Below are 55089 nucleotides of genomic sequence, written 5' to 3'. Positions count from 1 at the left end.
CCGTCGTTATCCGCCTCGCTCGCGCAGGCACCAAGAAGCGCCCCGTCTATCACGTCGTCGTCGCCGATTCGCGCTTTCCCCGCGATGGCCGCTTCATCGAGCGTCTCGGTTATTTCAACCCGCTGCTGCCGAAGGACAACGAGGCCCGCCTCAAGCTCGACATGGACAAGGTGAAGGCCTGGGTCGCCAAGGGTGCGCAGCCGTCGGACCGCGTGGCGCGTTTCCTCGACGCCGCCGGCGTCAAGAAGCGCGAAGCGCGCAACAACCCTGAGAAGGCCGTGCCGCGCAAGGAGCGCAAGGCGCAGGCCGAAGCCGCCGCGAAGGGTTAAGGTCAGATCATGTCGGCGCTGGTCTGCGTCGCGCGGATCGGCGCCGCGCATGGTGTGCGCGGTGCGGTCAAGCTGTGGACCTTCACCGAAGATCCCTTTGCGGTCAGGCGCTACGGGCCGCTTCTGTCCAAGGATGGCAAGCGCCAGTTCGAGGTCGCGCAGGCGCGCGAAGCCAAGGATCATCTGGTCGCGACGTTCAAGGGCGTCACGACCCGCGATGAGGCCGAGCGCCTCAACGGCATCGAGCTCTACGTCGCGCGCGAAAAGCTGCCCGCGACCGACGAGGACGAATATTACCACACCGACCTGATCGGGCTCGCCGCCGTCACCACCGACGGCGACGCGCTCGGCCGCGTGCTCGCGATCCACAATTTCGGCGCCGGCGACATCATCGAGATCGCTCCGCCCAAAGGATCTGCAAAGGGCACGACGATGCTGCTGCCGTTCACAAACGCGGTGGTGCCGGAAGTCGATCTCACAGGCGGCCGCGTCGTGATCGCGCTGCCGCAGGAGATCGAGGGTGATGATGACAGCGAGGCTCCGTCATCATGACGGTGCGGTAACGGCTCGCTAACAAATCTCGCGAAATCTTCACTTGCATCGGGCATCCGGCTCGTTCACGCTTTGGTTGCATCGCCCTCCCGCGCCTCTCCCCAACACCGGAGCTCCAAATGCTGCGCCGCTGTCTTATGGCAACGATCGGCCTGCTCGCATCCGCGGGCCTTGTCAGTGCGCAGACGCCACCGAGCCCCCCGCCGGCTGCAGCCGAGCAAGCCACCTCGCTCGCCCCGATGGAGGAGCCGCAGGTCGGTGACCACTGGACCTACGAGATGCGCGACGAGATCACGGGCGACCTCAAATCGACCATGACGCACACCATCACCGACGTGTCGGCCACCGAGATCAGCGTCCGGTTCGAGATCCTCGGCAAGCCCGGTTTCGGCTACCAGACCTATGACCGGTCGTGGGACATCATCAACAATGGTGCATGGCGGTTCACGCCGAATGACGGCACGGGCATCCGCATGCCGCTCGCGATCGGCAAGACCTGGACGTTCAAGTCCAGCGACTCGAACAGCACGGCGGGTGTCAACCTGAAGCGCACGGGTACCTCGAAGGTCACTGCCAGGGAGACCATCACCACCCGCGCCGGCACATTCGAGGCCTACAAGATCGAAACCTCGATCGAGATGCGAAACGCCAACGATCCCACCAAGAAATCCCAGGCCGAGCAGCAGGCCTGGTACGTGCCCGAGATCAACCATTGGGTGAAGCGCACTTATGTCAGCAGAGCGGACGGCAGGGTTCGCGAGCGGGGCGCGCTCGAAATGATCGAATACGGCCGCCGCTAGCGGCCGGCGCGAAAGCGACCGTCGATGACCGAAGCCTTCCGGGGAGCATGAAGATGTCTCGTTACGCGGCCACGATGATGGCTTGTCTGCTTGCCGGCACCACCCTGGCATCGGCGGCGAGCGATCCGCCCGCCGCCGCAAAGCCGGTCATCGCGATGGAGGCACCCCTGCAAGGCGACTTCTGGACCTACGAGGTGCGGGACGAAATCAGCGGCAAGGTCAGCGCGGTCCGCAGGAACATCGTCACCGAGGTCACGCCTGCCGAGATCAGCGTTCGGGTCACGACCGACGGCAAGGAGGCCGAGGGCCTGAACATCTACGATCGGTCGTGGAATCTGAAGAACGCGGGTGAGTGGAAATATCAGCCCGGCGACGGCAGCGGCATCCATGCGCCACTGAAAATCGGCGATAGCTGGAGCTTCTCCGCCGATGACGTCAACAGCAGCAAGGGCTTCATCTGGAAACGCTCGGGCCATTCGAAGGTCGTCGGCCAGGAGACCATCACCACCAAGGCCGGCACGTTCGAGACGTACAAGATCGAAACGACGCTCCTGAGGCGTCCAACCAACGATCCGAGCCGCAAGCACGAGATCTCGGCCATGACCTGGTACGCGCCGGCCATCGACCACTGGGCGAAACGGACCTACGTGGCGCGCGGCAACGGCCATCTGCTGACCAATAACGTCATCGAGCTCGTCGAGTACGGCCGCAAGCAATAACCAACTCGGCCGGCCGGGCCTCGACCTGTCGGCCGCAATGCCCTAACCAGCGGCCATGACGACCTCCTCACCCTGGCGCGCGACGGTGCTGACACTGTTTCCGGAGATGTTTCCGGGGCCGCTCGGCGTGAGCCTGGCCGGCCGGGCGCTGGCTGGCGGGCTCTGGGAGCTCGAGGCGCGGGACATCCGGGCCTCAGCCACCGACCGGCATCGGAGCGTCGACGACACCCCCGCGGGCGGCGGACCGGGCATGGTGCTGCGGGCCGATGTTCTGGCGGCGGCGATCGATGCCGCCGGGATCAGCGCGGACCGGCCGAAACTGCTGATGAGCCCGAGGGGTCGGCCATTGACCCAGGCCCGGGTGGTGGAGCTGGCCGAGGGTCCGGGTCCCCTGATCGTTTGCGGACGGTTCGAGGGCGTGGACCAGCGGGTGATCGACGGACGGGGCCTGGAGGAGGTCTCGATCGGCGACTACGTGCTGTCCGGGGGCGAAATCGCCGCGCTGGCCCTGATCGACGCCTGCGTCCGGCTGCTGCCCGGCGTGATGGGCAAGGAGGCCTCGGGAACCGAGGAAAGCTTTTCGGAGGGCCTGCTCGAATACCCCCAATACACCCGCCCGCAGCTGTTCGAGGGGGCTCCGATCCCGGAGACCCTGACCTCCGGCGACCACGCCAAGGTTGCAGCCTGGCGGCGGGCACAATCCGAGGCCCTGACGGCGGCCCGGCGGCCTGATTTGTGGGCCAAAATCCCGGCCAAAGCCCCGAATCGAGCCAGACGCCAAAAAACGCCAAAAAACAAGACAGACGGGTGACAAACGCTCCGGCTTGCCTTATAGGAGCGGCCACATCCGCAATAGCTGGATCAACGAATTTCGCGCAGCCCCCGTCCTGCGGCTGGGCGCGCCGATGGAGATTTACCCATGAACCTGATCCAACAGCTCGAAAAAGAGCAATTCGACAAGCTCTCCGCCAGCAAGGAGATTCCGGAATTCGGTCCCGGTGACACCGTGATCGTCAACGTGAAGGTCGTCGAAGGCGACCGCACCCGCGTGCAGGCCTATGAAGGCGTCTGCATCGGCCGTTCCGGCGGCGGCCTCAACGAGAGCTTCACCGTCCGCAAGATCTCCTATGGCGAGGGTGTCGAGCGCGTGTTCCCGCTACTCTCCCCGATGATCGACTCGATCAAGGTGGTGCGCCGCGGCAAGGTGCGTCGTGCCAAGCTCTATTACCTCCGCAACCTTCGCGGCAAGTCGGCCCGCATCGTCGAGAAGACTGAGCACGCCAAGGCCGTCAACGAGTAAGCTCCGTTTACAGACGAGTTCTAGAGAGCGCGGGGCAAAACCCCGCGCTTTTTTGTTGCGTCAGCCGTGCGCGTCAAAGCACTCGCGCTTCCAAATCGGCCTGCTATATATTCTTGGAATGTTTCCAGATCAGACCAGCCTCGCCCCCGTCACGCGCATCGTCATCGACGATCGCTCGCGGCTGCCTGGCCGGTTCTTCGGACGCTTCGCGACCTCGGCAACGTCAGAGCTTACGCGCGCAGCCTAAAAGCTGCGCTGACGATTTTGTTGCCCGCGCGTGACCGCGCATATCCGCACCACAACATTCCTGGAGCTGAAGCTCATGTCCAAGCCGACCACATTGTACGACAAGATCTGGAACGACCATCTGGTGCACGAAGCCGACGACGGCACCTGCCTGCTCTATATCGACCGCCATCTGGTGCACGAAGTGACCTCGCCGCAGGCGTTCGAGGGTCTGCGCGCCACCGGCCGCAAGGTGCACTCGCCGGAAAAGACGCTCGCCGTCGTCGACCACAACGTGCCGACCACCGATCGCACCAAGCCGAATCCCGATCCGGAGAGCATCGAGCAGATCAAGGCGCTGGCCGAGAACGCCAAGCAATTCGGCATCGAATATTACGACGAGTTCGACAAGCGCCAGGGCGTCGTCCACGTCATCGGCCCCGAGCAGGGCTTTACCCTGCCCGGCACCACCATCGTCTGCGGTGACAGCCACACCTCGACGCATGGCGCGTTCGGCGCGCTCGCACACGGCATCGGCACCTCCGAGGTCGAGCACGTGCTGGCGACGCAGACGCTGATCCAGAAGAAGGCGAAGAACATGCGCGTGACCGTCGACGGCAAATTGCCTGAAGGCGTGACGGGCAAGGACATCATCCTCGCCATCATCGGCGAGATCGGCACTGCCGGCGGCACCGGCTACGTGCTGGAATACGCCGGCGATGCGATCCGCGCGTTGTCGATGGAAGGCCGCATGACGGTCTGCAACATGTCGATCGAAGGCGGCGCCCGCGCCGGCCTGGTTGCGCCCGACCAGAAGGCGTTCGACTTCCTGCGCGGCCGCCCGAAGGCGCCGAAGGGCGCGGACTGGGACGCGGCGATGCGCTACTGGGAGAAGCTGCGCTCCGACGACGGCGCGCATTTCGACCACGAGCTGCGCCTCGACGCTGCCAAGCTGCCGCCGATCGTGACCTGGGGCACCTCGCCTGAGGACGTCATCTCGGTGACCGGCATCGTGCCCGATCCGGATCAGATCGCGGACGAGGCCAAGCGTCTCTCCAAGCACCGCGCGCTGAAATACATGGGCCTGACGGCGGGCACGAAGATCACCGACATCAAGCTCGACCGCATCTTCATCGGCTCCTGCACCAACGGCCGGATCGAAGATCTGCGCGCGGCGGCGAAGATTGCCGAAGGCAAGACCGTTTCAGCGCATGTCAACGCCATGGTCGTGCCGGGCTCGGGCCTCGTGAAGGAGCAGGCCGAGGCTGAGGGTCTGGACAAGATCTTCATCAAGGCCGGCTTCGAATGGCGCGAGCCCGGTTGCTCGATGTGCCTCGCGATGAACCCGGACAAGCTGGCCCCGGAAGAGCGCTGCGCCTCGACCTCGAACCGCAACTTCGAGGGACGCCAGGGCTTCAAGGGCCGCACGCATCTGGTGTCGCCGGCGATGGCTGCGGCGGCTGCGATCGCGGGTCACTTCGTCGACGTCAGGGAGTGGCGGTAAGCCGCTCCCTGCAATTTGAGCTAAAGCGGCAAACGGCCGTTAATCGGCATCGCCGACACTGCGTCCTCGCGACGGTTTCGCGAGGACACAGCTCATGGCCAACAAGCCTGAATATGTCGATCTGATCGGCGAGGCGACGCGCCAGCACCGGCGGCGCGCAACGCCCTTGCCCATCGTCGCCAAGCCCGAGGTCGAGGAGACCTCGAAGCTCAGCCGCTGGCCGCCGGCGATGATCAAGCAGTGGAAGCTCGAGAACCTGACACGGTGGAAGCCGGCGTCGTGGAAGCTGAAGGATTGGCTCTAGGCCACACGAACAAAGGGCGCCGTCGCGGCGCCCTTTTCATTTCGATCGCGATTACCAATAGCGGTACGGATAGTGCCAGCGATGCCACCGGCAGACGCGGCGCGGACCGTAATAGGTCCAGATCACCCGGCAGCGGCGCGGATAGTTGTAGTAGGGATAGTAGCCGCCGTAATAATAGCGCCGGTGGAAGTGGCGATAGCCGTAATGCGGGCGATAGACCCCGTAGCGATGAAAACCGCCATAGTGGCGAAATCCGCCGTAGCGATAGCCGCTACCGTGAAAGGCGGGTGCGGCGCGGAAGCCGCCGATATGGCCGCCACGAAAGCCACCGCCGCGGAAACCGCCGATATGTCCTCCGCCGCCGTGGAAACCACCGCCACGAAAACCGCCACCACCATGGAAGCCGCCACCATGTCCACCACCGCCGCCACCGTGGCGAACCTGCGTGATCATGTCGTCGCTTGCAGCCTTCGCCGCCGGCAATGGCGTCGGATTGATCGGAGTCATCGCTTCGGCACGTTGTGCAGTTCCGGCCGACAGCATCAGCGTGGCAACGGCCGCGAGCCCGAGCAAGCGTATCGGGCTTGTCCGAGCATCCAAGATCCGCAGCATGGAATTCTCCCTGAATCTGAACGGCAGCATTGCGGCGCAGCCGTCGCTCGCATCGCTGTTCAATTGCAGTCGCTCCCAAGATTAAATTAGGGACAGCGACGTGAACCCCTCGTGAATGAACAACCTGCCGAGGCGCCGTGCCACGACAAAAGGAATTCGAAAGATGACCGTCTACGCGATCGCGCAATTGAAGATGACGGACCGCGCGGCCTATGACCGCTATCAGGCGCGGTTCTTCGACGTGTTCAGAAAGTACAATGGACGGCTGCTCGCCGCCGACGAGCAGCCGCGCGTGCTCGAGGGCCCGTGGCCGTTCGACAAGCTCGTCATGATGTCGTTTCCCGACGAGGCCGCGTTCCTCGCCTTCTCGAATTCGCCGGACTACGAAGACATCTCGCGCGATCGCAAGGCGGGCGCGCAGGCAACCGTGCTGCTGGTCAGGGGATTTGCGCCGGCGGGCTAACGCGGCGCGTCACCACCACGGCCCGTAGCCGAACACGAAGGGTGCCGGCACGCCGTAGGGATAGGGACGATAGTAGATGGGCCGCGCGTAATAATGCGGATCATGGGGCGCTGAGCGCCGCGCAACGTCATGGTGTCTTGCGTGCCGTCTCGCATCGAAAATCGCTGTCCCGGCCGAGGCATCCGACTTCGTCACACTCTGCGCGGTTGAAGCGCGAGGCAAACCCGCTGCGAGCCCGGCGACAACGGCCAATGCAATCCATCTCGTCATGACGAACTCCGCCCTCAAGATGCGGGCATCACGCGGCCGTTGAGGCGCGTCAGCCCCGCCGCCAGTAGCAGCTCATATGCGGCACGATCACCGTGCCGCTCGGCCGATATTCCTGCACATAGGTGGCGTTGCACTCGCGCACCGCATCGGGACCCGGATAGTAGCGCGGATAGACGCCGTCCGGAGCGTAGTAGGGCGTGACGCGCAGCCGGGCGGGCGGGCGCCTGCGCGGCGGCGGAACGTCGTCTGGCGAGGCCGCCTGGGCCAGCCTGACACCGGCGCCGGCCGTCTGAGCTTCCGCACCGACGCAAAATTGCGAAAACAACCCCATGCAAAGTAGAACCAGTATTGCTGTTCCCGCCCGCATCGCACCACCACCCACCTGAGCTATCCCCTTGAGGCGCCGTACGCTCCCCGTTTTCGTGCGCGGCGTCAACTCTTCGTAGCCCTCTATAAAGCCGGATGCATCGCCACGGAACCCGCGCTAAGAAAAGCCCATGTGGACGGAATTGAAAGCACCCTCGCTGGCTGAGATGGAAGCGACGGCGCACGACATCTTCGAGCGCCTGCCGGCGGAATTTCGCGGCCTCTGTGAGGGCGTGATCCTCCGTGTCGACGACTTCCCGACCGAGGAAGTGATGGACGAGATGGAATGCGATAGCGAGTTCGACCTGCTCGGCCTGTTCCAGGGCGTCGGCCTGCCCCAGCAGAGCCTGGGCGATGTGGCGCGGCTGCCCAACATGGTCTGGCTCTACCGCCGGCCGATCCTGGATTACTGGGCCGAGCACGACGAGAGGCTCGGCCACATCGTCCGCCACGTCCTGATCCACGAGATCGGCCACCATTTCGGCCTCTCGGACGACGATATGGCGGCGATTGAGGCTCAGGCGGAGTAGGACGTCATCGGTTGCGTATGGTTGGCGCAGCGAGAAGCATCGTCAGTCGATAGTCGGACCAGCCCGCGAGAGACAGCGACACCTGCTGATAGTGCAGCAGTCCCATGGTCGGATGATCGAACGCACGCTCGCCGCCTTCGCGTGCCAGAACCCCCTGCGTCTCCCAGCAGCGTTCGAAATCGGGGCTTCCAACTCTCAGTTCCTCGACGAGCCGGCGAATGTCCGGATCGTCGGAATAGGCTGTAACAGCGGCGCGGAATTCTGCGACGACGCGTTGCGCGCGTGAGGTCCAGTCGAGGATCAGTGTTCGCGCCTCGGGCCTGAGGAAGATGTAGCGCAGAAGATTTTTTTCGCCGTCAGCATCGAGCCATCCGGCAAACAACCGGGACGCTTTCGCATTCCAACGACGCGCACCCCATGTGCGATCGAGAATGTAGGCCGGCCCTTCGATCGCATCGACGCAGGCCAGCACCTCCTCAGGCGGATCATCCCTGTGGCCGGGACGCTCGGGATCGCGCTTGCCCCCAACTTCGAACAGATAGCTGCGCTCCGCTCGTGACAGGCGCAATCCGCGTGCGAGGCGCGCAAGTGTCGAAGCCGAGACGGAGACATCGCGACCCTGCTCGATCCACGTGTACCAGGTGACGCTCAATCCGCAGAGCTGAGCGACCTCCTCGCGCCGGAGGCCGGGCGTGCGCCGCCGTGCTCCGGCGGCGAGGCCGAATTCTGCCGGAGACTGGCGCTCCCGGAGCGCGCGCAGGAACGCGCTGAGCGAGAGAGGAGCGATCGGGTCTGGTCCCTTCATGGTGGTTTTTATACCAGCATAAATAACATTCTTAAACGGGTATAATCGGCATGCTAACTCTTTGCCGCTGCGGCGTCGCTGCGGAAAGGACGAACGGGTATGGGCAGGCAATTCGCAAGGATCGAACCTGAGCACAGGGCTTTCATCGAACGGCAGAAGATCTTCTTCGTCGCGAGCGCCCCGCCGAAGGGACGCATCAACGTGTCTCCCAAGGGCCTGTCGGCATTCCGGGTGCTGGGAGAGAGCGACGTCGCCTACCTCGATTGCACCGGCAGCGGCAGCGAGACCCGTGCGCATCTGACCGCCTCCGACGACAAGCGGCTGACCATCATGTTTTGCGCCTTCGACGGCGCCCCGATGATCCTGCGGCTCTATGGCCAGGCTCGATCGCTCATGCGCGGCACGCCGGAATATTCCGATCTCGTTCCTGACTTCGAGGACATGGCAGGCGCCCGCCAAATCGTGCGCCTCTCGGTCGACCTCGTGCAGACGTCATGCGGTATGGGCGTGCCGCTGTTCGACTACAGACAAGAACGCGGCAGCCTCGTGCGCTACTGGACGGCGCAGGGTGTCAACAATTTGCGAAAATACTGGGGTCTGAAGAACATGAAGAGCATCGACGGCCTGCCGACCGGCTTTGCCCCTGACAGCATGGCTCCGCCAGGCTGAAGACGAACCTCGATTTACGCCCCTAGGCCTGCCGAATCCGGCCTAGGATTTGTGTGCCAACCGGGCTAAATAGCCCTCCCCTGACTTCAAACCGGGAAGCCTGAAATGGACAAGTTCACCACGCTGGAAGGCGTCGCGGCGCCGCTGAAGATCATCAATGTCGACACCGACATGATCATTCCGAAGCAGTACCTCAAGACCATCAAGCGCACCGGCCTTGGCAAGGGGCTCTTCTCCGAGCAGCGCTACAAGGACGATGGCAGCGAGAATCCGGATTTCGTGCTCAACCAGCCTGCCTATCGCAATTCGAAGGTGCTGGTCGCCGGCGACAATTTCGGCTGCGGCTCGAGCCGCGAGCACGCGCCCTGGGCGCTGCTCGACTTCGGCATCCGCTGCGTGATCTCGACCTCGTTCGGCGACATCTTCTACAACAACTGCTTCAAGAACGGCATTCTGCCGATCCGCGTCTCGCAGGAAGATCTCGACAAGCTGTTCGACGACGCCGAGCGCGGCGCCAATGCGACGCTGACGATCGACCTGCCGAACCAGGAGATCCGCGGCCCCGACGGCGGCAAGGTCAAGTTCGAGATCGACCCGTTCCGCAAGCACTGCCTGATCAACGGCCTCGACGACATCGGCCTGACGATGGAGAAGAAGGCCTCGATCGACACCTACGAGGAAAAGCTCAAGCGCGAACGCGCCTGGGCCTGAGATCGAGCTCCAGTTCGAGCCCCGGTGCGACGAGCGCCGGGGCTTTTTCTTTGCCCTGATTAACCCCTAGATTGACGCGCATGCTGCCCGACATCGTCACCTTCTGGCACGGCCCGATGGACGCACTGCGCCAGACCTGTCTGCGCTCGCAGCTCGCGGCCGGCCACAAGGTCACGGTCTATAGTTTCGACACCATTCCCGGCCTGCCCGCGGGCATCGGGAATGCGGATGCCGAGGCGATCCTGCCGCACGCGTTCTCCGAACGATTGCGACCGCCGCAGCCGGACGGAAGCTGGCGCGACTGGACCACGCTGCAGTTCAGCGACTTCTTCCGCATGAAGCTGATGGCGAAGAACCTCGGCCTCTGGCTCGATGCCGACGTGCTGCTGCTGAAACCCGTCGAGATCGATCCAGCAAAGCCCTACTTCGCCTGGGAGCGGCCGCGCCAGCTCGGCAATTCCGTGATCTATCTGCCGGCGAAGCACGGCATCGTTGCCGCCTTCGAGGAGCTGATGGAGCAGGAGGAGCTGACGCCGAACTGGCTGTCGGTGCGCCATCGCATCACCTTCATGATGCGTCGCCTGCGCGGGGGCTCGAACCGTCTCTCGGATATTCGCGTCGCGATCTTCGGACCGGCGGCGCTCACTGCGCTCGCGCGCCGCACCGGTGAATTACAAAACGCACTGCCGAAGCAATCGTTCTACGCCGTGCATGCCGAGCCAAAACTGTTCTTCGATCCCTCGAGCTATCTCGGCCTCGTCACTAACCCCGAAATCATCGGCCTGCACATCTCGCCCAAGGGCCGTGGCGGCGAAAAGCCGATCCCGGGCAGCCTGTATGCATGGGCGACGGAGCGGTTTAGCTGAGCTCTCTCCGCTGCGCGGCACGCTCGTGCCCCGACGCAGCGCAGCACGTCAGTGATGCGCTGCTGAGCCGGGGCCCAGCATGTGGCAAGATGGGTCCCGGCTCTGCGGAGCGGCACTTCGCGCCGCACCGCGTCCGGGACACGCGACCTGCCTTCTTGACCCATTCTCAATTTGATCCAGCGCAACGCGCTCCTGCACCATTGTGCCTAGTCTGGCTCCAATTCCACGACCCGAACGGAGCCTCGCATGAGCACCGCAAGTAGGCCTTATCCCATCGTACAGGATCTCATCGAATCCTTCGCGAACTGGCTGAAGCATCGCCGCGAGATGAACGAGATGCGGCAGCTCGATCGCGCCGATTTCGACCGGATCGCGCAAGATCTCAGGATCGCGCCTGACGATCTGGAGGAGCTGGTCCGTCACGGCAAGCACGCTGCCGACGAGCTGCTGAAGATGCTCGAGCAGCTCGGCATCAGCGCAGACAGGCTCGGTCGTGCGCAGCCGCTGCTGCTCCGCGACATGGAGCGCGTCTGCTCGCTCTGCAATCACAAGGGACAATGCGACCGCGATCTCGCCGATGGCACCGCCGCGGAGAACTACCACGGCTATTGTGCCAATGCGTCGACGCTGGAGTCGCTCGATCGGGCCGACGTCGCCCCGCGCTGACGCGTCGTCTGGATCGAAAGATCAGATCGTGCCGTTTCGCGCGCAAGCGTCGCGCTGGGCAAATCCCTTCACGAGCTTTCTGCATGCTCGATAGCGCTCTTCCATACTCGCTCCGCCGGCATGACCCGGAGGGCCAGGTTCGGCCGCGCTCTCTTTCTTGACTGCATGAGCTCGCGACGTCTTATCGCGTTTGGTCGGAGGTTCGGCATCCTCGGGCACCGGCACAAGCTGCCAGACTGGACGAAGCTCGATAGTCGCGGTCTCCGACGGATTCTCCTTATTGATGGAAGTCAGGGCAAGGACGTTCTTGTCCAGCTTGACCGTGACAGGCGTTCCATTGATGGAGAATTTATCGTTCGAAATGAACTCGGCGAACGATTTGTATCCCGCCACATCCTTCGCCCATGATTGTTTCGTGGGCGGCCCCCAGAGGTAGTATCCTTTGGCCAAGCCCGTCGCGGAGACCTCCGTGATGATCAGCATGGCGTAGCGTCCCTTGCCATTGGTCCACCCGCGCTTGTTGGACCACACGCCGACAAACCTGGAATTGGCGTTGAGTGGATCGTTCTGATCGGACGAGATGGCGAAGCTCGGCAATTCGAGGTGCTGAGCTGCCGCGATGACAGAGATTTTTTTGTTGTCGTCGGGCGTAAATGGATTTCGCACGACGCGCTTGGCATCAGGCTCCTGGCGCCCGCCCGCATCCGATTTCGGGGCAGCAGCCGGAGATGATAGCGCCGCAACTTCGCTGGCCTTGAGATCCTTGATTCGTTGGCGGGCTTCGACGGCGTGGTCGCTGCGGGGGTATCTGGCGAGAAATTCCTCAAAGAGAGCTGCCACCGTCGACGTCCGGACAGCCTGCCAGAACTTCTCGTCTTCCGCGGGAGCTGCGGGCGCCGGAGTTGATGCAGCTGGCGCCTGAGCGGCGACGGCGGGGGCCTTGAGGTAAATCTCTTCCTTCGACAACGAGCCATACACGAAAGGCTGCTGTTCGCGCCTGGTTGCCGCCATCACGTCGTCACGAACCCGGCGAAACAGAAACGATATCTCCAGGCCGGGCGTTTCGATGTGGCGAAGCAGCGACGTCGTGAAGGGGCTATTCCGGCCTTCGCCGTCGCTTGCCGTGGTGCCGTCCCGGGCGGCATACGCGATCAGGACATTGTCGGACGGCTCCGTCGGCGCGAGCCCGCGAGCCACGGCCCGGGTGCTCAACGAGCGCTTCATCTTCGCAGCAAAAGGGTTGTTGCGGCACGCGTCAAGTATCACGAGGCCCAACTTCCGTGCCTTCGAAACCTGAAGGCTCACCGAACGCAGGCTGATCGCCTCGCTTTCGGCGTCGGTATCGCTGCGCAGCTCGGCGCTGATCGGGATCAGCCAATTCTCGCCGCCGACTTCCATGCCGTGCCCGGCGTAGAACACGACGGCGATGTCGGACATTTCGGCGGATCGGCCGAACTCAACGACGGCCTTCCTCATCTCTTGCGCGGTGGCGTTCTTGACTTGAGTGACCTTGAAATCCAGCCGCTCCAGCGCGCGGCCGATGTCGGCCGCGTCGCGAGTCGGGTTCGGCAACTCGGGCACCTTCTCGTAGGCGCCATTGCCGATGACAAGCGCAACCCGCGCCTGCGCAAGGGCGGGCTGAGCGGACAAAAGCGACATGACGAGAAAGACAGCTGCCCCAAAAAAACGCATCAATAGATTGCCCGAACCCACCAATGGCTTCGAGGGTAGCACCCCTGTTCACCACCGCAACGGGAAAAGCCGAGATCGTGGACTTCGGCGAAACGGCCGTCGTCGGGACGAGCCGACGACAAGCAGCTGACGATGCCGGTGCAGCTCGGCATCGGCGCGGAAGCGCCCGGGCCAGGGCAAACTCACGCGCCGCCGCAACAATCACTGGTCGATCACCACGTGTGGCACCTCGCCCAGTAGCAAAGGGCGTCAATAGTATGATGTATGCAAGGCCCTGTTTGCGCGGCGAGGATGCCGGCAAGGTCTCCGCAATTGTCCGTGCTTGATCTCGACGAATGGCTCTGTTTGGATGGTTGCCCTTCGGCAATTCGAATTCCGGACAATCATGGCAAACGAAATAGATGGTTACCGTCGTTCGTTGGGTGCTCGTTCACCGGAAAGCGCCGTGACCGTCCACCGCACGGGCATCGGGAATCGACTATTGGCGGCGTTGCCGCCGGCGGATCTCGGTTTGCTCACGCCCTACTTCCAGAAGGTCTCGTTCGAACCCGATGCCATCCTGGTGCGGTCGGGCGATGAGCTCGACCCGGTTTATTTTCCCCATAGCGGCGCCATCGCCTTCATGATCGATATGCCGGACGGGCAAACGGTCGCAACCACCTTGATGGGACGGGAAGGCGCTTTGGCCTCGTTCTCCGTGCTCGGCCCGTCGCTGTCATCCGTGACCGCGATTGCTCGGATCGCCGGCACAGCATCGCTGATTTCCGCCGCCAAGTTTCGCGCGGCCTTTGCGCAAAGCGCCGCCATCAGGAACGTCGTGCAAGTCCACGCCCGCGCGGTGTTGTTGCAGCTCCAGCACGTCGCCGCCTGCAACGCGCTGCACCGGGTCGATGGCCGCATGGCGCGGTGGCTCCTGCAGCTGCACGACCGCGTTCCCGATGACCGGCTTCCGGTGACGCACGAGGCGCTTGCGCAATTGCTTGGGGTGCGACGGACGACAGTGACCCTGACGATGAGCAAGCTACGCGATGCCGGCGCCGTCCCGTCCGACCGGCGCGGGTTTGTCGAGATCCATCGGGCGCGGCTCGAGAAGGTCGCATGCGATTGCTATGCGCTCATGCAGCGCAAGATCGATCAGATGTATTGCCAGGAATTGGCGGCGCCGCAGCCTGTCGATGCGCCGTCCCGCGAAAGCGCCATCGTCGCGGGTGACGAATCCAGAGCCGCTTCGCGGGCGGGAAAATAGGCGATTGGGACTGACCGCCGCGATGACCGCATGGGTCACAAGCGGCAGTCCTCTTGACGTCGAGAAGATGTCCGTCTGGCGGGGAAAAGCGGATATCGCTTCTTCGAGTTGACGCCTCAGCCCTTGCTCATCGCTGCGATCGCGTCCGCGATCTCGATCGTGCGCCGCGCCATGTCGGCGTGCAGGCGCTCCACCATTGCGCCATCGAGCCGGATCGCGCCGCGCGAGACGTTCTCAGGCAGCTCGAACGCCGCGATGATCTTTCGCGCGCGCGCGACTTCCTCTTCGGGCGGCGTGAAGATCGCGTTGCAGGCCTCGATCTGCGACGGATGGATCAGCGTCTTGCCGTCGAAGCCGAGGTCGCGGCCCTGTGCGCATTCGGTGGCAAAACCGTCTGAATTCGCGATGTCGCTGTAGGGGCCGTCAAGGATCTCGAGGCCATGGGCGCGCGTCGCCAGAATGCAATGGGTGATCATCGGGATCATCGCCGCGCGGCCCGGCAGCATCTTGATGCGCGTCTCGCGCGATATGTCGTTCGGGCCGAACACGAAACCGGAGAGGCGCGTCTTGGGATCGCGGCCCGCGGCGGCCAGCTCCTCGGCATGAAGCACGGCGCGCGCGGTCTCGATCATCGCCCAGACTTTCACCGTCGGCGCGGCGCCGAGCTCGGCAAGGCGAGCGCCGATCGCCTGGAGATCCTCGATGCTTGAAACTTTTGGAACCAGAATGCCGTCAGGCGAGGCCTTGGCGGCCATCGCGACGTCATCGGCCCACCAGGGCGTGTCGAGGCCGTTGGTCCGGATCAAAATCTCGCGCTTGCCGAACCCCTTGTCCGCGATCGCAGCGGCGATGCCGTCACGCGCCACCCCCTTGAGGTCGGGGGCGACGGAATCTTCCAGATCGAGGATCAAGCCGTCAGCGGCGAGATTTCGCGCCTTTTCCAGCGCGCGGGGGTTGGAGCCGGGCATGAACAGATGGCTGCGGCGCGGGCGGGTCATGCGAGCATTCCTTCCAGTTTCCTCAGGTCTATTCTGAAGCATGATCCCGGAAAAGTGTGCGGCGGTTTTCCGAAAGGATCATGCTCAAACAACAAGCCAAGCCGATAGCATCTGGCCTGCCTATTCGAAAGGCTTGTTCGCCCCTCTGGTCTATGGTTAGGCATAGGCCATGATCACATTCCCGAAGCATTTGCTGGAAGGCTACAAGGCCTTCGCCACCCAGCGGCTGCCGACCGAGCAGAGCCGCTATCGCGAGCTGTCGGTGAAGGGGCAGTTCCCGGAAGTGATGGTGATCGGCTGCTGCGACAGCCGCGTCTCGCCCGAGGTGATCTTCGACGTCGGCCCGGGTGAACTGTTCGTCGTCCGCAACATCGCCAACCTGGTGCCGGTGTATCAGCCCGACGGCAATGCGCACGGCGTCTCCGCGGCGCTGGAATATGCCGTGACGGTGCTGAAGGTGAAGCACATCGTCGTGCTCGGGCACGCGCAATGCGGCGGCATCCGCGCCTTCGTCGACAAGATCGAGCCGCTCACGCCGGGCGACTTCATCGGCAAATGGATGCAGATGTTCATCAAGCCGGGCGAAGTGGTCGAGCAGCGCGACCACGAAACCATGGCACAGTTCGTCGAGCGCATCGAGAAGGCCGCGGTGTTCCGCAGCCTGGAAAACCTGATGACGTTTCCGTTCGTGCAGAAGGCGGTGGACTCAGGCCAGATGCAGACCCATGGCGCCTATTTCGGCGTGGCAGAGGGGTCGCTGTTCGTGCTGGACAAGGTCGCGAAGGAATTCAAGAGCGTGCGCAACGCGGCTTGAATTCGTAGGGTGGGCAAAGGCGCAACGCGCCGTGCCCACCACTTCTATCGCAATCGGGGAGAGATGGTGGGCACGGCGCTTCGCGCCTTTGCCCACCCTACGGTAGCGTGCGTTACGCCGCCTTCTTCTTCGCGCTGATCAGCTTGCGGTTGATCAGGACTTCCGCGATCTGGATGGCGTTGAGCGCCGCGCCCTTGCGAAGATTGTCGGACACGCACCACAGCACGAGGCCGTTCTCCACCGTCGCGTCCTCGCGGATGCGGCTGATATAGGTGGCGTCCTCGCCGGCGGCTTCATACGGCGTGGCGTAGCCACCGGGCTCCTGCTTGTCGATGACGAGGCAGCCCGGCGCCTTGCGGAGGATGTCGCGTGCCTCGTCCGCCGTGATCGGATTCTCGAACTCGATGTTGACGGCCTCGGAGTGGCCGACGAACACCGGCACGCGCACGCAGGTCGCGGAGAGCTTGATCTTGGGATCAAGGATCTTCTTGGTCTCCGCCATCATCTTCCACTCTTCCTTGGTGTAGCCGTCCTCCATGAAGACGTCGATCTGGGGGATGACGTTGAAGGCGATGCGCTTGGGGAATTTCTTCGCGATCAGCTCGCTGTTGGTGTAGACGGCCTTGGTCTGCGAGAACAATTCGTCCATCGCATCCTTGCCGGCGCCCGAGACCGATTGATAGGTCGAGACCACGACGCGCTTGATCGTCGCCTTGTCGTGCAGCGGCTTCAGCGCGACCACGAGCTGCGCGGTCGAGCAGTTCGGGTTGGCGATGATGTTCTTCTTCTTGAAGCCGGCCGTCGCGTCCGCGTTCACTTCCGGCACGATCAGCGGCACGTCCGGATCCATGCGCCAGGCGGACGAGTTGTCGATCACGACCGTGCCGGCGGCGCCGATCTTCGGCGACCATTCCTTCGACACCGAGCCGCCCGCCGACATCAGGCAGATATCGACATCGGAGAAGTCGTAGTGCTCGAGCGCTTTGACCTTCAGGGTGCGGTCGCCATAGGAGACCTCGACGCCGACGCTGCGGCGTGATGCCAGGGCCACGACCTCGTCCGCGGGGAATTTGCGCTCATCGAGGATGTTGAGCATTTCCCGTCCGACATTGCCGGTCGCGCCGACGACTGCGACTTTGTAACCCATCGTTCACTCTCCGATGAAAAAGCCCGTTCCTGAAGCTGACGCTTAAACAGGAAGAGCAGCGCTTCTATGCGAGAACCGGCCTCAAGACAACGTTGGACCATGCCTGAAGGCCGTGGATGCAGTCGCCAGAGGCCAGCACGGCCGCAACCCCTACCCAGATCCATCTGGCGCTCGCAGCCCTCGCCGACGAAATCGTCGGCACGCTGGCGCGCCTGTTCGCCTATGTGGGGGCGCTGGTCCTGTTTGCCATCCTCGCCCTCGCCGCGCTCGACCAGCTGCCCAGCCTGCGTGACGATGAGCCCGCCGAGAAGCTGGGGTGGAGCGTGGCCGACCGCTCGCAACCGGCCTTCGCCCTCAGTCGGCTCGATTCATCAGAAAAAACAGCCTCTTACGTCATTCTCAGGCATCCCGAAGGCGGTCGCCGGGACGTGATGCGCTGGACCGGCGAGGCGGACAAGCCCGTGGCGGAGCTCGAGATCTACCGCGAAGGCGGCGAATTCGACGTGACCCGCCCGGCGACAGCGGACCTGGCGGTCCAAATGGGCCTGGGTGACGCAACGCCGCTCGAGCAGGCCGGCCTGATCGACACGAAATTCGGTCCCGTCGCCCTGTTCCGGCCCACCGGCACGGCGGAGGCCGCGCGGGCGTGCCTCGGCTACCTCAAGCGCAGCGAAGAGCCGGCGCTCCAGATCTCCGGCTTCTCCTGCCAGGGCGACACCCTGCCCGCCCGGCGCGCGGCGATCGCCTGCACGCTGAACCGGCTGACGCTCCTGACCTCGGGCAACGAGCCGAAGCTGGCGGAATTGTTCGCCCATGCGGAGCTGAAGCGCCGCTCCTGCGCTCCCCAGGGTTCGTCGGACTGGCTGCTGGGCGCGGCGAACGCGCAATTGCGCGGCGCGCTCTAACCGGCATCAAGCTCAAGTGGCTGGTATTGATGCAACTTTTGCCAGCGCGCACGATTATTCCGAGCTGGTGTGACCCAATAGACCTAGTTGCGGCCACCCTTGCCGGGCTAGTATGGGGATGAAATCGATTGGCGGCTTGCCGCCTGAAGGGGACGTGATGAGCTCGAATTTCTCCGCCGCGAACAAACTGGCGATGTGGCTTGCGGCCGGCGCCGTGGTTGCCATGTCCTCAGCCCTCGCGACACCCGCCTCGGCAGACACCAAGAAACAACGTTACGACAACAGCCGGCCCTATTACGGTCCGAGCGGCCCCAACGCGGTCTATCAGCAGGGTCGCACCCGCCTCTATGTGAGCAAGCGCTCCTGGCTCGACGGCGGCACCGAGGTCAATCCGGGCGACCGCAAGTTCTCCGACTACGCTTTCCCGCCGGCGATCGGCTATCCGACCTTCGCCCGCGAGAACAACAACCGCCCGATCGATCGCCAGCCGCTGAGCACGCCGGCCGACGTCGGCGGCTATCCGCGGAATTTCCCGCTGTACTGAGCGGAATGATCGACCGAATCAAAATGGCCGGGCTCGCGCCCGACCATTTTTGTTTGTGAGAGATGCGTCCGCTTCAGGCGTTGGCTGCCGGGTCGTAGCGCCTGCAAAATTCTTCAATCGCCTCGGAGCGGAAATCGCCCAGGCGCTCGAAGATCAGTTCGTCCGGCCAATCCCACCAGGCTATGCGGCGCAGGCTTTCGGCGACCGAATCGTCAAATCGCTTGCGGATGGGGCGCGCGGGAACGCCACCGACGATCGTGTAGGGCTCGACATCGCGGCTGACGACCGCGCCCGCGGCAATCACCGCGCCGTCGCCGACCGTGACGCCCGGTAGCAGGATGGCGGCGTGCCCGATCCAGACATCATTGCCGACGATGACGCGGTCACTGCGGCGATCCGCGAAGAAGTCGCGGTCACGACTCGCAGTCGCGTCGTAATATTCAGGGCAATAGGTGAAGCGATGCTGGGACGGCCGGCCCATCGGATGATTGGGCGCGCCGATCCGCACCGAGTTAGCGATGGCGGTGAATTTTCCGATCACCGCGTCGGCGACCTCGCAGTTCTCGCCGAGATAGGAGTAGTCGCCGAGCGCGGCATATTCGATGCGGGTGTTGGCGAGGATTTCGCAGCGCCGCCCGATCTGGGCTTCGCGCTGGCGGACCGTTTCATGGATGATGGTTTCCGCGATCTTGGGGCGGGGCGAGGCATCCATGAGGTGGCTTCCCTGAGGTCGTCGGCAGAGCCGTAGGGTGGGCAAAGGCGCGAAGCGCCGTGCCCACCATCTCGCGGCAATCGCGATCGAAATGGTGGGCGCGCTATCGCTTAGCCCACCCTACGATTGCAGTGTTTGTGGCTACGCGTGCAGCTTCTGCAATTCCTTCAGGATCGCTTCGCCCATCTGCGTGGTCGAGGCGGCCGTGGTGCCTTCCGACTTGATGTCGGCGGTGCGCAGGCCACTCGCCAGCACCGCGGCGATCGCGGCATCGACCTTGTCGGCGAGATCGCCCATGTCGAAGGAATAGCGCAACGCCATGCCGAAGGACGAGATCATCGCGATGGGATTCGCGAGGCCTTGGCCTGCGATGTCAGGCGCCGAACCGTGCACGGGCTCGTACAGCGCCTTGCGCTTCTTGCTCTTCACATCAACCTCGCCGAGCGAGGCCGAGGGCAGCATGCCGAGCGAACCGGTCAGCATCGCCGCGATGTCGGACAGCATGTCGCCGAACAGGTTGTCGGTGACGATGACGTCGAACTGCTTCGGCGCCTTCACCAGCATCATGCCGCCGGAATCGGCGAGCTGGTGCTCGAGCGTGACGTCGGGATATTCGCGCTTGTGGACCGCCGTCATGACCTCATTCCAGAGCACGCCCGACTTCATGACGTTGCGCTTCTCCATCGACGTCACCTTGTTCTTGCGCTTCCTCGCAAGCTCGAAGGCGACGCGGCCGATGCGCTCGATCTCATAGGTGTCGTAGACCTGGGTATCGACGGCACGCTTCTGGCCGTTGCCGAGATCGGTGATGGTCTTGGGCTCGCCGAAATAGACGCCGCCGGTGAGCTCGCGCACGATGACGATGTCGAGACCCTCGACCGCCTCACGCTTCAGACTGGAGGCATCGGCCAGCGCCGGATAACAGACGGCGGGACGGAGGTTGGCGAACAGGGCGAGATCCTTGCGCAGGCGGAGCAGGCCGGCTTCGGGGCGCACCTCGTAAGGAACGGCATCCCACTTCGGGCCGCCGACCGCGCCGAAGATGATGGCGTCGGCGGCCAGCGCCTTGGCCATGTCGCCCTCGGAGATCGACACCTTGTGGGCGTCATAGGCGGAGCCGCCGACCAGGCCGGTATCGGTCTCGAATTTGGCGATCCCTGCCGAATTGAGCCAGTCGATCAGCCGCTTCACCTCGCCCATCACCTCGGGGCCGATACCGTCGCCGGGGAGCAGCAGCAATTTGTGGGTCGCCATGGTCGTTTCCTCTGAGATCGAATTCGGCCGGAGTGCTAGAGCGGCGTTGCGCGCTTGGCAAGACACCATTGCCGCCTCGCGGCTGTGCAAGACCCGCAGGGCCTGCCACACTGCGCACGCCGGAGTATCCCTTGCGCGCCCCTGATCGTCCCCCGCCCGACGCACACCCCGCGCGGCTGATCCTGACCCTGTCGCTGGCGGCGACGGTCGGGCTCGGCATCGGCCGCTTTGCCTATGCGCTGGTGCTGCCCGATATGCGGGAGGACCTCGGCTGGTCCTACTCGGCCGCCGGTTTCATGAACACCATCAATGCCGTCGGCTACCTCGCGGGCGCGCTTGTCGCGTCCCGGCTGATCCAGCGCGTCGGCTGGTCGGCGGCGATCCGCGGCGGAACCCTCGCCTGCGTCGCCGCGCTCGCCACCTGCGCACTGACCGGCAATTTCGTTGCGCTGAGCCTCGCACGTCTCGTGCTGGGCTTAGGGGCCGCGGCCGGCTTCGTCGCCGGCGGCGCGCTGGCCGCTGCTATCGCGCAGTCGCGCCCGGAACGGGCCAATTTCCTGCTGAGCCTGTTCTACGCCGGGCCCGGCATCGGGATTCTCGCCTCGGGGCTGATCGCCCCGTTCACGCTGCAATATTTCGGGCCGGGCTCGTGGTGGCTGGTGTGGTGGGCGCTGACGCTGCTGTCCGTCGTGATGACCGTGCCGCTGTTCCTGATCCGCATCGAGAGCGGGGTGCGTTTCTCGGAAGGCAGCCACGCCACCTTCGCGATTCTGCCCGTGCTGATCTATCTCGCCGGCTACTTCCTGTTTGGCGCCGGCTACATCGCCTACATGACCTTCATGATCGCCTATGTGCGCGACGGCGGCGGCGGGGCCGCGGCGCAGGCCGCGTTCTGGAGCCTGATCGGCCTCAGCGCCTTCGTCACACCCTGGGTCTGGCGCGGCGTGCTGGCGCTCGACCGCGGCGGACTTGCCACCGCCATCATCCTCGGCACCAACGCGCTCGGCGCGGCGTTGCCTATGCTGGGGCATTCGCCGGCGTGGCTCGCGGTCTCGGCGGTCGTGTTCGGCGTTGCCTTCTTCGCCGTGGTCGGCTCGACCACGGCCTTCGTGCGCTTCAACTATCCGCCCGAGATGTGGCCGACCGCGATCGCGGCCATGACGATCTCGTTCGGCGTCGGCCAGACGCTCGGCCCGATCGTGGTCGGTGCGATCACCGATGCACTGGGCAGCTTGAGTTACGCGCTGAATGTGTCGGCGGCGCTGCTGGCGTTGGGGGCGGTGGCCGCGTTGTGTCAACGCAAGGTGGGGCCGGCCAAGCAATCGGTGCCGTAGGGTGGGTTAGCCGAAGGCGTAACCCACCACTTCTGCCACTGCGGAAACGAAAGAGGTGGATTACGCCGTGCGACCGCGCTTCGCGCAGCCGCAGGGCTAATCCACCCTACAGCAGCGTGCCTAACTCCCGCTGAACGAATTGTACCCCTGGTCTTCCCAATAGCCGCCCTTGTAGTCGTTGGTGACTTCCATCGAGACCACGTATTTCGGGTTCTTGAATCCGAGTTTCGTCGGCACGCGGATCTTCATCGGGAAGCCGTAGGCGCGCGGTAATATCTCGTTGGCGTATTTGAACGTCATCTGGGTTTGCGGATGCAGCGCGCTGCGCATGTCCAGGGGCGAGTTGTAGCCGTCCTTGTCGGCGCACTGGAACCAGACATACTTTGCGCGCGTGTCGGCGCCGATCAGCTTGAGGAAATCGCGCAAGGGCGTGCCGGTCCAGCTTCCGATCGCGCTCCAGCCCTCGACGCAGATGTGTCGGGTGATCTGCGTGACCTGCGGCAGCTTGTAGAGCTCGTCCAGCGTCCAGGACTTCTTGTTGTCGACGAGACCGCGCACCTCGAGCTTCCAGTCGGCGCCGTCGACATCGGGCGCGTCGTCGAGATCGTAATAGGCGTTGAACGGAAACGGTTTCGTGATCGCGCTTTCCGGGAAGGTCGGCGCCAGCGCGTCGGGATTGAACATCCAGGCCTGCACGGCGTCGTTGAACTTCGAGACCTTCGCGAGCAGGGTATCGGCCGACGAGGAATCGACGACGTCGCAGCCGGTGAGCAGCGTCAGCGCGCCGAGGCTGGCGCCGCCGGCGATGAAGCGGCGGCGGGTGAAGTCCGGCATGGACTTGATGGAGTCCTTGATCAGCAGCCGCTTGTCGACGCCGGGGATGAGGAATGAGCGCTTGGCCATAACGGGTCTCCTAATCAGCGGCCAATGATCATCGCACGCAGGCTCTTGGGCACCAGCAGCGCGAGCAAGACGTGAATGACGAGGAAGGCGCAGATCGCGGCCATGCAGAAGAAATGGACGTAGCGCGCGGTCGGATAGTCGCCGAACAGCATCACGAGATAATAGAGCTGCACCGGCTTCCACATCGACAGGCCCGACAGCACGATCAGCACGCCGACCACGATGATGCCGGCATAGAGCAGGCGCTGCACGTAATTGTAGACGGTGAGATCGTCGTGGCCGAGCTTGAAGGTCAGGGCAGCCCTGACGTCGTGGAGCACACCGGACGGCGTGATCGGCAGCAATTTTTTGCGGAAGCGGCCGGTGGCGAAGCCGGTGACGAGATAGGCGAGGCCGTTGACCATCAGCAGCCACATCGCCGCAAAGTGCCAGAGCAGGCCACCGCCGAGCCAGCCGCCAAGCGTATACTCGCGCGGAAAACTGAAGCCGAACAGCGGCGAGGCGTTGTAGATCTGCCAGCCCGACAGGATCATCAGGATCATGGCGACCGCGTTGGTCCAGTGCATGACACGGACCCAGGCCGGCTGGATCACTTTGGCGGGGGTGGCGCTGACCTGCTCGTCGCTGACTGTGAGGCTCGACATGATGGTTCCGTCCTGAAGGTCGTCTGACACCGAATATACGCCGATACTTCCGCTTTCGTTACGCCCCCGCACGACGGCGAATCGAGTCTGCGGGCGACCTTGGTCACAATAAAGCGAGCCGGGTGCCCCCGGCTCGCCGTTTCGTCGCATCCTGCTTGCGGGATGAAACAGGGACGCGCGGTGTTACGTCGCCGGCATCAGCACGGTATCGACCACATGGATCACGCCGTTCAACTGGTTGACGTTGGAGATCGTCACCATCGAGGTGCCGCCCTTGGCATCGACGATCCAGACCTTGCCGTCCTGCTTCTTCACGGTCAGTTCCTCGCCTTCGGCGGTCTTCATCTTCTTGCCGTCGGTGAGGTCGGAGGCCTCGAGCTTGCCGGGCACGACATGGTAGGTGAGGATCTTGGTCAAGGTCGCCTTGTTCTCGGGCTTGACCAGATTGTCGACGGTTCCGGCCGGCAGCTTGCCGAAGGCGGCATTGGTGGGCGCGAACACCGTGAACGGGCCCTTGCTTTCCAGCGTCGGCACCAGGCCGGCCGCCTTCACCGCCGCGACCAGCGTGGTGTGATCCTTGGAGTTGACGGCGTTCTGGACGATGTTCTTGGACGGGAACATCGCGGCGCCACCGACCATGACGGTCTTCTCCTCGGCGCGGACAGGCGCGACGACGGTCGCGGTGATGGCCAGGGCGCTGAAAGCGGCGGCAGCGAGATAGGCAATACGCTTCGACATGGAGAGTCTCCCGATTGGATTGTGACCGGCAATGGCCGGCGTTTGCGTTGGGGCAACAACGGCGCCTGCGACCTTTTGGCGTGAAGCAGCAGTGCCGTCGTTGGACCGAACTACGGGAGGGTTCGCGATGGGGTTTCGGGAAATAATTTATCGTGATGCGTGAAACTATGTAGCGGCGCATCCGTGTATGAGCGCGGGCTCAGCACCCGGTGCCGTAGGGTGGGCAAAGCGAAGCGTGCCCACCAACTTCATTCGCGATCGAGGGTAGATGGTGGGCACGGCGCGTCGCGCCTTTGCCCACCCTACGGCAGTGTGCTCGTCTCAATCCCTGTTGTTCGGCGTCTGAATGAATCCGCGATTATGCGTCGGGCTGATCAGCAGCTCGTTGATGCAGACGCGCGGCGGCATCGATGCGATGAACGCGATGGTGCGGCCCAGATCTTCCGATTGCAGCATCTTGGCCTGCTCCTCCTCGCTCGGCACCACCGGGCGCAGTTTCAGGATGGGAGTAGCCACCTCGCCCGGCATCAGGCAGCAGGCGCGCAGGCCGTTGACGCATTCGTCCATGTTGAAGGAATGAGTCAGCGCCAGCACCGCATGCTTGGTGGTGGTGTAGGCCGGGCCCGGCATCTTCGAGACGTGGCGGCCGGCCCAGGACGAGACGTTGATGATCGAGCCATCCTGCTGCTTGCGCATCGTGGGCAACACTGCGCGCATGCAATACAGCACGCCGTTGAGGTTGACCTGGACGAGCTCGTCCCAGCCCTCCAGTTCCATGTCCTTCCAGCTCCGCTTGGGGACATTGATACCGGCATTGTTCACGAGCAGGTCGATGCGGCCGTGTTTCGCGACGATTTGATCGGCCGCCTTCTGGGCTTCGGCGGCGTTGGACACATCGAGCGCAATGGCCTCGGCCGCCCCGCCTGCCTTGGCAATCCTGGCAACCACGGTATCCAGGGCGTCCTTGCGGCGGCCCGAGACCACGACTATCCAGCCGTCGGCCGCGAGCGCCTCGGCGCCGGCCTCCCCGATGCCGCTGCCACCGCCCGTCACCCAGGCCACGCGTTTCCCGTTTTTGGTCATGCAAACTGTCTCCGTTGCTTCATTGGGGCGGTTTTTGCTAATCCAGCCCTCGGTTTTGACCGGCCTTGTTTGCCTTGCGGTCGAGGAAATCTTGCATGAACCAAGCTGCCAACGCCAACCTGTTTTCCCGCCTGTTCGACGGTCTGGACGATCCCAAACGCCTCGCGGTCGAGACGCAGGACGGCGCCCATATCAGCTATGGCGACCTGATCGCGCGGGCCGGGCAGATGGCGAACGTGCTGGTCGCGCGCGGCGTGAAGCCCGGCGACCGCGTCGCGGTGCAGGTGGAGAAATCGGTCGCCAATATCGTGCTGTATCTCGCCACCGTGCGGGCCGGCGCGGTCTATTTGCCGCTGAACACGGCCTATACGCTGAACGAGCTCGATTACTTCATCGGCGATGCCGAGCCGTCGCTGGTGGTCTGCGATCCCTCCAAGGCCGAGGGCCTCGCCCCGATCGCCGCCAAGGTGAAGGCCAAGGTCGAGACGCTCGGGCCCGACGGCAAGGGCTCGCTGACGGAAGCCGCCGACAAGGCCAGCAGCGAATTCGCGACCGTCTCACGGGCAAACGACGATCTCGCCGCGATCCTCTACACGTCAGGCACCACCGGCCGCTCCAAGGGCGCGATGCTGACGCACGACAATCTCGCGTCGAACTCGCTGAGCCTGGTCGGCTATTGGCGCTTCACCGACAAGGACGTGCTGATCCACGCGCTGCCGATCTACCATACGCACGGCCTGTTCGTGGCGACCAACGTCACGCTGTTTTCGCGGGCGTCGATGATCTTCCTGCCGAAGCTCGACCCCGATCTCATAATCAAGCTGATGGCGCGCGCCACGGTGCTGATGGGCGTGCCGACCTTCTACACGCGGCTGCTCCAGAACTCCGCGCTGTCGCGCGAGACCACAAAGCACATGCGGCTGTTCATCTCGGGCTCCGCACCGCTGCTCGCCGAAACCCATCGCGAATGGTCGGCGCGCACGGGCCATGCGGTGCTCGAGCGCTACGGCATGACCGAGACCAACATGAACACGTCGAACCCGTATGACGGCGAGCGCGTGCCCGGCGCGGTCGGCTTTCCCCTCCCCGGCGTCTCCGTGCGCGTGACCGAGCCCGAGACCGGCAAGGAGCTGCCGCGCGACGAGATCGGCATGATCGAGGTGAAGGGCCCGAACGTCTTCAAGGGCTATTGGCGCATGCCGGAGAAGACCAAGTCCGAATTCCGGCCCGACGGCTTCTTCATCACTGGCGACCTCGGCAAGATCGACGACAAGGGCTACGTCCACATTCTCGGCCGCGGCAAGGATCTCGTGATCTCCGGCGGCTTCAACGTCTACCCCAAGGAAATCGAGAGTGAGCTCGACGCCATGCCCGGCGTGGTCGAATCCGCCGTGATCGGCGTGCCGCATGCCGATTTCGGCGAAGGCGTCACGGCGGTTCTGGTCTGCAACAAGGGCGCCGACGTCACCGAGGCCGCGGTGCTGAAGGCGCTCGACGGAAGGCTGGCAAAGTTCAAGATGCCCAAGCGCGTGTTCGTCGTCGACGAATTGCCGCGGAATACGATGGGCAAGGTGCAGAAGAACGTGCTGCGGGATACGTACAAGGATATTTACGCGAAGAAATGAGTGGGGGAGCTCTGCTCTCTCGCCGTCATTGCGAGGAGCCTCTACCCGGTACGCTGTCATGCCCCGCGAAGGCGGGGCATCCAGTACGCCGCGGCCTCTCGGATCAATCACCGGCGCTGGTGGAATACTGGATCGCCCGCCTTCGCGGGCGATGACAGCGGAGGATGTGGCGCGGAGTTCAGCCGAAGCCGTTCACTGTCCGCCCACCAAGCTCATCACAAACCGGCTTCCGACGATGAACAGATAGCAGCCGAACGCCACCTCCAGCGTTCGCTTCGACATCGCATGCGCGGCTCTCACGCCGAGCGGCGCTGTCACGAGGCTCATCGGCATCACCAGCACGGCGCCGATCAGCGAGACGTAGCCAAGCGCGAACGGGACTTGCAGCGCTGCGACGGCCGGATAGGTCGCCGCCGCCGGCCAGCCGGCATAAATGTAGCCGAGCGCGCCGGGGATCGAGATCAGGACCGCGAGTGCCGACGAGGTCGCCACTGCCTGGTGGATGGGCCGGCCGTAGAACGTCATCAGCAGGTTCGAGAACAAGCCGCCGCCGATGCCCATCAGCGTCGAGAGGATACCGACGCAGAAGCCGTAGACGCGCATCAGCGGGCCTTTGGGCAGATCATCGCCGAACTTCCAGCCCTCGCGCGCGAAGATGAGACGCGCCGACGCGGAATAGGCGACGCAGACGAACACGATCTTGAACAGCTTCTCCGGCGCGTAACGCGCGATGACGCTGCCGGCGACGACGCCGATCACGATCGGCAGCCACCACACGCGCAGGATCGTCATATCGACGGCGCCGCGCTTGTAGTGCGCCTGGAACGAACGGATCGAGGTCGGAATGATCACCGCGAGCGAGGTGCCGATGCAGAGCGGCATGCGCACTTCGAGCGGCACGCCGGCGATCCGGAAGCATTCGTAAAACACCGGCACGAGAATCGCGCCCCCGCCAATGCCGAACACGCCGGCCAGGAATCCCGAGAGCGCGCCGGTTGCGATCAGCAACAGCGCGAGCTCGACGATCTCCTTGATATCAAGACCTGCAATCACCCCTGACCTGCCCCGGCGACTTGGTCGCAACTTCTCCGAAACATGCCTTCGGAAAGCTGCGTGCGGAGCTTTAGGCGATCTGATTCTCGCGGTCGACACGCCACATCTTGCGGCTGGGGTGGAATGCAAGGTGCGCATATCCGGACAGGGGCCAAAACGGGCCGGGGCGGGAGCTGTTTGGTGCCGTCCGAAAGGCGTTAGCGGCTCAAAAGACCGGCCCCGGGCGGGTTTGGACGGCATGGTCCGTTTAGAGGCGTTCCAATAGCAATTTCAACGCGCATCGGTCCCTTCAGAACAAATGAATCTATATTCTGTTTTTCGTTGGCGGACAGAAGTGCTGGTATACCAAGCCACTGATTGGCCTTGCATCATCAACGCTCTAGAGCTGAACCGCGGTTCGATTTATGGCGATTTGGTGATTGCGCAGGCGAAATCGACTCCGTAAATAGAGCCGACCTTTCGCGATCCCCGCGTGCCCCCTGCTGGGCCGCAATAAACATCAAAAGCCCATGACCGCACGGATCGAACGACCGCTTTCCCCCCACATGCAAGTCTACCGCTGGACGCTGACGATGGCGCTGTCCATCGTCCATCGCGCCACCGGTATCGCGCTCTACGTCGGAACCCTGCTGCTGGCCTGGTGGCTGATCGCGGCGGCTTCCGGCCCCGCCGCCTATTCCCACGTCCAGGCCTTCACCGGCAGCATCATCGGCCGGCTGATCGTGTTCGGCTACACTTGGGCGCTGATGCACCATATGCTGAGCGGTATCCGGCACTTCGTGTGGGACCTCGGCTACGGCTTCAAGCCCAATGAGCGCGAGGCCCTGACCTGGGGCGCGCTGATCGGCGGCATCGTGCTCACGGTCCTGATCTGGATCATCGCCTATGCGATCGGAGGCGGACGATGAGCGCGACCGATACGCCCAAGCGCAGCATGCGCACCCCGCTCGGCCGCGTCCGCAATCTCGGTGCGGCGCATTCGGGTACGTCCGATTTCTGGCGCCAGCGCATCACCGCCGTCGCCATGACGCTGCTGATGATTCCGGTGCTCGTGATCATCATGATGCTGCTCGGCCGCAACCAGGCCGGTGCCGCACAGATCCTCGGCTCGCTGCCGATCGCGGTGATCCTGCTGCTCTTCATCGCCGCCAGCGCCTGGCACATGAAGATCGGCATGCAGGTGGTGATCGAGGACTACATCCATAACGAGAAGCTGAAGCTCATCTCGATCATGCTCAACAATTTCTTCTCGATCGCTGTGGCGCTCGCCTCGACCTACGCGATCCTCAAGCTTTCATCCGGAGTGTAACCCATGGCCACAGCGACGAATGGCAAGGGCAACGGCGCTCCCGCCACCAACGGCAAAGCCTATCCGATCGAAGACCACACCTATGACGTCGTCGTGGTCGGCGCCGGCGGCGCGGGCCTGCGCGCCGTGGTCGGCTGCAGCGAAGCCGGTCTGCGCACCGCCTGCATCACCAAGGTGTTTCCGACCCGCTCGCATACGGTCGCGGCCCAGGGCGGCATCTCGGCTTCCCTCGGCAACATGCACAAGGACGACTGGCGCTGGCACATGTACGACACCGTGAAGGGGTCGGACTGGCTCGGTGACCAGGACGCGATCGAATACATGGTGCGCAACGCGCCCGAGGCGGTCTACGAGCTCGAACATTGGGGCGTGCCGTTCTCGCGCACCGAGGACGGCAAGATCTACCAGCGCCCGTTCGGCGGCATGACCATGGACTACGGCAAGGGCCAGGCGCAGCGCACCTGCGCCGCCGCCGACCGCACCGGCCACGCCATGCTGCACACGATGTACGGCCAGTCGCTGCGTCACGCGGCCGAGTTCTTCATCGAGTTCTTCGCCATCGATTTGATCATGGACGACCAGGGCACCTGCCGCGGCGTCATCGCGCTCAAGCTGGACAACGGCACGCTGCACCGCTTCCGCGCCCAGACCGTGATCCTGGCAACGGGCGGCTACGGCCGCGCCTACGCCTCCTGCACCTCGGCACACACCTGCACCGGCGACGGCGGCGGCATGGTGCTGCGCGCCGGCCTGCCGATGCAGGACATGGAGTTCGTGCAGTTCCACCCGACCGGCATTTACGGCTCGGGCTGTCTCGTCACCGAAGGCGCGCGCGGCGAAGGCGGCTATCTCGTCAATTCCGAGGGCGAGCGCTTCATGGAGCGCTATGCGCCGTCCGCGAAGGACCTCGCCTCGCGCGACGTCGTCTCGCGCGCGATGACCATCGAGATCCGCGAAGGCCGCGGCGTCGGCAAGAAGAAGGACCACATCTTCCTGCATCTCGACCATCTCGATCCCGCGGTGCTGGCCGAGCGCCTGCCGGGCATCTCCGAATCCGCAAAAATCTTCGCCAATGTCGACGTGACGCGCGAGCCGATCCCGATCGTGCCGACCGTGCACTACAACATGGGCGGCATCCCCACGAACTATCATGGCGAAGTGCTGACCAAGCGGGACGGCGACGACAACGCCGTCATCCCAGGCCTGATGGCGATCGGCGAAGCGGCTTGCGTCTCCGTGCACGGCGCCAACCGCCTTGGCTCCAACTCGCTGATCGACCTCGTGGTGTTCGGCCGCGCCGCCGCTTTGCGTCTTGCCGAAAAGCTCACGCCCAACGCCAAGCAGCCGGAGCTGCCGGCGAACTCGTCCGAGCTCGCGCTCGGCCGCCTCGACCATTACCGCTACGCCTCCGGCGGCACGCCGACCGCGAAGCTGCGCGAAGGCATGCAGCACGTGATGCAGAACAATTGCGCGGTGTTCCGCACCGGCGACATCCTGAGCGAAGGCCAGAACCTGATCGAGAAGGTCCACAGCGGCATCACCGACATCGCCGTGTCCGACCGCTCGCTGGTGTGGAATTCCGACCTGATCGAGACGCTCGAGTTCGACAATCTGATCTCGCAGGCAGTGGTGACGATGGACTCCGCCGCCAACCGCACCGAGAGCCGTGGCGCCCACGCCCGCGAGGACTTCTCCGCGCGCGACGACAAGAACTGGATGAAGCACACGCTGGCCTGGCTGGACGATGCCGGCAAGGTCAAGATCGAGTACCGCCCCGTTCACGACTACACCATGACCAACGACGTGCAGTACATCCCGCCCAAGGCGCGCGTGTACTGAGCGAACAGCGAAGGCCTTAATCGAAATGGTTGAATTCGCACTTCCGAAGAACTCCAAGATCACCGGCGGCAAGACCTGGCCGAAGCCGGCGGGCGCGACAGACGTTCGCGAATTCCGCGTTTATCGCTGGAATCCGGACGACGGCAAGAATCCGAGCGTCGACACTTATTACGTCGACACCCATGATTGCGGTCCGATGGTGTTGGACGGCCTGATCTGGATCAAGAACAACATCGACCCGTCGCTGACCTTCCGCCGCTCCTGCCGTGAAGGCGTCTGCGGCTCCTGCGCGATGAACATCGACGGCCAGAACACGCTCGCCTGTACGCGCTCGATGCATGACGTCAAGGACGGCGCGGTCAAGATCAACCCGCTGCCGCACCAGCCGGTCGTGAAGGACCTCGTTCCTGACCTCACCAATTTCTACGCGCAGTACGCCTCGGTCGAACCGTGGCTGAAGACGACCTCGCCGACGCCGCAGAAGGAATGGCGCCAGAGCCATGAGGACCGCGAGAAGCTCGACGGCCTCTACGAGTGCATCCTCTGCGCCTGCTGCTCGACCTCGTGCCCGAGCTATTGGTGGAACAGCGATCGCTATCTCGGCCCGGCCGCCCTGCTCCAGGCCAACCGCTGGGTCTCCGACTCCCGCGACGAGGCGACCGGCGAGCGGCTCGACAATCTCGAGGACCCGTTCCGCCTCTACCGCTGCCATACCATCATGAACTGCGCCAAGGCCTGCCCGAAGGGCCTGAATCCGGCGGAAGCCATCGCCGAGCTCAAGCTCAAGATGGTCGAGCGCCAGATCTAGGCCTCATTCATGCTACGGCTCCCCGGCCGCGACGGCCGGGGCATTCTACGCCATAGCCCGCACCACGCGCGAACGTCCGGATTACAACCTCCGGTTCCATCGACAGGCCACTTCCTTCCCAGCGGGAATTTCAAGTAAGCTCTCCGGTCAGGGACCGGAGCGACTGTGCAGGGTGCGCAACGCAACTCGCTGAGACTGTTGCAGTGGATGATGGCGGCATCCCTGGCGCTGCCGATTGCACTGTTCGTCTTCACCTCCACGATCTCCTACACATCGACGAAGGACATCGCCGACCGCGAGATCGAGCGCACGCTCGATGTCGCCCATGAGCACGCGCTCAAGGTGTTCGAGACCATCGACCGCAGCTTGGCCGAACTCAACGAAGTCGTGCGCGGCCTTCCCGACGAGGTCATCCGCTCGCGCGAACCGGCGCTGCATCGCCGCCTGAAACGGCTGACCGATGCGCTGCCGCAGCTCAAATCGGCCTGGATCTTCGACTCGAACGGGAAATCGCTGGTCAACAGCCTCGCCTCGCCACCGCAGGATCTGAGTTTTGCGGACCGCGATTACTTCTACGCCCATGTCGACCAGAACATTGGCACGTTCGTCGGCGCAGCCCTGACGCCGCGTCCGCCCTATCAGGGGGCACGCTTCTTCGGCATGAGCCGGCGCCGCGAAACCGACGATGGCAGCTTCATCGGCGTCATCCAGGCCTCCGTCCTGCCGGAATATTTCGAGAGCTTTTATGCCAGGATCGGCTCCGATCCCGGCAGCTTCTTCGCCATGGGACGCACGGACGGCGTGGTGCTCACTCATTTTCCCCGGCTCGACCGCGACTTCCGGCTCGATCCGACCGGACCGGTCGGGCAGCAGATCGCCGCTCACCCCGAGCACGGCCTCATCACCATCGCCTGGCCCTCGGACGGAATCGAGCGGCGCGTCGGCTACAGGCGCGTCGCCGAATATCCGATCTATGTCAGCGCCGGGCTCGAGACCTCGGCGATCCGCGCGCGCTGGCTCGCCACCATGGGCCAGCATCTGGTGTTCGGCATTCCCGCCACGGCGCTGCTGTTTCTGCTGCTTGCGCTCGCGTTCCGGCGCACCCAGCATCTCCACGCCGAGGCCACGGCGCGACGCGAGGCCGAGGAGGCGCTCAAGCACAGCCAGCGGCTGGAAGCGCTCGGCCAGCTCACCGGTGGTGTCGCGCACGACTTCAACAATCTCCTCACCGTGATTCGTGCCTCGGTCGACTTGTTGAACCGGCCGCAGCTGAGCGAGGAGCGGCGGCAGCGCTACATCAATGCCATTGCGGACGCGGTCGCGCGCGCCGCCAAGCTGACCTCGCAGCTGCTGGCGTTCGCGCGGCGCCAGACCCTGAAATCGGAAGTGTTCGACGTCGGGGAGCGGATGCAGTCGCTGCACGACATGCTCGCCACGCTGCTCGGGCCGGCGATCGAGATCGGAATCCGGCTGCCGACCGAGTCCTGCCTCGTCAAGGCCGATGCCGGCCAGTTCGAGACGGCTCTGATCAACATGGCGACCAATGCGCGCGACGCCATGCAGGGCAAAGGCAGGATCACCTTCGCCGTGCAGGCGGCGGCGACCGTACCCGATACATTGGTGCACGTCTCGGGCAGCCATGATCTTGCAGGCAACGATGGCTTCGTCAGTGTCGCCGTCAGCGACACCGGCATCGGCATTCCCGCCGCACGATTGGGCCGCATCTTCGAGCCGTTCTTCACCACCAAGCAGGTCGGCCAGGGCACCGGTCTCGGCCTGTCGCAGGTGTTCGGCTTCGCCCGCCAATCCGGCGGCGAGGTGACCGTCGAGAGCGAGGTCGGCCAGGGCAGCACCTTCTCACTCTATCTGCCGCGCGTGCCGGCGGACCTGCTGCCGCAGCGGCAGGCGCCCAATACCGCGCCGGCGGTGGCCGGCAGCGGCATGTCGGTGCTGTTGGTCGAGGACAATATCGAGCTCGCCAATTTCGCTGCCGACGGTCTCACCGAGCTCGGTTACAGCATCACTTTGGTGGACAACGCCACCGACGCACTTGCCGAGCTCACCGTGGACACAGATCGCTTCGACGTCGTGTTCTCCGACGTGGTGATGCCCGGGATGACCGGGCTCGATCTGGCGCAAGCGATCCGCGAGCGCGGCATCCGCGTGCCGATCGTGCTGACCACGGGCTACAGTCAGGCCCTGTCACAAGATGGCGCCGCCGGCTTCGATCTCGTGCAAAAGCCCTATTCGATCGAGGAATTGTCGCGGGTTCTCCATCGGGCCGCGAGGCTCCGGCCGGTCCGCGACGGCGCCGCCGAGTGAGGGCGGCACGGAACCAACGGGAACCGATTGATTTGGTTCGCGTTATCCGCTCATGCACAAGCCGGCCGCAAAGCGCGAACAGGGCAGGAAGCCCCCCATTGTCGAGATCAAGGGCGAGAACGGCGACGAGGTCACGCCGCCGCCGCCGGAGGTTATTGAGCCCGATCCCGCACTCTCGCCCGAGGAGGCCGAGCAGGTTCGCAAGGACTATCTGCTGACGCGCTTCTGGATCAGCGCACGCGGCTTCTGGGGCCGCAACGGCGACCGGCTGGCGTGGCTCTATTCGATCGGCCTCGTCGTGCTGATCGTCCTCACCGTCGGCTTTCAATACGGCATCAATGTCTGGAATCGCGCGATCTTCGACGCCATCGAGAAGCGCGAGGCGACCACCGTCTTCCATCTCACCGCGGTGTTCTTCCCGCTCGCGATCGGCAGCATCGTGCTCGGCGTCGCGCAGGTGTTCGCGCGCATGGGCATTCAGCGCCGCTGGCGCGCCTGGCTCACGGCAAGCGTGCTGACGCGTTGGCTGGCCAACGGGCGCTATTATCAGCTCAACCTGGTCGGCGGCGACCACAAGAATCCAGAATACCGGATCGCCGAGGATCTGCGCGTGGCGACCGATTCCCCGGTCGATTTCCTCGCCGGCGTCACGTCGGCGCTGTTGTCGGCTGCGACCTTCATCATCGTGCTCTGGACCATCGGCGGCGCGCTCACGGTCACGCTCGGCGGCTCCGCCATCACCATCCCCGGCTTCCTCGTCATCGCCGCGATCCTTTACGCCGCGATCGCCTCCGGTTCGATCCTGGTGATCGGCCGGCGCTTCGTGCAGGTCTCCGAGGACAAGAACCAGGCCGAGGCGGATTTCCGCTACACGCTGACGCGCGTGCGCGAGAACGGCGAGAGCATCGCGCTGCTCGGCGGCGAGGAGGAGGAGCGCGGCGGCATCGACCGCAATTTCACCAACGTGCTGCGGCAGTGGGCGCGTTTGGCCGGCCAGCACATGCGCACAACGCTGGTCTCGCAAGGCTCGAGCCTTGTCGCTCCCGTGGTCCCTCTCCTGCTCTGCGCGCCAAAATTCCTCGACGGCAGCATGACGCTCGGACAGGTGATGCAGGCGGCCTCCGCCTTCACCATCGTGCAGAGCGCGTTCGGCTGGCTGGTCGACAATTATCCCAGGCTCGCCGACTGGAACGCCTGCGCCCGGCGCATCGCCTCGCTGATGATGTCGCTCGACGGCCTCGAGCGCGCCGAGCAGGGCGACGGCCTCGGCCGCATCAAGCGCGGCGAGACCAGCAACGACGCCATGCTGGAGATGAAGGATCTCTCCGTCACGCTCGACGACGGCACGGCCGTGGTCGGCGAGACCGAGGTGGTGATCGAGCCGGGCGAGCGGCTGCTGGTCGCGGGCGAATCCGGCACCGGCAAGAGCACGCTGGTGCGCGCCATCGCGGGGCTCTGGCCATGGGGCGGCGGCAGCGTCAATTTCCATCCCGACCGGCGCCTGTTCATGCTGCCGCAGCGGCCTTACGTGCCGTCCGGCAGCCTGCGCCGCGCCGTCGCCTATCCCGGCGCCGAGGACGACTGGACCGTGGAGGAGATCGGCGAAGCCCTGCACAAGGTCGGCCTCGACCACCTCAAGGAGAAGATCGAGGAAGAGGGACCGTGGGATCAGACGTTGTCAGGCGGCGAGAAGCAGCGCCTCGCCTTCGCGCGGCTGCTGCTGCACAATCCCGACATCGTCGTGCTCGATGAAGCGACCTCCGCGCTCGACGAGAAGAGCCAGGACAAGATGATGCAGATGGTCACCGACGAGCTGCCGAAGGCGACCATCGTCAGCGTCGCCCATCGCGTCGAACTGGAAGCCTTCCACAGCCGCAAGATCGTGCTGGAACGCCGCAAGGGCGGCGCCAAGCTCGTCAGCGATATCGACCTGATCCCGCGCAAGGGCAAGCGCAAGCTGCTCGGGCGATTCCTGAGGCAGCGCAAGGCCGCGCCAAAAAAGGCGGCGTGAGGTCCGTAGCCCGGATGGAGCGAAGCGCAATCCGGGACGGTCCATCAGAGCGGCGAGAACCCCGGATTTCGCTGCGCTCCATCCGGGCTACATTCTTTTCCCGCAACATTGGAGTCCTCATCAAAACCGGCTATGCATGCGCCGCCTGCAACGAGGACCACCTGCTTGACGCCCGACAACGCCCCTTCGTCCGCGCCGTTTGGCGCGTTTGCGCCGAACGCGGCACAGGCTGCGATCATCCGCCTTGCGCAACAGTCGGGGCTGAAGCGCGGTGCGTTCCGCCCGTGGATGTCGCGGCTGGTCAACCTGATACGCGGCGGGCCGATCGATGTGCAGTACCAGGGCGCCTCGTTCCGCTTCTATCACCAGGGCAGCGCGACCGAGCGCGGCGCGCTGTTCAATCCCGACTACAATCTCGACGAGCTCGACTTCCTGCGCCGACACACCCCGGCAGGCGGCGTGTTCGTCGACGTCGGCGCCAATGTCGGCACCTTTGCCCTGGTGATGGCGCAGCAGGTCGGCACCAATGGCAAGGTGGTCGCGATCGAACCGCATCCGATGACGTTTGGACGGCTCTCGTTCAACCACGCCGCGTCGAAGACGACGCAGGTGCGCCTGGTGCAGGCTGCCGCCGGTGACAGCGACGGCGAGCTCATGATCGAGAGCGGCGGCGGCAATCTCGGCGCCACGCACGTCGTCACCGGCACGGCCAGCGCGGAGGCCATCAAGGTGCCGTCGCTGCGGCTGACACGCATTCTGGACGAGGCCGGCGTCGGCCAAGTCGATTCGCTCAAGATCGACGTCGAGGGGTTCGAGGACCGCGTGCTGATCGGCTTCTTCCGCGACGCGCCGCAATCGCTGTGGCCGCGCGCGGTGGTGATCGAGCATCTGTCACAAAACGAATGGCAGCAGGATTGTATCGCTGACATGGTCGCGCGCGGCTTTGCGATCGCGCGCAAGACACGGAGCAATACGTTCCTGTCGCGCTAGCCGTGAGCAAGGGAGATTTGCGATGATCGACCATCTGGGTTTTTCGGTCTCCGACTATGAGCGCGCGAAAGCGTTCTACGCCAAGGCGCTGGCACCACTCGATTACAGCCTGATCATGGAGGTAACGGCGGAGCAGACTGGCCACGCTGCGGCGGCAGGCTTCGGCGCCAACGGCAAGCCGGACCTCTGGTTCGGTGCGGAAGGCGCGATGAACAAGCCGGTGCATATCGCGATTCTCGCCAAGGATCGCGCCACGGTCGACGCCTTCTACAAGGCGGCGATTGCCGCCGGCGGCCGCGACAACGGCGCACCCGGCATCCGCCCGCATTATCATGCGAACTATTACGGCGCGTTCGTGCTCGACCCTGACGGACACAACATCGAGGCCGTCTGCCACGCGCCGGAATAGCGCGCGTTCAGGCACGACACGACAAGGAACATCGGCGCGGCATCATCGTTGTCATTCTCCAGACAACTGACCTCGATGATGTGATGCCGATCGAACCGCCCGAGATTCCACCGTCGACGCCCGGCACGCCCACCGAGCCGCCGCCTGGAATTCCGCCGGGCAATCCGCAGCCTGAAATCGCGCCGCCCGTGCGCGAGCCCGGCGAATCACCGCGGCCCGACGAATTGCCGGGCCACGTGCCGGAAGAGATTCCATCGCGCGGACAGAACGGACCGCTCACGCCGAATCCCGCGACGGATGCAAGTTCGCTGCGCGATCACATGTGAGGCGAAGCATCACATGTGAGGCAATTGCAACCTGCGTCTGAATGCGCAATGAACGTCACCATAGTGAGGTGATTTGCGTGCAGAAATAAATCGGCCCGCGACCTCTTCGCCCGCCACATTCCGGCCTAACGCGTAGCTGTTCATCCCGACACTTCGTCAAAGAACCTTCCGGGGAAGTTCACCATCATGACCAACCTTCGTTTCGTGCTGCTTGCAACGACGGCTCTGACCGCGATGCAATTCGCAAGCTCCGCATCGCATGCGCAAAGCGCGCCGCCGCTCGTGGTCGCGCAAGCGCAGACACAACCACCAGAGACCGACAAATCGAAGCAGCCTCCGAAGGAAGCGCCGAAGGGACCGCCGCCTGGCGCACGTCCTGCCGCACCACCTCCTCCTGCCGCGGCACCGCCTGCAGCTCCTGCGCGCCCCACGGCGCCGCCGCCCGCAGCTGCACCTCCGCATCCTCCCGCTCCGCCGCCGCCGGCTGCCGCGCCATCGCGCCCGACCCCACCACCGCCTCCTCCGCCTGCGGCACGTCCGACACCTCCGCCTCCGCCGCCACCCCCACCGCCGGCAGCTCCCAAGCAGCCGTCGCCGCCTCCGGCTGCGGCACCCCAGCAGCATGCGCCTGCGCCAACTCCGCCGCCCCCGGCCGCGCAGCAGCACACGCCGACGCCGCCTCCCGCCGCAGCTCCGCCTGCCGCGCGTCCCGCTCCGACTCCGCCGGCAGCAGCAACGCCGCCCGCAGCAGCACCCGCACGTCCGGCGCCGGCACCTGCGGCTACGCCGTCGCCTTCACCGGCCGCGCCTGCGGCCCGCCCTGGCGCGGCTGCACCGACCGCCACGCCTGCTCCGACGGCAACACCTGCTCCGACGGCAACGCCGGCACCGGGCGCCACGCCCGGCGCACCGCCGACTGGACGCCCGGGCACCCCGCCGCCCGGCGGACGTCCCGGCACGCCTCCGGCTGCAGGATCACCGACACCGGCCCCCGGTGCCGCGCCCGCTCCAACGGCCACGCCGGCCCCCGGTGGCGCTCCGACGCCGCTGCCGGGCCGTCCCGGTGCAGGACCGACGCCCGCCCCCGGCACAGCTCCAGCGGCGACGCCGACCCCTGGTCAACAGGGCGGAACGCCTCCCGCGGGCGCGCCCGCAGCCGGAACTCCGGCTGCGCCGCCCCAGGCCGGCGGCCTCCCGCCGCGGCCCGCGGCGCCCGCCGGTGCCGCTGCGCCGAGCACAGTCCCAGGCTCGGCGGCCGCAACGCCGCCGCCCAACCGGGCGCAATTCGCTCCGCCGACGGTTACGCCTGCCTTCCAGGCCAGGCCGACAGTCGTCGCACCGCTGCCACCTCCGCCGCGCCCGCCGCAGCGTGACCTGACACCGCTCGCGATCGGTGCGGGCGTGGTGGCCGGCGCCGTGATCGGAGCCACCATTGCCGACCTGCACAACCAGCGACGCGAGGCCATCGAAGGCGGCCGCACCGTCTACACCGAACCGGATCGCATCATCATCCGCGATCCGGGCGGACAGGCCTACGTCCGCGGCAACGACCTCTATCGCTTCCGCTATGGCGCCCGCGACATCCGCACCGACACCGTCGGCGGCGAGACCCGCACGGTCGTGATCCGTCCTGATGGCAGCGAGGTCATCACCGTGGTCGGTCCCGACGGTTCGTTGCTGCGGCGAATCCGCAGGGACCCCGGCGGGCGCGAGATCATCATCATCGACAACAGCTACCGCGATCCGCGGTCGGTCGGCGGCTTCTATGTCGATGCGCCGCCGCCGGTCGTGAACATTCCCTACGATCGCTACATCGTCGACGCCGAGGAAGCATCGCCGGACGTGATCTACCAGACCATGGAGGCACCGCCGGTACAGCGGATCGATCGGCGTTACACGCTCGACGAGATCCGCTACAGCCCCAATGTTCGCATGCAGATGCCGAGCATCGACGTCAACACGATCACCTTCGAGACGGGCTCGTGGACCATCCCGCCGGACCAGGCGGCCCGGCTGCAGGGGATCGCCGACGGTCTCAACCGTGCGATCCAGCGCAACCCGCGTGCGGTGTTCCTGATCGAGGGACACACCGACGCGGTCGGCAACGAGGTCGACAATCTGTCATTGTCGGATCGCCGTGCGCAGTCCGCGGCCGAATTGCTGACCCAGCAGTTCGGGGTGCCCGCCGAGAACCTGACCTCGCAGGGCTATGGCGAGCAGTATCTGAAGGAGCAGACGCAAGGACCGAGCCTGATCAACCGGCGCGTCACCGTCCGCAACATCACGCCGCTGCTCAACGGTGGCCAGGCCTCGCTGCCGCCGCCCCCGCCCGGCACCGCGCCGCCGCGCTGAGGCGAAGCACAAATGCAAAATGGCCGGGAGCAATCCCGGCCATTTTTGTTTGGATCAGGCGCCCGCTGCCTGAAGCGGCACGCAGGCAGCGCAGATGGCTGCGGCATGCCTGTGATCGGTACCGCAGCAGCCGCCGAGCAGTTGCATGCGCGGGAATGCCCGCCTGAGCGCCACATAACGGCGGCCGAGATCGGCGGGATCGCCGCTGTCGAGCACCTCGGACTCATCGAGCTCGGCATGGCTCTTGGCCGACGCATTGGCCCTGACGCCATGAATGCGTTCGACCCATGGCTCGCCGGCTTGGAGGGCACTCTCGAAGTGGGTCGGATGAGCGCAGTTGATCAGGAAATATTCGCAGGCGCTTTCCGTTGCACGATCGACGACTTCGATCGCCTCCCGCAGGGTCTCTCCCCTGACCAGGCAACCGTCAGTTTCGACCGTGAAGGAGATGGCAACCGGGATCGCGTGCATCTTTGCAGCACGCACCACGCCGATGGCTTCATTGACGCTGTTCAGCGTGAACGCGGTCACCATGTCGGCGCCGGCCTCGGCGAAGGAGGCGATCTGGGACGAATGATAGTCCATCGCCTCCGTCGCATCCATGTTGCCGGCCTTGTAGCCGTCGCCCCGCGGACCGATCGCACCGTTGATCACACAGGGCAGGCCGGAGGTCTCCCATGTGCCGCGCAATTCCTCGAGAAAAAGAATTGCCCGCACGTTGATCGCCGTGAGCGCGTCCATATCGTAGCCGAGCTTGACACCCCAATCAGGATTGGCGCGCCAGGTCGGACTGTCGAGCACGAAGCCGAGCCCATGCTGACGCGCGATCGCAAGATAGGCCTCGTAATACTGCCTCAGATGCGAGCGGCCGGCCTCGCTCTCGAGCAACACGAAGGCAGCAAAGTGAGGAAGCTCCAGACCTTTGTGAAAGATCAGGGTCGTCTCCATGCCGCCGTCGGTCAGGAAGATACCGCCGCGGCGCTGAGGCAGATTGTCTCTGTACTTCGCCATTGGTCGCTCCGTCGCTGCGAGGCCCCACTCATTCGGTCGTTTCAACCTCCTTCCGGTCTCATGCGAGATGGTGCCGCATAATGTCGCGCGGTACGCGACTGCTCCTACTGCCCTGCGGCGAGCCCAAGCGCATCGACCATCACGCGAAACACCTCGGTGTTGTCCATCGAGCCGTGCACGCGCTCGCTGCCCGGCCCGGTCGCCGTCAGGATGACGTCCTCGCCCGAATGCACGCTGGCGCCGATCATCGCCGACAGATTGCCCGGGCGCAGCACCGCGCCGGGGACGTCCTTGTATTTGTCGTTGGCCTTGAAGGTCCCGTCGTCACCGGCCTTGACGGTCGGCTCGTTGGGATTGTCGAGCTTCGGGCGGAACGTCTCGTAGTGATCCGGCAGGCTGGCCGAGAAGATGGCGAGCCGGCGGCTCACATCGACGCGTGACGGATAGCCCTCGGCATCCGGCGCCGGATAATTGGGAAATCCAGCCTGCTCGTAGACGCCGACACGCTCGCGCAGCGGCACGTTGGGCGTGGTGCCCATGTCGTCATTCACTGTGCCGACAAGGCTGTTGGGATGATTGTGGTCCGCCAGCACCAGGATGAGGGTGTCGTCGCCGCGCGCCCGTGCCCATTCGCGCGTCTGGCGCACTGCGTTGTCGAGCATGATCGTATCGTAGACGGCGCGCTCCATGTCGAGGACATGCGCATATTTGTCGATCAGTCCGGATTCGACCATCAGGAAGAAGCCGGTCTCGTTCTTCGAGAGCATGTTCAGCGCCGCCCGCACCTGCTCGGTCAAATCAGGTTGCTCGGGAAATTTCTTCACGCCGCCGCCCTTGAGGAATTTGCGGTCGAGCACGCCATCCATGTTGCCGGTCGCGAACAGGCCGAGCAGCTTGCTTGTCTCCGGCTTTGCGGCAGAAGCGCCGAGCTCGCTCGCGGTCGTCGCGACCTGATAGCCTGCTTCGCGAAATTTCGCGATGTAGTCGGCTTCGTCCTTGCGTTTGGAGCCGGCCGCGGATTTCGGCAGAAAATTCGCGCTGCCGCCGCCCATCAGCACATCCGGCTTCGCCGCGAAGAACTGCTCGACGATCTCGTCATAGGCGGCGCGCCGGCGGGTGTGCGCGACCATCGCGGCCGGTGTTGCGTCTTCGATCTCGGTGTTGGTGACGACACCGATCGCCGTGCCGTGCCTCCGCCTGGCAAGACTCGTGATGGTTTCGACGCGGGGATCGTCGAACGGACTTGCGGTGCGGTCCGCATAGACGCCCAGGGCGTTGACGGCGCTCTTGTGGCCGGTCGCATAGGCGCTGGCCGAGTTCGCGGAGTCCGTGATGATCGAGTCCGAGCCCGCGGTCGCCACCAGCGCCATATGGGGCATGTCGTCGATTGCGAGCTTGCCGCGGCTCTTGCCTTCCGCAATCCCCTTGGACAGGATTCGCGCTGCGACCCGATGCGCTGGCGACATGCCGTCGCCGATAAACAGGATGACGTTCTTCGCCTTGCGCGGACCGGTGTCGTAAACCGTCCATGCGATGCTGCGCTGCTGCGTGCCATCGCTGACATCCACCGTGACGGTGCCGGGCTTGGCCAGCGTGACGTCGCGCAAAATCAGCGCCGACTGGTCCTTGCCGTCCTCGCGATCGATGAAGGTCCCGCTACGTCCGAACGCGGCAGCATAGTCCGCGCCGTTCACGGTCACCTTCAGCCTGGCCGGATCGACCGGCCCGGGAAACTCGACCTTGAAGTCGAACCGGGCGCCAGCCAGGATCTCGGCACGATCGATCTGATAGATCGTCTGCGCCGACAGCGACGTTGTCCAACAGAGGACGATGAGTGAGGCGAGTGCCGATCCCTTGACCATGCTCGATGCTCCGCAATCCCGTTCACAACAGGAGCGGAACCCTAGCGGTCGCGCATGACATCGTCATTAAGCGCGTAGCCCGGATGGAGCGAAGCGCAATCCGGGAATCTAGCGGCTGGACGAGAGGCCCCGGATTTCGCTTCGCTCCATCCGGGCTACAAGATCAACCCTTGTCGCTCTCGAGCTTGAAGATCTGCGAGCCTTCGCTGCCCGACAGCAGGCCGGTATCCGTGTAGAGCTTCAGCTTGGTGCGCGTGTCAGCGATGTCGAGGTTGCGCATGGTGAGCTGGCCGATGCGATCGGCCGGCGTGAATGCGGCGTCTTCGACCTTCTCCATGCTGAGCCGTTCCGGCGCATAAGTGAGGTTCGGGCTCTCGGTGTTGAGGATCGAATAGTCGTTGCCGCGGCGCAGCTCCAGCGTCACCTCGCCGGTGACGGCGCGTGCGACCCAGCGCTGCGCGGTCTCGCGCAGCATCAGGGCCTGCGAATCGAACCAGCGACCCTGATACAGCAGGCGTCCCAAGCGCATGCCGCTGATGCGGTACTGCTCGATGGTGTCCTCGTTGTGGATGCCGGTGACGAGGCGCTCATAGGCGATGTGCAGCAGCGCCATGCCGGGCGCCTCGTAGATGCCGCGGCTCTTCGCCTCGATGATGCGGTTCTCGATCTGGTCGCTCATGCCGAGTCCGTGGCGGCCGCCGATCGCATTGGCTTCGAGGAACAACGCGACGGGGTCGCTGAAGGTCTGGCCGTTCAGCGCCGTGGGCTGGCCTTCCTCGAAACGCACCACGACCTTCTCGGCCTTGACGTTGCAGTCGTCACGCCAGAACGGCACGCCCATGATGGGGTTGACGATCTTGATGCCGCTGTCGAGGCTTTCGAGATCCTTCGCTTCGTGCGTGGCGCCGAGCAGGTTGCTGTCGGTCGAGTACGCCTTCTCCGCGCTCATCTTGTAGGCAAAGCCCTGCGCGGTCATGAACGCCGACATTTCGGCGCGGCCGCCGAGCTCGTCGATGAACTGCTGGTCGAGCCAGGGCTTGTAGATGCGCAAGGATGGATTGGTCAGCAGGCCGTAGCGATAGAAACGCTCGATGTCGTTGCCCTTGAAGGTCGAGCCGTCGCCCCAGATGTTGACGCCGTCTTCCTTCATCGCCGCGACCAGCATCGTGCCGGTGACGGCGCGCCCGAGCGGCGTAGTGTTGAAATAGGTGATGCCGCCGGTCGAGATGTGGAAGGCGCCCGACTGGATCGCGGCGATGCCCTCGTGGACGAGCTGCGTGCGGCAATCGACGAGCACCGCCTTCTCGGCGCCGAACGCCTCGGCCTTGCGCGGGATCTCGTTGTAGTCGGCTTCATCGGGCTGGCCGAGATTGGCCGTGTAGGCGTAGCAGCGCGCGCCCTTCTGCTTCATCCAGAGCAGCGCCGCGCTGGTATCGAGACCGCCCGAAAAAGCGATGCCGACTTTCTCACCCTTGGGCAGGCTTTTCAGGATCGTGGTCATGGGGCTTCCAATCGGGTCTCAAGGGGCGGATGGCGTTCGTGGGTTGACCGCGCGAATATCAAATTTCGCGCGCCTCGGCACGCATTTAATGGCTCAAATCGACGGCTCGGGGCCTGTCTTGCGGCCGAACAGGCGCTGGCGGAGCCGGTAGGCGGGCATGTTCAGCCGGGTCAGGGCGGCATCGACCGCCTCGTCCGAGAACCGGGTCCGCGGCCAGCGGTAAATCAGCGCGTAGGCGAACCAGATCACGACGAAGGTGACGAGGCCGGCGATCGAGACGTCCGTGAAGAAGTGGCCGCCGAAGGCCATCCGCAGCCCGCTGGTGACCATGCCGAACATAACCGCACCGGCATAGGCGAGCGGCCGCCATGCCGGCGGCGCCAGCGCAGCCGGCGCCAGCGTCCAGAACGCGGTCGCGCCCTCGCCCGAGAAGAACGAGCAGTTGCGCGCGCAATCGCCGCGCGGATCCCACCACGGCACGAATTGCTGGTCGCCGGCAAACTCAGTCACCACCACCGGACGCGGCCGTCCCCAATAGGTCTTGAAGGTGAGATTGGTGAGGATGCCTGCCGACATGATGATGGTGACCAGCAGGAATACGATCGCGCGCCCCGATACCATCAGCGGCCGGTCGGGTCGGATCATCTTGACCACAAGCGCGACCAGCGGCGGCAGCACGAATGCCCAGGCGACCCACATGGCGGCGTCGCGCGCGACGCCCGCCCACTCATTCAGCTTGAGCGGAAACGTCTTCGTCTCGGGGTCGAAGAACAGCGCGGCGAGCTTGAGATCGAGCTCGGGATAGAGGCCGAAAACGACGCCGATCACAAGCCACAGCGCCAGGGCGATGAAGAGTCCAGTCCGGTTCATGGCGCGCGGTTTAGCGGAGTGGGGAGGAGATGAAAACCCCGGAAGCGGCGCGACTCATCGCGCATCCGGCCGCGAATTCGACGGCAGCGGCGGAGGCGGCTTGTGCGGGGGCGGCGGATTGCGCCAGGCGCCGGCATTGCGGCCGGCAATCAGCCAGTAGACCACGCCGGAGACGATGCCCGCGCCTGTCATGATCTCCAGATGCCGCCGCACGATGCCTTCGAACTGGAGTGTATCGGAGTGGAAGGGGATGAGGCCGAGATAGCAGGCTAGGCCAACTACGCCGCCACCCACGGCATAAGCGAGCGCGCTGCGGATATAGAGCGCTTCGGTGATCGCGACGATCACCGCCGCCGGAACCAGCGCAAAGCCCGAGACGAAGATGAAGCCGAAGCCGAGCAGAATGTCGATCGCGCCCTGGTCGACCGGACCGGCGCCGAGATCGGCAAACTCCGGAAACAACAGCGCGACGACGACGATCATGCCGCCGACGAAGCAGGCGGCGAGGAAGCCGATGAAGATGACGATGAGGCGGCCGATCAGGGACATGACAGAAATGCCAATTCCGCCGTCATTGCGAGGAGCCACCCGGTCCCGCCTTCGGCGGGCCGGATGACAGGCTCCACGACGAAGCAATCCAGACTGTCTCAACGGAAAGATTCTGGATTGCTTCGCTGCGCTCGCAATGACGAGGATGCGAGAGCGAAGGCATGAACTATCAATCCGTCATCGCCATGGCGCGGAGCGCCTGACGTTCGCGGGCCGAGAGCTTCTCGGTCTCCGACTTGAGCTGGCCGCAGGCGGCGAGGATGTCGCGGCCGCGCGGGGTGCGCACCGGCGAAGAATAGCCGGCATTAAAAATGTATTCGGAGAATTTCTCGATCTGGTCCCAGTCCGAGCATTCATAGGCCGTGCCGGGCCAGGGATTGAAAGGGATCAGGTTGATCTTGGCGTGAATGCCCTTGAGCAGCTTCACCAGCAGCTTCGCATCGTCGAGCGAATCGTTGACGCCCTTGAGCATCACATATTCGAAGGTGATGCGGCGTGCGTTCGAGGCGCCGGGATAGTCGCGGCAGGCCTGCAGTAGCTCCTTGATCGGATATTTGCGGTTGAGCGGCACCAGCTCGTTGCGCAGCTCGTCGCGCACCGCATGCAGCGAGATCGCGAGCATGACGCCGATCTCGTCGCCCGCGCGCACGATGTTCGGCACCACGCCCGAGGTCGACAGCGTGATGCGGCGACGGGAGATGCCGATGCCTTCATTGTCGCCGACGATCAGCAACGCATCGCGCACCGCGTCGAAATTGTAGAGCGGCTCGCCCATGCCCATCATCACGATGTTGGTGACGCGGCGCGTGCCGTCTTCGCGATCGGCCCAGTCATTGAGGCGGTCGCGTGCGACCATCACCTGTCCGACGATCTCGCCGGCGGTGAGATTGCGCACCAGCCGCTGCGTGCCGGTGTGACAGAAGGAGCAGTTCAGCGTGCAGCCGACCTGGGAGGAGACGCAAAGCGTGCCGCGATCGGTCTCGGGAATGTAGACGCACTCGACTTCATGCGCGCGCTCGACGTTGTCGCCGCTCGGCAGCCGCAGCAGCCATTTGCGGGTGCCGTCGTTCGAGATCTGCTCGGCCACGACTTCGGGACGGTCGACGGTGAAGTGCTGCGCGAGCTCGCCGCGAATGCCCTTCGAGATCGACGTCATATCGTCGAAGCTTTGGGCGCCGCGGAAATAGAGCCAGTGCCACAGCTGCTGGACGCGCATCTTGCGCTGCGCGGGCGCGACGCCGATCTCGCCGAGGCGGTCGGCAAGCTCGCTGCGCGACAGGCCGATCAGCGAGGGCCTGGCCGGCGGCACATAGGTTTCGAGCGGAGTCTTCTCCACCAGTATTGCGTTGTGCGGCTCGGTCGTCGGTTGCATTGGTTGCCTGATATCTCTCGTCATGCCCGGGCTTGTCCCGGGCATCTACGTTCTATTCCGCCCGTTGCTAGCGCGTGGATGGCCGGGACATCTGGTGCGAAGACGCGCTTCGCGCTTTAGCCCGGCCATGTCGGCTGCACCTTTGGGATACCCCAATATAGCAACCGGAACCGCCGATTGCGACCGTGATACCGACCGCAGCCTTAACGCGGCTGGTTTACCGCCTGCAATCCTGGGAAATCCGGTCCAGCGCCTGGGCGAGGCCCTTCAACGAGAAGGTATCGGTTGTCTCCGTTCCCTTGGCCGAGACGCCCTTGACCACAAGATCGGCGGATTTGCGCATGGCCTCGACCATCCGCTCTTCCTCGGCCGCGTTCTTGATCCAGAGGCCGTCGCCCTGCGTGTACATCGCGAAAGCGGCGCCGCCGACCTCGACCGAGGATTCCGAGCCCGGCTTCAGCGCATAGCCGATCATGACCGAGACTTCGTTGTTCACCTTTTCCGCCGGCCGGGTCGAAACGAAGGCATAGGCGGGATCGCGCGGGCGGTTCGGCGGGTTGGTCTTCGACGACGACGGCTTGGCCAGCGCGAAGCAGACCTTCTTGCCGTTCGGTGTGGCCGAATAGGCGCCCCAGGTGCCGAACTGGCCGATCAGGGTCGGCTCCGCGCCGCCCGCAACTGCGGTGGCTGGAGCCACCGGCTTGCTCTCGGGCTTTGCTACTGTCTTTGCAGCCGGATTGGCCGCCGGTGCAGCCGCCTTTGGCGCGGCTTTGGGCGCCGGTTGCGCCGTCTGCGCCCGCGCGGAATCGGTGATTCCCACGGCCATAACGCCCGTCATCAAGGCTAAAATCAGCACCCGCCACATGCTGGAGTGGTTCCCTCAATATTGTGACTGGAAGATGGCCCGGCCGCGCTTTGTCCCCCGGCAGGGATAACCGGGAAAGTCCAATTTGGGAAGGCAGTTAGCGGCTTAGCCTTTGGATCGCGCAGCCCGCTGCTCGGCCCATTGCGCGTCGGTCCAGCGCAACAAATCCTCGGCGCCCGAGCTGCGCAAATGCGCGCCACCGTCGATCACGACCATCTCGCCATTGATGTAACCGGCACGGTCCGAGACCAGGAAGCTGGCGAGGTCGGCGAGCTCACTGTGCTCGCCGGTACGCCCCATCGGGTTCCGGGCGGTCCAGCCTTCGTCGCGGCCCTCAGGACGGAGCTGCCCCGAGGCGCCAGCGGTCGGGAACGGGCCCGGGGCGATCGCGACGGTACGGATGCCCTTCGGGCCCCACTCGACCGCGAGACTCCTGGTCATCGCCAGCACCGCCGACTTCGCCATCGCCGAGGGAACCGTGAAGGCGCGGCCGGTGATGGTCGAGGTCGAGAGGATCGAGAGCACGACACCGCCATGCTTGCCGTCGATCCAGCGCTTGCCGGCGGCGAGCGTGCAATACATCGCGCCATGCAGCGTCGGCGCGAGGATCGCGTCCGCGGCGCGAAACGACAGATGCTCGCTCTGCGCGATGAAGGTTGCGGCAGCGTTGTTGACGAGAATATCGAGTGGCGCCTCGCGCCAGATCGCGTCCATCATGCTCTCGACGGCGCCACCGTCACGGACATCGCAGGCGATCGTGGTGACCTTGCCGCCGGTCTGCGCGCGCATCTCGCTCGCCGTCGCTTCCAGCCGGTCGAGCTTGCGGCCGCAGATCACGAGCTCGGCGCCAAGCGCGAGAAAGCGACGTCCCATCGCGGCGCCAAGGCCGGAGCCGCCGCCGGTGACGAGGATGCGCTTATCCCTGAGCAGACCCGTTTCAAACATCGTTTGAATCCTTCTTTTTCTTCTTACTTCGTCATTGCGAGCGCAGCGAAGCAATCCAGACTATTTCCGCAGGACGGATTCTGGATTGCGTCGCTGCGCTCGCAATGACGCGAGGATAGGCCTTCACGCTGCGCTAGACAAAGAAACCGGATTGTCGGACCGCACTAAATCCGGCAGAAACGGACCAACTATAATTCCGCCTCGAAACGCCCAGTATTCTCAAGAAGGTGCCGCCATGAAAGCCATCCTCTGCTCGCAATATTGCCAGCCCGATGATCTCGTGCTTGCCGACGTGCCGGATCCGGTGGCAGGTCCCGGCGAAGCGGTGATCGCGATCAAGGCGGCGGCGCTGAACTTCTTCGACATCCTGATGATTCAGGGCAAGTACCAGATCAAGCCGCCGTTCCCGTTCTCGCCCGCCGCCGAAGTCGCCGGCGTGATCGAGAGCATCGGTCCCGGCGTGACTGATCTGAAGGTCGGCGATCGCGTCGTTGCGTCCTGCGGCCACAACGGCGCGCGCGAAAAGATCGCGCTGCCGGCGGCATCGATCGTGAAGATTCCCGACAATCTCGACTATGACCGCGCGGCCGGCATCATCATCATCTACGGCACCGCGCTGCATGCGCTGGAAGACCGCGCGAGCCCGAAGCCGGGCGAGACGCTCGCGGTGTGCTGGGAGCAGCCGGCGGCACCGGCTTGGCTGCCTGCGAGCTCGGCAAGCTGATGGGCCTGAAGGTGATCGCCTGTGCCTCGTCGGACGAGAAGCTCGAATTCGCGAAAGCGCATGGCGCCGAGCTGACGCTCAACTACGGCAAGGAAGATTTGAAAGAGGGCCTGCGCAAGCTCACCGGCGGCAAGGGCGTCGACATCATCTTCGATCCGGTTGGTGGCGCCTATGCCGAGCAGGCACTGCGCTCGATCGCCTGGGAAGGCCGCTTCCTGGTGATCGGTTTTGCCGCCGGCGACATTCCGAAGATGCCGCTGAACCTCGCGCTACTGAAGGGCTGCGACATCCGCGGCGTGTTCTGGGGTGCATGGACCCGGCTCAACCCGGCCAAGAACCGCGCCAATCTCGAGAAGCTCGTGAAGTGGACCGCGGAAGGAAAGATTTCCTCGCATGTCGACCGCACCTTCCCGCTGGCACAAACCGCCGACGCACTGAAGGTTCTGGCGGGACGCCAGGCCATGGGCAAGGTGATCCTGCATCCGTGATGGTGTGAGCCGCAGCGCTTGCCTGCCACACGCACTCGCCACATATGCGACCGTCGTCGCCCGCCTTCTGCGCAATTGCGTACTGAGGCGGGCGGTCCAGATTTCAGAGACGCCAGAGATTTCAGCCGAGACGCCGCGGCCCACTGGATGCCCCGGGGTCAAAGTCAGCGGAGTCTAGGAAAACCTTCCTCAACCATCACCGCCAAAATCGTGGTGCATTCCTCCGCTCCGCCTCAATCAAACCCAAATATTTCCTAATTCGCGCAAACCGTCGTCGTTTTTTGGGCTGATTCCAACTGCGTTTTACCGGTTCCATTTGCGGGACACTTTGGACAAAAGCAAGAAGACTTAAGCCGAATTGCCCCTGCGTTGCGTTGGTAATGGGGAGCATGACCATGGAGACGACGGCACATCGCCCGTCGAAGGAGTCGAAGGCGTTCGACTCCGATCGAGCCACATCACATCCGCCGACCGCGTCCTTTATCCGTGCGCGCGCCGCGCGGGCCGATCTTTCGCAGGACGATCCAATTCCACTCTTCCTGTCCGATCCGCTCGGTGCGCCGGACCCAGGCGAATATGCGCCCATTGAGGTGCGCTCCAGAATTGTCCCGCGCGTTCTCGCGGCCGTTCTGACGGCATCCACCCTGGCAATTCTGGTCACACTGTATCAGTCCGACTTTCGCGGCCTCTTCCCCGCCAATGCCGTTAGCTGGATGGGCATCGCGCCGGAGCAAGCCATGGCGTCGGCCAACACGCCGGCCATGACGCAGAGCTCGCTGAAGGATTCGGACCGCGCGACCAACACGACGCTGGCGAGCGCCGACACGCAGGTTCCCCCTGCACCGTCAACGCCGAGCCGCGAAGCGATCGCGACCGCCTATCAGACGGCGCTGCAAGCCCAGGCACCCATACCTGCGCCCGCACCCGTCGCGGCGCCGCCGGCGCCCACTCCGCCCGCCAAGACGCTAGCCAAGACGCTCGATGCCGACACGCTGGCCGGGCTGATGACACGCGCGAAGAGCCTGTTGAGGATCGGCGATATTGTTGCAGCCCGCCTGCTGCTCGAGCGCGCGGCCAATGCACAGGATGCAACGGCCGCGTTTCTGCTGGCGCAGACCTATGACCCGGCCGTGCTGGGCACCAGCGACGCGCGGAGCATCGCCGGCGACGCGACCGTCGCGCGTGACTGGTACCAGAAGGCCGCGGCACTCGGATCGGCGGAGGCGCGGCAGCGCCTCGCTCAGCTTCAGAACTAGAACTTTTCAGAGGGTATTATGCGTAACGCTTTGGGAATGGCGGTTGCCGCCATCATGACGATTTGCGCCTTCGCGGCACGCGCCGAGCAGACCGAGTACGATCCGGCCAAGGTCTCGGACGGCCTGAAGGCCATCTTCCAGTTCGGCTCGACCTCGACCAAGCAGTCGCTGAACGCCAATACGGTCACGCTGATCACCGGCACGATCGGCGGCACCTACGTGCAGTTCGGCGCCGACCTCGCCTCCGTGCTCGACGACGGCAACAAGATCCGCGTGCTACCGATCGTCGGCCGCGGCTCGGTGCAGAGCGTCGCCGACATTCTATTCCTGCAAGGCGTCGATCTCGGCATCGTGCGGGCGGACACGCTCGACTATCTCGAGCGCAAGGGCTTTGCCAAGGACATCAAGAAGCAGTTCACCTATGTGACCAAGCTCTACAATGAAGAGATGCAGGTGATCGCGCCGAAATCGGTCGCGACGCTGAAGGATCTCGAGGGCAAGAAGGTCAGCGTCGATCTGCCCAATGGCGGGACCTTCGTCACCGCGCTGACGGTGTTCGAACGGCTCGGGATCAAGGCGAACTTCGTCTATGTCGAGCAGCGCATCGCGATGGAGAAGCTGAAAGCCGGCGAGATCGACGCCGTCATCGTGGTCGGCGGCAAGCCGTACAAGTCAGTGTCGACCTTCAGCAATGACGGCCGCTTCCACCTCGCGGGGGTCGACTATGCAAAGCCGCTCCAGAGCGACTATCTGCCGGCGACGCTGACCGCCAAAGACTATCCGAACCTGATCAAGGAAGGCGAGAACGTGGACACCATCGCGGTGCCGGCGGTGCTCGCGGCCTACAACTGGGCGCCCAACACCGACCGTTACCGTAAGCTTGCGCTGTTCGTGGATGCGTTCTTCACGAAATTCCCGACCCTGCAGAACCCGCCTTTCCATCCCAAGTGGAAGGAAGTCTCGCTCCCGGCACCTCTGACGGGCTGGAACAGATTGCCGGTGGCGCAGCAATGGCTCGACAAGCACGGCGTCGAACCGGTGACCCGGGAGCGCTTCGAGGCGTTCCTCAAGCAGAACCCCGCGGCCCAGAAGGTGTCCGACGCAGACAGGGAAGCGCTGTTCAAGCAATTCCAGGCGTGGGACGCGGGGAACGCGCGGGCGGAGAAGAAGTAACGAGCGGCATTGCGGCCGATGGTGTCGCAAGCGGCACCCACACACTCGCTGTCATCGCCCGGCTTGACCGGGCGATCCAGTACTCCGTGACGTCAGTGATTGAATCGAGAGGCCGCGGCCTACCGGATTCCCCGCCTGCCACCTACGCTAAAGCTTCGGCTGCCCTGGACCGCAACCCCGGCGAAGCCTTGGCGTGGCCGGGTCGCGGGGAATGACAGCGGTGGGCGTGGCTACGGCGTGTAGCCAACAACGCCTACTGCGCCGCCTCCGCACCATCCACCCCACGCTTCAGCACGGCGCGGGCGGCTTCGCGGTGCTCCGTCGTGATGTGGCTGGCGACCATGCGGATGGCGGTGGCGAGCACGGCGGCGTCATCGGTGAAGCCGAGGATCGGCATCACGTCGGGGACGAAATCGAACGGCAGGATGAAATAGGCGATCGCTCCGAGCAGCGACGCCTGGACATGGCGCGGCGTCTGCCGGTCGAACGCACAGTAATAGGCCGCGAGCAGGTCTTCCGCGAACGGCAATTGCGCGGCGACACGCTTCAGCTTGCGCCAGAAACCGCGGCGCACGCTCTCATGATCCTCCGCGAGCCGATCGGCCGGCTCGAAGCCGACGCTGTGTTCGGCAGCCATGTTCGACAAACTCCCCATTCAGCCAGGGGCGGCAGATGGCCGCATCTCCTGCTGATCACAACATGGGGATGCAGCCGATCCTCGCAAGGTGTCAGGTAGCTGTCAGCTTGGCGATCGTGTTCATCGTCCTGGCCAGCTCGATGTCGAGCTTGGTGACGCCGCCGGCGTCATGGGTCGACAGCACCACCTCCACCGTCTTGTAGACGTTGCGCCATTCGGGGTGGTGATCCATTTTCTCGGCAACCAGCGCCGCGCGGGTCATGAACCCGAACGCCTCGTTGAAATCCTTGAAGACAAAGGTCTTCCCGATGGCGTCGCGGCCCTGAACCTCGGTCCAGCCCGGTATGGCGCCCAGTGCCTGCTTGCGTGCTTCCGGCGTCAGCCGCTCTGCCATGATCGCCTCCATTTTCAGGGGAACTTTACCCTAACACCGTGCGTATGGCCCTGGTTCAGACCGGATTTCGTCCATCCGCTAACCATGACGGAGATGTAACCCCGCGGGACAAGAAATTTGCTATGATTGCAGGTGTAAATCGCCGGCCAAGATGAAACTGAGCCTCAAGCGCCTGTTTGGGAGATCGATGACCGGGGGATTGGACCTGGCCGAAGCGCCCACCCCGCCTTCGCCGCGATCAGCGGCGCGGAAGACGGCGCTTGTGTCTCTGGCGCTGGTGCTTGCGATCATCGGCGCGCTCGTCGGCGGATACTATTTCGCGATGCGGCCGGTGACGTTGAAGATCGCGGTCGGTCCGGCCAATAGCGACGACCTCAAGGTGGTGCAGGCGCTGACGCAGGCTTTCGCGCAGCACAAGAGCTTTGTGCGGCTACGCCCGATCCAGACCGACGGTGCCACCGCCAGCGCCGATGCGCTCGCGGAAAACAAGGTCGATCTCGCCATCGTGCGCGGCGACGTCGACGTGCCGAAGAACGCGCAAGCCGTCGCGACCCTGCGCAAGAACGTCGTGGTGCTGTGGACCGTGCCCGGCAAGGGCAAGAAGAAGGGCGCGAAGATCACCAAGATCGCGCAGCTCGCCGGCCATCGCGTCGGGGTGATCGGCAGAACCCAGGCCAACGTCAATTTGCTCAA

Annotated in this window: 57 protein-coding genes and 1 pseudogene (2 of these 58 cut by a window edge); 34 read left to right on the top strand and 24 right to left on the bottom strand. The window is 64.5% G+C overall.

The genetic code is table 11. The annotated features are described in order from the left end of the window. The 8 genes from rpsP to ACVJ5M_RS05040 all read left to right on the top strand — a co-directional run. A protein-coding gene (gene rpsP, locus ACVJ5M_RS05075) for a 30S ribosomal protein S16 (RefSeq protein WP_063980395.1) crosses the window boundary here: on the top strand, window positions 1-329 show its 3' portion. It extends 4 nt beyond the left edge of the window; the window shows 329 of its 333 coding nt (coding positions 5-333); its start codon lies off the left edge, out of view; the stop codon is at window positions 327-329. Window positions 330-338: 9 nt separating this feature from the next. Continuing rightward, entirely contained in the window at window positions 339-881 is a 543-nt protein-coding gene (gene rimM, locus ACVJ5M_RS05070; protein WP_063980394.1) for a ribosome maturation factor RimM, read from the top strand. A gap of 119 nt (window positions 882-1000) precedes the next feature. Then, window positions 1001-1681, top strand: a complete 681-nt coding sequence (locus ACVJ5M_RS05065) for a TapB family protein (RefSeq protein WP_187387863.1) — start codon at window positions 1001-1003, stop codon at window positions 1679-1681. Between the two features lie 53 nt (window positions 1682-1734). Then, window positions 1735-2400: a TapB family protein gene (locus tag ACVJ5M_RS05060; protein WP_187387862.1), complete on the top strand. Its 666-nt coding sequence runs from the start codon at window positions 1735-1737 to the stop codon at window positions 2398-2400. A gap of 55 nt (window positions 2401-2455) precedes the next feature. After that, window positions 2456-3211 (top strand): tRNA (guanosine(37)-N1)-methyltransferase TrmD, encoded by a 756-nt coding sequence (gene trmD, locus ACVJ5M_RS05055; protein WP_063980391.1) that lies wholly within the window; start codon window positions 2456-2458, stop codon window positions 3209-3211. Between the two features lie 108 nt (window positions 3212-3319). Then, entirely contained in the window at window positions 3320-3700 is a 381-nt protein-coding gene (gene rplS, locus ACVJ5M_RS05050; protein WP_063980390.1) for a 50S ribosomal protein L19, read from the top strand. A gap of 322 nt (window positions 3701-4022) precedes the next feature. Next, window positions 4023-5429, top strand: coding sequence for a 3-isopropylmalate dehydratase large subunit (gene leuC, locus ACVJ5M_RS05045; protein WP_063985988.1), 1407 nt, complete (start codon window positions 4023-4025; stop codon window positions 5427-5429). Between the two features lie 94 nt (window positions 5430-5523). Then, on the top strand, window positions 5524-5733 hold the full coding sequence (locus ACVJ5M_RS05040; RefSeq protein ID WP_063980389.1) for a hypothetical protein: 210 nt from the start codon (window positions 5524-5526) through the stop codon (window positions 5731-5733). A 51-nt stretch (window positions 5734-5784) separates the two neighbouring features. Here the strand turns inward: ACVJ5M_RS05040 and ACVJ5M_RS05035 are convergent, their stop codons facing one another. Beyond that, the gene (locus tag ACVJ5M_RS05035; protein WP_063985987.1) at window positions 5785-6345 is read right to left on the bottom strand and encodes a hypothetical protein; all 561 of its coding nucleotides are present in this window, start codon (window positions 6343-6345) and stop codon (window positions 5785-5787) included. Window positions 6346-6508: 163 nt separating this feature from the next. On the opposite strand from ACVJ5M_RS05035, the gene ACVJ5M_RS05030 reads away from it, so the two are divergent. Then, window positions 6509-6808, top strand: a complete 300-nt coding sequence (locus tag ACVJ5M_RS05030; protein WP_063985986.1) for a DUF1330 domain-containing protein — start codon at window positions 6509-6511, stop codon at window positions 6806-6808. Window positions 6809-6817: 9 nt separating this feature from the next. Here the strand turns inward: ACVJ5M_RS05030 and ACVJ5M_RS05025 are convergent, their stop codons facing one another. Continuing rightward, complete coding sequence (locus tag ACVJ5M_RS05025; RefSeq protein ID WP_084794921.1) at window positions 6818-7078, bottom strand: hypothetical protein; 261 nt, start codon at window positions 7076-7078, stop codon at window positions 6818-6820. A gap of 49 nt (window positions 7079-7127) precedes the next feature. Beyond that, the gene (locus ACVJ5M_RS05020) at window positions 7128-7409 is read right to left on the bottom strand and encodes a hypothetical protein (protein WP_063980388.1); all 282 of its coding nucleotides are present in this window, start codon (window positions 7407-7409) and stop codon (window positions 7128-7130) included. Between the two features lie 166 nt (window positions 7410-7575). On the opposite strand from ACVJ5M_RS05020, the gene ACVJ5M_RS05015 reads away from it, so the two are divergent. After that, a complete protein-coding gene (locus ACVJ5M_RS05015) occupies window positions 7576-7974 on the top strand; it encodes a metallopeptidase family protein (RefSeq protein ID WP_063980387.1) in 399 nt (132 codons plus the stop codon). 4 nt (window positions 7975-7978) lie between these two features. On the opposite strand, the gene ACVJ5M_RS05010 is transcribed toward ACVJ5M_RS05015, so the two are convergent. After that, window positions 7979-8779: a helix-turn-helix transcriptional regulator gene (locus tag ACVJ5M_RS05010; RefSeq protein WP_283017913.1), complete on the bottom strand. Its 801-nt coding sequence runs from the start codon at window positions 8777-8779 to the stop codon at window positions 7979-7981. A 99-nt stretch (window positions 8780-8878) separates the two neighbouring features. Here ACVJ5M_RS05010 and ACVJ5M_RS05005 point away from each other — a divergent pair, with 99 nt between their 5' ends. The 4 genes from ACVJ5M_RS05005 (at window position 8879) to ACVJ5M_RS04990 (ending at window position 11691) form a co-directional block, all read left to right on the top strand. Next, window positions 8879-9448 (top strand): pyridoxamine 5'-phosphate oxidase family protein, encoded by a 570-nt coding sequence (locus ACVJ5M_RS05005; protein WP_063980385.1) that lies wholly within the window; start codon window positions 8879-8881, stop codon window positions 9446-9448. 105 nt (window positions 9449-9553) lie between these two features. Next, window positions 9554-10159, top strand: a complete 606-nt coding sequence (gene leuD, locus ACVJ5M_RS05000) for a 3-isopropylmalate dehydratase small subunit (protein WP_014490662.1) — start codon at window positions 9554-9556, stop codon at window positions 10157-10159. An 80-nt stretch (window positions 10160-10239) separates the two neighbouring features. Then, on the top strand, window positions 10240-11025 hold the full coding sequence (locus ACVJ5M_RS04995) for a glycosyltransferase family 32 protein (protein WP_063980384.1): 786 nt from the start codon (window positions 10240-10242) through the stop codon (window positions 11023-11025). Between the two features lie 246 nt (window positions 11026-11271). After that, a complete protein-coding gene (locus ACVJ5M_RS04990) occupies window positions 11272-11691 on the top strand; it encodes a hypothetical protein (RefSeq protein ID WP_063980383.1) in 420 nt (139 codons plus the stop codon). Window positions 11692-11712: 21 nt separating this feature from the next. Here ACVJ5M_RS04990 and ACVJ5M_RS04985 read toward each other — a convergent pair whose 3' ends face one another. Continuing rightward, window positions 11713-13404 (bottom strand): caspase family protein, encoded by a 1692-nt coding sequence (locus ACVJ5M_RS04985; RefSeq protein WP_187387861.1) that lies wholly within the window; start codon window positions 13402-13404, stop codon window positions 11713-11715. A 424-nt stretch (window positions 13405-13828) separates the two neighbouring features. Between ACVJ5M_RS04985 and ACVJ5M_RS04980 the strand changes: the two genes are divergently transcribed. Next, window positions 13829-14629: a Crp/Fnr family transcriptional regulator gene (locus ACVJ5M_RS04980; RefSeq protein ID WP_063980381.1), complete on the top strand. Its 801-nt coding sequence runs from the start codon at window positions 13829-13831 to the stop codon at window positions 14627-14629. Window positions 14630-14745: 116 nt separating this feature from the next. Here the strand turns inward: ACVJ5M_RS04980 and ACVJ5M_RS04975 are convergent, their stop codons facing one another. After that, window positions 14746-15627 (bottom strand): HpcH/HpaI aldolase/citrate lyase family protein, encoded by an 882-nt coding sequence (locus ACVJ5M_RS04975; RefSeq protein ID WP_071908673.1) that lies wholly within the window; start codon window positions 15625-15627, stop codon window positions 14746-14748. A gap of 169 nt (window positions 15628-15796) precedes the next feature. Here ACVJ5M_RS04975 and ACVJ5M_RS04970 point away from each other — a divergent pair, with 169 nt between their 5' ends. After that, a complete protein-coding gene (locus tag ACVJ5M_RS04970) occupies window positions 15797-16441 on the top strand; it encodes a carbonic anhydrase (protein ID WP_063980379.1) in 645 nt (214 codons plus the stop codon). A gap of 112 nt (window positions 16442-16553) precedes the next feature. Here the strand turns inward: ACVJ5M_RS04970 and ACVJ5M_RS04965 are convergent, their stop codons facing one another. Next, window positions 16554-17588: an aspartate-semialdehyde dehydrogenase gene (locus tag ACVJ5M_RS04965; RefSeq protein WP_063980378.1), complete on the bottom strand. Its 1035-nt coding sequence runs from the start codon at window positions 17586-17588 to the stop codon at window positions 16554-16556. Between the two features lie 116 nt (window positions 17589-17704). On the opposite strand from ACVJ5M_RS04965, the gene ACVJ5M_RS04960 reads away from it, so the two are divergent. Then, window positions 17705-18493 carry a hypothetical protein gene (locus tag ACVJ5M_RS04960; protein ID WP_063980377.1) on the top strand — a complete coding sequence of 263 codons (789 nt, stop codon included), beginning with the start codon at window positions 17705-17707 and terminating at the stop codon, window positions 18491-18493. A gap of 157 nt (window positions 18494-18650) precedes the next feature. Next, the gene (locus ACVJ5M_RS04955; protein WP_028158592.1) at window positions 18651-19037 is read left to right on the top strand and encodes a hypothetical protein; all 387 of its coding nucleotides are present in this window, start codon (window positions 18651-18653) and stop codon (window positions 19035-19037) included. Between the two features lie 73 nt (window positions 19038-19110). Here ACVJ5M_RS04955 and ACVJ5M_RS04950 read toward each other — a convergent pair whose 3' ends face one another. Both ACVJ5M_RS04950 and leuB read right to left on the bottom strand, forming a co-directional pair. Beyond that, entirely contained in the window at window positions 19111-19749 is a 639-nt protein-coding gene (locus tag ACVJ5M_RS04950) for a DapH/DapD/GlmU-related protein (RefSeq protein WP_231143762.1), read from the bottom strand. Window positions 19750-19890: 141 nt separating this feature from the next. Next, window positions 19891-21003: a 3-isopropylmalate dehydrogenase gene (gene leuB / locus ACVJ5M_RS04945; protein ID WP_231143761.1), complete on the bottom strand. Its 1113-nt coding sequence runs from the start codon at window positions 21001-21003 to the stop codon at window positions 19891-19893. A 131-nt stretch (window positions 21004-21134) separates the two neighbouring features. On the opposite strand from leuB, the gene ACVJ5M_RS04940 reads away from it, so the two are divergent. Beyond that, on the top strand, window positions 21135-22337 hold the full coding sequence (locus ACVJ5M_RS04940; protein ID WP_354099929.1) for a YbfB/YjiJ family MFS transporter: 1203 nt from the start codon (window positions 21135-21137) through the stop codon (window positions 22335-22337). A 120-nt stretch (window positions 22338-22457) separates the two neighbouring features. Here ACVJ5M_RS04940 and ACVJ5M_RS04935 read toward each other — a convergent pair whose 3' ends face one another. The 4 genes from ACVJ5M_RS04935 to ACVJ5M_RS04920 form a co-directional block, all read right to left on the bottom strand. Next, entirely contained in the window at window positions 22458-23240 is a 783-nt protein-coding gene (locus ACVJ5M_RS04935) for a molybdopterin-binding protein (RefSeq protein ID WP_063980374.1), read from the bottom strand. Between the two features lie 14 nt (window positions 23241-23254). Further along, window positions 23255-23884 carry a cytochrome b/b6 domain-containing protein gene (locus ACVJ5M_RS04930; protein ID WP_014490675.1) on the bottom strand — a complete coding sequence of 210 codons (630 nt, stop codon included), beginning with the start codon at window positions 23882-23884 and terminating at the stop codon, window positions 23255-23257. A gap of 183 nt (window positions 23885-24067) precedes the next feature. After that, window positions 24068-24622: a fasciclin domain-containing protein gene (locus ACVJ5M_RS04925; protein WP_063980373.1), complete on the bottom strand. Its 555-nt coding sequence runs from the start codon at window positions 24620-24622 to the stop codon at window positions 24068-24070. Window positions 24623-24943: 321 nt separating this feature from the next. After that, a complete protein-coding gene (locus tag ACVJ5M_RS04920; protein WP_063980372.1) occupies window positions 24944-25705 on the bottom strand; it encodes an SDR family oxidoreductase in 762 nt (253 codons plus the stop codon). 95 nt (window positions 25706-25800) lie between these two features. Here ACVJ5M_RS04920 and ACVJ5M_RS04915 point away from each other — a divergent pair, with 95 nt between their 5' ends. Further along, window positions 25801-27330, top strand: coding sequence for a malonate--CoA ligase (locus ACVJ5M_RS04915; RefSeq protein WP_063980371.1), 1530 nt, complete (start codon window positions 25801-25803; stop codon window positions 27328-27330). A gap of 192 nt (window positions 27331-27522) precedes the next feature. Here the strand turns inward: ACVJ5M_RS04915 and ACVJ5M_RS04910 are convergent, their stop codons facing one another. Next, window positions 27523-28383: a sulfite exporter TauE/SafE family protein gene (locus ACVJ5M_RS04910; RefSeq protein WP_063980370.1), complete on the bottom strand. Its 861-nt coding sequence runs from the start codon at window positions 28381-28383 to the stop codon at window positions 27523-27525. Window positions 28384-28892: 509 nt separating this feature from the next. Here ACVJ5M_RS04910 and sdhC point away from each other — a divergent pair. The 10 genes from sdhC to ACVJ5M_RS04860 all read left to right on the top strand — a co-directional run bounded on the left by sdhC (window position 28893) and on the right by ACVJ5M_RS04860 (window position 40749). Beyond that, window positions 28893-29291, top strand: a complete 399-nt coding sequence (gene sdhC / locus ACVJ5M_RS04905; RefSeq protein ID WP_028151914.1) for a succinate dehydrogenase, cytochrome b556 subunit — start codon at window positions 28893-28895, stop codon at window positions 29289-29291. Next, window positions 29288-29692 carry a succinate dehydrogenase, hydrophobic membrane anchor protein gene (gene sdhD, locus ACVJ5M_RS04900; RefSeq protein ID WP_063980369.1) on the top strand — a complete coding sequence of 135 codons (405 nt, stop codon included), beginning with the start codon at window positions 29288-29290 and terminating at the stop codon, window positions 29690-29692. The genes sdhC and sdhD overlap by 4 nt, the downstream gene beginning before the upstream one ends. A 3-nt stretch (window positions 29693-29695) precedes the next feature. Then, entirely contained in the window at window positions 29696-31531 is a 1836-nt protein-coding gene (gene sdhA, locus ACVJ5M_RS04895) for a succinate dehydrogenase flavoprotein subunit (protein ID WP_354099928.1), read from the top strand. 25 nt (window positions 31532-31556) lie between these two features. Next, complete coding sequence (locus ACVJ5M_RS04890; protein ID WP_028151918.1) at window positions 31557-32339, top strand: succinate dehydrogenase iron-sulfur subunit; 783 nt, start codon at window positions 31557-31559, stop codon at window positions 32337-32339. 165 nt (window positions 32340-32504) lie between these two features. After that, window positions 32505-34661 (top strand): hybrid sensor histidine kinase/response regulator, encoded by a 2157-nt coding sequence (locus ACVJ5M_RS04885; protein WP_354099927.1) that lies wholly within the window; start codon window positions 32505-32507, stop codon window positions 34659-34661. 52 nt (window positions 34662-34713) lie between these two features. Then, entirely contained in the window at window positions 34714-36672 is a 1959-nt protein-coding gene (locus ACVJ5M_RS04880) for an ABC transporter ATP-binding protein/permease (RefSeq protein WP_063980366.1), read from the top strand. Window positions 36673-36837: 165 nt separating this feature from the next. After that, entirely contained in the window at window positions 36838-37662 is an 825-nt protein-coding gene (locus tag ACVJ5M_RS04875) for an FkbM family methyltransferase (protein WP_063985985.1), read from the top strand. Window positions 37663-37684: 22 nt separating this feature from the next. Beyond that, the gene (locus ACVJ5M_RS04870) at window positions 37685-38071 is read left to right on the top strand and encodes a VOC family protein (RefSeq protein WP_028158603.1); all 387 of its coding nucleotides are present in this window, start codon (window positions 37685-37687) and stop codon (window positions 38069-38071) included. An 83-nt stretch (window positions 38072-38154) separates the two neighbouring features. Then, window positions 38155-38397 carry a hypothetical protein gene (locus tag ACVJ5M_RS04865; protein WP_063980365.1) on the top strand — a complete coding sequence of 81 codons (243 nt, stop codon included), beginning with the start codon at window positions 38155-38157 and terminating at the stop codon, window positions 38395-38397. Window positions 38398-38583: 186 nt separating this feature from the next. Then, window positions 38584-40749, top strand: a complete 2166-nt coding sequence (locus tag ACVJ5M_RS04860) for an OmpA family protein (RefSeq protein ID WP_084794918.1) — start codon at window positions 38584-38586, stop codon at window positions 40747-40749. Between the two features lie 54 nt (window positions 40750-40803). Here the strand turns inward: ACVJ5M_RS04860 and ACVJ5M_RS04855 are convergent, their stop codons facing one another. From ACVJ5M_RS04855 to ACVJ5M_RS04820, 8 genes are all read right to left on the bottom strand, one after another. Beyond that, window positions 40804-41760 carry a homocysteine S-methyltransferase family protein gene (locus ACVJ5M_RS04855; RefSeq protein WP_063980361.1) on the bottom strand — a complete coding sequence of 319 codons (957 nt, stop codon included), beginning with the start codon at window positions 41758-41760 and terminating at the stop codon, window positions 40804-40806. 104 nt (window positions 41761-41864) lie between these two features. Beyond that, window positions 41865-43622 (bottom strand): alkaline phosphatase, encoded by a 1758-nt coding sequence (locus tag ACVJ5M_RS04850; RefSeq protein WP_354099926.1) that lies wholly within the window; start codon window positions 43620-43622, stop codon window positions 41865-41867. A gap of 163 nt (window positions 43623-43785) precedes the next feature. Next, window positions 43786-45123, bottom strand: a complete 1338-nt coding sequence (gene argG, locus ACVJ5M_RS04845; RefSeq protein WP_063980359.1) for an argininosuccinate synthase — start codon at window positions 45121-45123, stop codon at window positions 43786-43788. A 93-nt stretch (window positions 45124-45216) separates the two neighbouring features. Then, window positions 45217-45993, bottom strand: coding sequence for a phosphatase PAP2 family protein (locus tag ACVJ5M_RS04840; protein ID WP_063980358.1), 777 nt, complete (start codon window positions 45991-45993; stop codon window positions 45217-45219). 54 nt (window positions 45994-46047) lie between these two features. Beyond that, window positions 46048-46542: a hypothetical protein gene (locus tag ACVJ5M_RS04835; RefSeq protein WP_063980357.1), complete on the bottom strand. Its 495-nt coding sequence runs from the start codon at window positions 46540-46542 to the stop codon at window positions 46048-46050. 169 nt (window positions 46543-46711) lie between these two features. Continuing rightward, the gene (gene rlmN, locus ACVJ5M_RS04830; protein ID WP_063980356.1) at window positions 46712-47914 is read right to left on the bottom strand and encodes a 23S rRNA (adenine(2503)-C(2))-methyltransferase RlmN; all 1203 of its coding nucleotides are present in this window, start codon (window positions 47912-47914) and stop codon (window positions 46712-46714) included. Between the two features lie 217 nt (window positions 47915-48131). Further along, window positions 48132-48779 (bottom strand): invasion associated locus B family protein, encoded by a 648-nt coding sequence (locus ACVJ5M_RS04825; protein WP_063980355.1) that lies wholly within the window; start codon window positions 48777-48779, stop codon window positions 48132-48134. Window positions 48780-48884: 105 nt separating this feature from the next. Beyond that, window positions 48885-49724: an SDR family oxidoreductase gene (locus ACVJ5M_RS04820; RefSeq protein ID WP_063980354.1), complete on the bottom strand. Its 840-nt coding sequence runs from the start codon at window positions 49722-49724 to the stop codon at window positions 48885-48887. Between the two features lie 235 nt (window positions 49725-49959). On the opposite strand from ACVJ5M_RS04820, the pseudogene ACVJ5M_RS04815 reads away from it, so the two are divergent. The 3 genes and pseudogenes from ACVJ5M_RS04815 to ACVJ5M_RS04805 all read left to right on the top strand — a co-directional run bounded on the left by ACVJ5M_RS04815 (window position 49960) and on the right by ACVJ5M_RS04805 (window position 53365). Continuing rightward, window positions 49960-50936 (top strand): annotated as a pseudogene (locus ACVJ5M_RS04815) (NADPH:quinone oxidoreductase family protein). 395 nt (window positions 50937-51331) lie between these two features. Further along, complete coding sequence (locus ACVJ5M_RS04810; protein ID WP_063985984.1) at window positions 51332-52192, top strand: hypothetical protein; 861 nt, start codon at window positions 51332-51334, stop codon at window positions 52190-52192. An 18-nt stretch (window positions 52193-52210) separates the two neighbouring features. Further along, window positions 52211-53365: a TAXI family TRAP transporter solute-binding subunit gene (locus tag ACVJ5M_RS04805; protein WP_028152802.1), complete on the top strand. Its 1155-nt coding sequence runs from the start codon at window positions 52211-52213 to the stop codon at window positions 53363-53365. 253 nt (window positions 53366-53618) lie between these two features. On the opposite strand, the gene ACVJ5M_RS04800 is transcribed toward ACVJ5M_RS04805, so the two are convergent. Further along, window positions 53619-54002, bottom strand: coding sequence for a YkvA family protein (locus tag ACVJ5M_RS04800; RefSeq protein ID WP_063980352.1), 384 nt, complete (start codon window positions 54000-54002; stop codon window positions 53619-53621). Between the two features lie 91 nt (window positions 54003-54093). Next, complete coding sequence (locus ACVJ5M_RS04795; RefSeq protein ID WP_028152804.1) at window positions 54094-54396, bottom strand: 4a-hydroxytetrahydrobiopterin dehydratase; 303 nt, start codon at window positions 54394-54396, stop codon at window positions 54094-54096. A gap of 151 nt (window positions 54397-54547) precedes the next feature. Between ACVJ5M_RS04795 and ACVJ5M_RS04790 the strand changes: the two genes are divergently transcribed. Then, a protein-coding gene (locus tag ACVJ5M_RS04790) for a TAXI family TRAP transporter solute-binding subunit (RefSeq protein ID WP_084794917.1) crosses the window boundary here: on the top strand, window positions 54548-55089 show its start. 904 nt of this gene lie beyond the right edge of the window; only the first 542 of its 1446 coding nucleotides appear in the window; its start codon is at window positions 54548-54550; the stop codon falls past the right edge of the window.

This window comes from Bradyrhizobium sp. S3.7.6, assembly GCF_054061875.1.
The sequence above is the reverse complement of the archived record's forward strand: the minus strand, read 5'-3'. Positions and strand labels throughout refer to the sequence as shown.

Coding starts and splice junctions, on each gene's coding strand:
- sdhD (WP_063980369.1), top strand. CDS start 29,288: ATGAGCGCGACCGATACGCCCAAGCGCAGCATGCGCACCCCGCTCGGC.
- ACVJ5M_RS04805 (WP_028152802.1), top strand. CDS start 52,211: ATGCGTAACGCTTTGGGAATGGCGGTTGCCGCCATCATGACGATTTGC.
- ACVJ5M_RS05010 (WP_283017913.1), bottom strand. CDS start 8,779: ATGAAGGGACCAGACCCGATCGCTCCTCTCTCGCTCAGCGCGTTCCTG.
- ACVJ5M_RS04800 (WP_063980352.1), bottom strand. CDS start 54,002: ATGGCTGCCGAACACAGCGTCGGCTTCGAGCCGGCCGATCGGCTCGCG.
- sdhC (WP_028151914.1), top strand. CDS start 28,893: ATGACCGCACGGATCGAACGACCGCTTTCCCCCCACATGCAAGTCTAC.
- ACVJ5M_RS04990 (WP_063980383.1), top strand. CDS start 11,272: ATGAGCACCGCAAGTAGGCCTTATCCCATCGTACAGGATCTCATCGAA.
- ACVJ5M_RS04795 (WP_028152804.1), bottom strand. CDS start 54,396: ATGGCAGAGCGGCTGACGCCGGAAGCACGCAAGCAGGCACTGGGCGCC.
- ACVJ5M_RS04860 (WP_084794918.1), top strand. CDS start 38,584: ATGACCAACCTTCGTTTCGTGCTGCTTGCAACGACGGCTCTGACCGCG.
- leuD (WP_014490662.1), top strand. CDS start 9,554: ATGGACAAGTTCACCACGCTGGAAGGCGTCGCGGCGCCGCTGAAGATC.
- sdhA (WP_354099928.1), top strand. CDS start 29,696: ATGGCCACAGCGACGAATGGCAAGGGCAACGGCGCTCCCGCCACCAAC.
- ACVJ5M_RS05065 (WP_187387863.1), top strand. CDS start 1,001: ATGCTGCGCCGCTGTCTTATGGCAACGATCGGCCTGCTCGCATCCGCG.
- ACVJ5M_RS04835 (WP_063980357.1), bottom strand. CDS start 46,542: ATGTCCCTGATCGGCCGCCTCATCGTCATCTTCATCGGCTTCCTCGCC.
- ACVJ5M_RS04825 (WP_063980355.1), bottom strand. CDS start 48,779: ATGTGGCGGGTGCTGATTTTAGCCTTGATGACGGGCGTTATGGCCGTG.
- ACVJ5M_RS04890 (WP_028151918.1), top strand. CDS start 31,557: ATGGTTGAATTCGCACTTCCGAAGAACTCCAAGATCACCGGCGGCAAG.
- rplS (WP_063980390.1), top strand. CDS start 3,320: ATGAACCTGATCCAACAGCTCGAAAAAGAGCAATTCGACAAGCTCTCC.
- ACVJ5M_RS05015 (WP_063980387.1), top strand. CDS start 7,576: ATGTGGACGGAATTGAAAGCACCCTCGCTGGCTGAGATGGAAGCGACG.
- ACVJ5M_RS05030 (WP_063985986.1), top strand. CDS start 6,509: ATGACCGTCTACGCGATCGCGCAATTGAAGATGACGGACCGCGCGGCC.
- ACVJ5M_RS04930 (WP_014490675.1), bottom strand. CDS start 23,884: ATGTCGAGCCTCACAGTCAGCGACGAGCAGGTCAGCGCCACCCCCGCC.
- ACVJ5M_RS04925 (WP_063980373.1), bottom strand. CDS start 24,622: ATGTCGAAGCGTATTGCCTATCTCGCTGCCGCCGCTTTCAGCGCCCTG.
- rlmN (WP_063980356.1), bottom strand. CDS start 47,914: ATGCAACCGACGACCGAGCCGCACAACGCAATACTGGTGGAGAAGACT.
- ACVJ5M_RS04810 (WP_063985984.1), top strand. CDS start 51,332: ATGGAGACGACGGCACATCGCCCGTCGAAGGAGTCGAAGGCGTTCGAC.
- ACVJ5M_RS04960 (WP_063980377.1), top strand. CDS start 17,705: ATGCAGTCGCCAGAGGCCAGCACGGCCGCAACCCCTACCCAGATCCAT.
- leuB (WP_231143761.1), bottom strand. CDS start 21,003: ATGGCGACCCACAAATTGCTGCTGCTCCCCGGCGACGGTATCGGCCCC.
- rimM (WP_063980394.1), top strand. CDS start 339: ATGTCGGCGCTGGTCTGCGTCGCGCGGATCGGCGCCGCGCATGGTGTG.
- ACVJ5M_RS05005 (WP_063980385.1), top strand. CDS start 8,879: ATGGGCAGGCAATTCGCAAGGATCGAACCTGAGCACAGGGCTTTCATC.
- ACVJ5M_RS04855 (WP_063980361.1), bottom strand. CDS start 41,760: ATGGCGAAGTACAGAGACAATCTGCCTCAGCGCCGCGGCGGTATCTTC.
- ACVJ5M_RS04935 (WP_063980374.1), bottom strand. CDS start 23,240: ATGGCCAAGCGCTCATTCCTCATCCCCGGCGTCGACAAGCGGCTGCTG.
- ACVJ5M_RS04840 (WP_063980358.1), bottom strand. CDS start 45,993: ATGAACCGGACTGGACTCTTCATCGCCCTGGCGCTGTGGCTTGTGATC.
- ACVJ5M_RS05020 (WP_063980388.1), bottom strand. CDS start 7,409: ATGGGGTTGTTTTCGCAATTTTGCGTCGGTGCGGAAGCTCAGACGGCC.
- ACVJ5M_RS04975 (WP_071908673.1), bottom strand. CDS start 15,627: ATGACCCGCCCGCGCCGCAGCCATCTGTTCATGCCCGGCTCCAACCCC.
- ACVJ5M_RS05040 (WP_063980389.1), top strand. CDS start 5,524: ATGGCCAACAAGCCTGAATATGTCGATCTGATCGGCGAGGCGACGCGC.
- ACVJ5M_RS04915 (WP_063980371.1), top strand. CDS start 25,801: ATGAACCAAGCTGCCAACGCCAACCTGTTTTCCCGCCTGTTCGACGGT.
- ACVJ5M_RS05025 (WP_084794921.1), bottom strand. CDS start 7,078: ATGACGAGATGGATTGCATTGGCCGTTGTCGCCGGGCTCGCAGCGGGT.
- ACVJ5M_RS04955 (WP_028158592.1), top strand. CDS start 18,651: ATGAGCTCGAATTTCTCCGCCGCGAACAAACTGGCGATGTGGCTTGCG.
- ACVJ5M_RS05060 (WP_187387862.1), top strand. CDS start 1,735: ATGTCTCGTTACGCGGCCACGATGATGGCTTGTCTGCTTGCCGGCACC.
- ACVJ5M_RS04995 (WP_063980384.1), top strand. CDS start 10,240: ATGCTGCCCGACATCGTCACCTTCTGGCACGGCCCGATGGACGCACTG.
- leuC (WP_063985988.1), top strand. CDS start 4,023: ATGTCCAAGCCGACCACATTGTACGACAAGATCTGGAACGACCATCTG.
- ACVJ5M_RS04820 (WP_063980354.1), bottom strand. CDS start 49,724: ATGTTTGAAACGGGTCTGCTCAGGGATAAGCGCATCCTCGTCACCGGC.
- ACVJ5M_RS04965 (WP_063980378.1), bottom strand. CDS start 17,588: ATGGGTTACAAAGTCGCAGTCGTCGGCGCGACCGGCAATGTCGGACGG.
- ACVJ5M_RS04880 (WP_063980366.1), top strand. CDS start 34,714: ATGCACAAGCCGGCCGCAAAGCGCGAACAGGGCAGGAAGCCCCCCATT.
- ACVJ5M_RS04970 (WP_063980379.1), top strand. CDS start 15,797: ATGATCACATTCCCGAAGCATTTGCTGGAAGGCTACAAGGCCTTCGCC.
- ACVJ5M_RS04865 (WP_063980365.1), top strand. CDS start 38,155: ATGCCGATCGAACCGCCCGAGATTCCACCGTCGACGCCCGGCACGCCC.
- ACVJ5M_RS04870 (WP_028158603.1), top strand. CDS start 37,685: ATGATCGACCATCTGGGTTTTTCGGTCTCCGACTATGAGCGCGCGAAA.
- trmD (WP_063980391.1), top strand. CDS start 2,456: ATGACGACCTCCTCACCCTGGCGCGCGACGGTGCTGACACTGTTTCCG.
- ACVJ5M_RS05035 (WP_063985987.1), bottom strand. CDS start 6,345: ATGCTGCGGATCTTGGATGCTCGGACAAGCCCGATACGCTTGCTCGGG.
- ACVJ5M_RS04950 (WP_231143762.1), bottom strand. CDS start 19,749: ATGGATGCCTCGCCCCGCCCCAAGATCGCGGAAACCATCATCCATGAA.
- ACVJ5M_RS04850 (WP_354099926.1), bottom strand. CDS start 43,622: ATGGTCAAGGGATCGGCACTCGCCTCACTCATCGTCCTCTGTTGGACA.
- ACVJ5M_RS04920 (WP_063980372.1), bottom strand. CDS start 25,705: ATGACCAAAAACGGGAAACGCGTGGCCTGGGTGACGGGCGGTGGCAGC.
- argG (WP_063980359.1), bottom strand. CDS start 45,123: ATGACCACGATCCTGAAAAGCCTGCCCAAGGGTGAGAAAGTCGGCATC.